This window comes from Lentilactobacillus kefiri, from assembly GCF_007989105.1.
GTDB lineage: Bacteria > Bacillota > Bacilli > Lactobacillales > Lactobacillaceae > Lentilactobacillus > Lentilactobacillus kefiri.
This window is the reverse complement of record NZ_BJVK01000007.1, coordinates 1-57,671: the sequence shown is the minus strand read 5'-3', so window position 1 is coordinate 57,671 and position 57,671 is coordinate 1. Positions and strand designations below refer to the sequence as shown.

The following is a 57,671-nucleotide window of genomic DNA, read 5'->3' as shown; positions in this document are numbered from 1 at the left end:
ACTGAAGAATCGCACGTTATCCATTGGCAGACCGAGCTTAGTCACATTCTTATAAGAATCCTGAATTGCAGACGTTAGGTTTTTCCGGTTATGATTGGGACGGAAATCAGAGAATTCTCCCATCCGGTTACGGGAATTGAACATGAGCTGGAGGGAACTTTGATCACCATAGATAGTCATATTCCTTCGACGCTTAACGTTAACGTTGGTTGAATCCTGAGTGTTCAGAAGTCGACTGACATAATAATCATCGGACTGACGGTCGATTAGATATTTATATGGCTGCATTTCCACCGATGTGGTAACATAAACAGCCGGTTTGTTGTTAAGCAGTTTGAAGCTTGCCGGTTGAGTCCGCATATCCATCTTCAAAACTTTCTTCAGCGGTTTTAAGCTGCGCTTTTTAACGTCAACTTCATAAACCGTAAAGTTTTTATCATACAAAAGATATAGCTTAGTGGAATTATTAGTTGGTAAAATAATTCGATTGATTTTATAATTTGGAAATTTTCTGAAATGATTTTTAACAATGTAGTTAACTACCCGCATTGAAACGGTATCCGAATAGTTCAGCATAATTGAATCCGTCTGGTTGGCAATCCGGAAATAATCGACCTTGGAGTTTTTACTTAAGGTTTTTATTTTTGGATTCTGATAGTTATGCATGGTCTTTTTAACTTCAGTAACCGTGTTGACTAATTTGTTAACCATGATCTGCTGAGTTCCATCCGCATTGGTATGAAGCGCCTGAACGGGGGTATAAACGTACCGTTTTGGCTTGATCATCTGTTGCGTTTGAGGACTTTGGGCAGTTTGCTGCTTATTGTTCCGGTAATTGGCCGGGTTGGTCCATAACACAACCGATAAAGTCAGACTGACAACCACCGCAATGGTGAGTGCGAGTGGTATTAAGTATTTACTAAACCTCATCCCACAAGTCCTCCTCTTCTACCGGTTCGTATGGCAAAGCAATATAGAACGTTGAACCTTTACCTTCCACACTTTCAGCCCAAATTTGGCCGTGCAGTGCTTCAACCGTTTCTTTAGAGATCGCTAATCCTAAACCACTACCGCCTTGTTGACGAGAACGGGCCTTATCAACTCGGTAGAACCGATCAAAGATATGGGGAATATCCTTACGTGGAATTCCCAACCCTTGGTCAGAGACGCTTAAAATGACTTTATTTCTGGTCTCATAAAGCCGACAGGTAATGACCCCGCCATCTGGCGAATATTTAATCGCGTTGTTCATTAAATTATCAAGCACTTGCGTGAAGCGGTCGGTATCAAGATCAACCCACAAGTCTCGTTTGGTAAAGTAACGCTTGATCGTGTAGGTCTTTTCAGGATGGTCCTCTTTTTTGAGGATCATATCAAATCGGTTCAAAACGTAATTGAACAATTCATTGATATTAACCAGTTCCACTTCCATCTTTTGAGTACCGGAATCCATTCGTGACAATGTCAACAGATCATTAATCATCCGGATCATCCGATCGGTTTCATCCTGCGTTACTTTCAAGAACTTGGGTGCCAGCTTGGGATCCTTCCAGGCACCGTCTGATAAAGCTTCGATGTAGGAACGGACACTGGTCAACGGTGTTCTTAATTCATGAGAAACATTGGAAACGAATTGCTTACGGTCCTGGTCGATTCGCTGCTGCTCGGTGATATCACGAAGCACACAGACAAGGCCACTAATAAACCCGGATTCTCGCTGAATAAGTGAGAAATGGGCGTGCAGTACCAGACTGTGATCTTCACTTGAAAAATCAAGAATCAGTTCATCCGGTTTTTCAAGTAAATCACGCAGACTGTAATCTTTTCGAATATCTAAAACATCCAAAATTGATTTTCCCATAGCTTGATTTTCATCAAGGTCCAGGAAGCTGGCAGCCGTTTCGTTAATGATAATGACATTTCCACGACGATCGGTCGCTAAAACACCATCGGTCATGTTGGCCAACACAGAATCCAGTCGCCGTCGTTCAGACTCGGTGGACTCATGGGACTCTTCAACCCTGACAGACAGGTTGTTAACCGCACTGGCAAGCTGACCCAGCTCATCGTTCCCATACACGTGAACCTGGCCGGAATAGTCCCCACGGGCAATTCTGATGGTTTGCTTCTTCATTTCTTCAATTGGTCGGGTAATTGCCCGAGAAATCACAATCGAGATTAATAACCCCAATATAATAGCGATTGATGCGGCGAACAGATAGATCAGCGTAATGCTGTTGATGCTATCGTACACGCTATCAAGGTTGGCCCGGGTATATACAACACCGACGACCGTACTATTATTATTGGAGCTCTTAATCAACGGCGAAATCATCGTATAGTAACGAGCGCCGGTTGATGAATCATAAGTTGTCTTTTCAAACTTTTTGCCATTGTAGATCGCATTTTTAACGTTATCATCAGTGGTTTTTTGGCCGACAATGGCCTGGTTATTGATTTGATTGGTTCCACGGATGGTTCCCTTGTTATCAATGACTTGAATTTGGGCAGTATTGCCGCTGCCGGAGTCATTTAAAATTGTCTTGATTCGGCCATTAGCCTGAGTTTCATTGGAATTCGACAATTGGGTTGTTAAGGAGTTGGTCACATAAGTCTGGAGCTGAATCTGGTTCTTGAAGGTTGCCAAATTTTGGTGTTCCAACTGCCTCACGAATACCGCACCGACGATTTCCAGTGTTACCAGTAGAATAAGGGCAAAAACCAGCGCTATCTTAAATTTGATTGATTGGTAAAACTTAATTCGATTATTCACAACCAGTAGTACCCCTTATGCATTGATTTCATTGATATTAAGCCTGATCATTTTCTGGGTTGCGCAGGTAATAACCTACCCCGCGTCGAGTTACCAGCCAAGTTGGGTGACTTGGGCTGTCTTCGACTTTTTCACGAAGCCGTCGAACAGTTACATCAACAGTTCGGACATCACCAAAATAGTCATAGCCCCAAACTGTCTGAAGTAAATGTTCACGAGTCATAACTTGACCGATATGTTGTGCCAGATAATGAAGCAATTCAAATTCACGGTGAGTCAATTCAATGTTTTCACCACGTTTGGAAACTGAGTAAGCTTCCGGATGAATGACCAAATCACCGATTTTAATATCTTTATTGTCTTCTTCTTCACTACTATTGTTGTTTGAAGTGTTAGAACCCTGACGGCGCAAGTTTGCCTTAACCCGGGCAACCAATTCACGGTTGGAGAACGGTTTGGTAACATAGTCATCAGCACCAAGTTCCAGTCCAAGAACTTTATCCAATTCAGAATCCTTGGCAGTTACCATGATGATTGGGGTGTCTTTAGTCTTTCGGACTTCACGAGCAACTTCAAGTCCATCAACCTTTGGCAGCATAAGATCCAAAATAATTAAATCAGGATCAACGTCTTTGACCTGCTTTAATGCTTCTTCACCATCATAGGCAACAGCAACTTCGTAGCCTTCTTTGGTTAAATTAAATTTTTCAATGTCGACGATAGGTTTTTCGTCATCGACAACTAATATCTTTTTTGCCATTAACAATTTCTCCTAACATGGATTTATTATTGTTATTTTCTATAAATTTGCACACGCCAACATGTTGTTATTATAACACAGACATATATTGGTCAAATAAATACGAATGAAGCCTCGGATCGTCGGATAAATGTTTGAAGCACTGTGAATAAAGATAGTGGATAATGATTGATTGTCCACCAACTCAACAAAATTCACTGCCAATGTAAAAAATTGACTTTTGCGTGTTGCAAAAATTTTGTGCATATGCTATTATATTTAAGTCGGTTAGTAATGGGCAGTTAGCTCAGTTGGTAGAGCAACGGACTCTTAATCCGTGGGTCCAGGGTTCGAGCCCCTGACTGCCCATCAATTACATACCATTAAATAACGATCACGCAGCTACTTGTAGCCGTGGTTGTTATTTTTTTACGCAAAATTCATGATTTATGTACAGTAAAGGCGAGCACTCATATTGAGGTGCTCGCCTTTTTGTACATCATATTTAAGATTGTTGCTGCGCATACGAAATCGACGAAAACTTATTATATGACTTCACGAACAGCAATTTGACCGTTCCACGAGGACCCGATCGGTTCTTTTCAATAATGACTTCAACTTCACCGACGTTGTTCTCATCATCTTCGCCCTCGGAACCGGAATCATCGCTATCATCACCATCTTCATCCCGATAATAATCATCACGGTAAAGAAAGGCAACGATATCGGCATCCTGTTCAATTGAACCGGACTCACGGATATCGGACAATACGGGTCGCTTATCCTGACGCTGTTCAACCCCACGAGAAAGCTGGGATAACGCAATGACAGGAACGTGGAGTTCTTTGGCTAATTTCTTCAACTGCCGCGAAATCCCAGAAACTTCCTGTTGCCGGTTTTCGGCGTTACTGCCTTCAATCAGCTGCAGGTAATCGACCACCACTAAGCCCAGGTTGCCGGACTCTTTGGCAAGTCGACGGCATTTGGCACGGATTTCAGACATCTTAATACCCGCCGTATCATCCATATAAATGTTGGCACGGGACAAACTGCCCATGGCAACAACCAAATTCTGCCATTCGTCTTCGGTTAACTGACCGGTCCGCAAATGGTTGGCATCAATACTACCTTCCGCACAAAGCATCCGGTTAACCAAAGATTCTGCACTCATTTCCAAACTAAAAATGGCAACTGTTTTATCGGTTTTGGTACCCACGTTTTGGGCCAAGTTCAACGCAAAGGCCGTTTTACCAACGGCAGGCCGGGCAGCCAAAATAATTAATTCATCTTTGTGGAGACCAGTGGTAATTTTGTCCAATTCCGGATAGCCGGTTGAAAGACCGGTAACTGCATCCCCTTCTTTAGACAACCGATCAATTTCATTAAAGGCGTTGTTCAAGACTTCTTTGATTGGTTTGAATCCGGACATGGTCCGGTTTTCAGCCACGTTCATAATGTCTCGTTCAGCATCATCCAAGACCGTTGTCACATCATCATCGGTATTGTAGCTATTGGTAACGATGTTGGTCGCAGTTTGAATCAAGCGCCGTAAAATGGCCTTGTCTTTGACGATTTTAGCGTAGTAGGTCACGTTGGCAGCAGTTGGAACAGAACCCGCCAGATCGGCAATATATTCCATTCCACCAACGTCATCCAAGTTATTTTGTTCGGTTAAAATGTTGGTTATCGTCACAACATCGATCGCTTCATCGCGGTCGTTTAACTCAACCATATCTTTATAAATAATCTGGTGAGAATGCTTGTAGAAGTCGTCCGACTCCAAAAACTCCATGGACTCAACCAAAGCATCGGTACTCAGGAAGATAGATCCCAAGACCGCCTTTTCCGCGTCGATATTTTGTGGTGGTAACTCGTTTACAAACTCATTGCTCATATTTATTCCTCAAATTCGTTCACTTTAAATACAATACATAAATTGTAGCACACAACGCCAAAATTCTCGCATGCTTTGATAAGAAAAGGACTGGCTGCAAAATCATCGTAAGTCTACTTAGCAGAAACGTGTTTCGACGGCCAGCTGTATGCCTGCCTAGCCTACTTGGCGACAACCCTGACCGCTACACATAAGTAAAAAATGGCTATCAATGAACAAAGAACGTTCATTAATAGCCATTTTCTACTTATGCACCGCGGCCACCCGGGTCTCGTTGCACGCTATTTTTCAGAAACATGAACCCGAATCTTGGCAGTTACATCAGTGTGCAGCTTAACTGGTACATTGGTGTAACCAGCAACTTTGATTGGCTCAGATAATTCAATCTTACGCTTATCAAGCTTAACCCCGTATTGTTTTTCCAGTGCTGTGGCAATTTGCTTGCTGGGGATTGAACCGAAGAGGCGGCCGTCAGTTCCGGCCTTAGCTTTAAGCTCAACGACAGTCTTGTCGTCTTCGAGCTTGGCCTTCAATTGCTTGGATTCCTCAAGTTCCTCTTCTTCACGTTTTTCTTCAGCCTTTTGTTGGCCTTTAAGTTGGCTCATGGCGGCTTTTGATGCTACCTTTGCCTTTCCATTTTTAATCAGAAAGTTTTGAGCATAGCCGTCAGGAACTTCTTTTACTTCCCCGCGTTTACCCTTGCCACGGACATCTTCCAGAAAAATTACTTTCATAACAGATCACTCCTACTATCCTCAAAAATTTAAATACCTTTATTCATTATCATCGATATTCTTGATCGTTTCAAGCAGCATTTTTTTCACGTCGGCAACCGACTTGTCGGAAACCTGCGTAGCACCGCTGGATAAATGACCGCCACCGCCCATTTGCTCCATAATGACTTGGACGTTGATCGTACCGGTGCTTCGTGCAGAAACCCCGACTAATCCGTCGGCTCGTTTGGTAATAATAAACGATGCATCAACACCCGACATCGTCAATAGAGAATCACAGGCCTGAGCGGCAGTAACCGGATCATAAACCTGATCTTCTTCACCAACAATTAATGCCATATCTTTATGGAAGAATTCAACTTTGGAAATCAAATGATTTCGTTGGAGATAACTGTCGATATTTTCCTTCATAAATTGCTGCATCTCATCGGAATCAGCCCCTGCAGAACGCAGATAACTGGCGGCATCAAATGTTCTGGTACCTGTCCGCATTGAGAAGCGTTGGGTATCAATAAAGATACCGGTCAACATAGCTGTTGCTTCAATCCGGTTGATTGGTTCTTCTTCATGTGGCTGATATTCAAACATTTCGGTAATCAACTCACAGGTTGAAGATGCATATGGTTCAATATAGACCAACATTGGATTTTCAGGGAACTCTTCACCACGACGGTGATGATCGATAATAACAACCTTGGATGACATTCGTTTATATAATTCTTCAGACATACTGATTGATGGCTTCGAATGATCCACCATAATCAGCATACTGCTGTCCGTCACTTTGCTCATAGCTTCTGACGGCGTAATGATTGAATCGGCAATTTCAGGATATTTCTTGGTTGCTTCCAACAATCTCTGAATATCTGAATGGACCTTTTCTTTATCAAGGACAATCCAGCACTTCTTATTATTCATCTGGGCAATTCGTCTGATACCAAGGCAGGCACCAAGTGAATCCATATCCGGTCTTGTATGACCTTGAACAAAGACCTGATCCGAAGCACTCATCAATTCGTTTAAGGCTTGAGAAATCATTCGAGCCCGAACCCGGGTCCGCTTCTCCATTGGGTTGGTCTTACCACCATAGAAACGGGCAGTTCCATCAAGGGATTTGACAACAACCTGGTCACCACCACGACCCAATGCCAGGTCAAGGTTGCTTTGAGCCTGATCTGCCAAGCTATTCAAGTCATCTTCGCCATAGGCGATTCCGATACTCAAAGTCAGTGGGAAGTTCTGCTTGGAAGTTGTTTCACGGACGGTATCCAAAATATTGAACTTATCGTTTTCAATCGCTGTTAACGATTTGGAATAAGCCAATAAGAAGAAGTGATCATCATCAATTTGTTTGAGGAACATGCCATACTTTTGTGACCAAGTGGCCAACTCATTCGTGACATAGTTGCTCAAGTTGGAAATTTCCTGGTCAGTCATTGACTGGGTAATTTCATCATAGTTATCCAAGAAAATCTGCCCAACGGAAATCTGTTCATCGTTGTAACGCTCTTCAAGATTTGCGTAACGGGTAATATCCATTAGATAAATGGAGTTGTATTCCTTTTGAACCAACATGGTGAATTTGTGATCCCGCCATGTAATCGTATGGAATTCATTTGACGCCGCATACTTGGTAATGAGTTTCTGCAGGTCGGGGTCAATATCGGCCATTTTTCGTCCCAGCAGATTTTCATCCTTAAAATACTTAATCATGTATGGGTTGGCCCACTCAACAATCTCGCTGTCATTTAAAATCATGACACCGATGGGCATTTCCAGCAGCGATTCCTGCTCACCACGGTGAATTCGGTATGATAAGTCGGTAATATAGCGATTGGTATCCGAACTAATTTCATTCATCATAACAATGGTAAAAATCAGCCCTACAACACTAATCACAATTAGAATAAGGGAAGCCACAATGTTATATAGAAATGAAATAACGATGCCGTAAATCACGATTAAGGAAATAAAAATCATGATTCTTCTGAGGCGTCGGTTATGAACAAATGGCGGAAGTTCGCCACTGTTGTTTGTAAACCAATTTTTCATATTAATTCCTCTTCATCAATAGCTTAATAGTCTTATTTTACCATAAAACTGGATTCTTAATGATTCCTTCAATTGTTTACCCTTTTTTAACATCTTAAAATATTGCCCAATTATCGTCATTTTCGGCGATATAACAGCCCCTTTACCATGTTGACAATCAAGCTTTTAAATCATCCGCCATATCAGAAATACAAAAAGATTCCCGACTGTTTAACCAGTCAGGAATCCAAGTTTTTATATTAGGAGAAAACGGATTATGTGTTGAAACTGAATCTATTGATCGGTATCGGGAACCAATTTTCTTTGATGCAAATAAGTGGCACCACCGAAAACTGCGGTCCAGACAATGGCTCCGATTGCACCAATAATATCTTCTGGAACGAAGAACAATGAAACAAAGATAACGATAAAGAATGTAATCGTCAGGGGACTCATGATCTTATATGCCGGCATTAAGAAACCATTCGGCAGGAAATCGGCAGACTGACGATACTTTCTGTGTGCCAGCATTGCCAAGGTGTACACGATGATGTACATATCACTGGAAATCCCAGTTACAATAGTGAACACTGACGCCAAGCCGTTGGTTAAACTAATCAGGGGTGTGATCAATACCAGAGCTGCTGAGAAAATGATGGCCGGAGCTGGGACACCATTGTGAGAAATTTTAGCAAACTTCTTGTGCATCCAACTGTCCTCGGGAACCTCGGTTGCCAACTGATAGAAATGTCGGCCGGCAGAGAAGATACAACTGTTGAGTGATGATGCGGCGGAAGTCAAAACCACGAAGTTGATGACCGCTGCGGCAGCCGGCAAACCGGCTAATTTCAACACTTGAACGAAGGGACTGCTGTTAGGGGTGATTGATGACCAGGGGATGATCCCCATGATAATGGTCAAAGCACCAATATAGAAAATCAAGATTCGGATAAGCGTTTCGTTAACCGCCTTTTTAATAACTGTTTGTGGGTTCTTTGCCTCACCAATTGTGATGCTGACAAATTCAATTCCCATGAAAGCAAAGAATACCATTGGAAATGCAGCAATGAAATTAACCCCGCCGTGAGGGAAAAATTGGAAATTACTGAAAAGATTTCCGAGGGTGGCATGGCCAACCGGCGTTACCGAATGACGCAACATCATGAAAATTCCAGTAAATATCAGCGCCAGGATGGCAACGATCTTGATCATAGCAAACCAAAATTCCGCTTCACCAAATAATCTGGCGGCAATCAAATTCACACTGGCTAAAATTGCTAAAAACGCGACTTCAATGATCCAAGCCGGAATCGATGGAAACCAAAATTTGACGTATGTAGCAGTTGCGCTTAGTTCAGCCATACATACAAAGACAAGTCCAATCCAGTACGTCCAGCCGGTAAAGTGACCAACAGTCGGCCCTAAATATCGGGAGATAAAAGAAACAAATGTATGTTGCGAAGGGTCTGAATAAAACATTTCGCCGATTCCACGCATCATGAAGAAGAAAAAGACTCCCAGTACCAAATAAATCAACATAACTGATGGGCCAGTCTTGCTGATGGTGCTTCCGGATCCCAGGAACAACCCGGTACCGATCGTACCGCCAATCGCAATCATCTGAACATGACGATTACTTAACGCTCGCATCGTTCCATCTTGGTTCTCTTGAATTTTTGACTTCATAGGCAACCTCCTAAATAAGAGCAACATAAGAAATAGATTAAAATGTTCTAATGTGAATGGTCTTATATTAGCACACCACGGGAACGTATGTCATGTTTCATGACATTTTGTTATTTTATAAGGCAAAAATGAGGAATATTTAGATATTATTAGGTAAATATGGCAGATCTTTTCACATTATTTACAAAACTATTGTGATTTTTAGTTATCAAGGCTGATTTATGTAAGGATTGACATTGAAAATATTTCTTGGAATTTTTCTCATCAAGTTTTATACTCATTCTAATAATTAAAGTCGAATTACATGAAGTAGTTCCTTATCTGGGTGTCAGGAAGTTGGTGGTTGCTGCGAACCAATCAGGGTAAGGTTACGAAATACCGTAATATCACGACAATGGTCAATAACTAGAATCCATTATCTTCTAGTGAGCGGTGTATCTTTGATACACAAGTTGGGTGGTACCACGGTAAAAATCGTCCCTATTGCATTTATATGTAATAGGGACGATTTTTTTGACTTTAAGGGGGATTTATCATGAGAAGAACAACAAACGGCGGCATGCCTCGATATAGGTCAACTGAATTACTGTAAGAACAAAAATCTAACAATAAAAAGAGGTTGGCACTATGAGAAACAGCAAAGTAAGTTTAAGAGAAGCAATTTTAGTTTTAGTTATCGCATTAGCCATTATGGGAACCGGCGTGATTGGTTTGGGCCTGTCACCCCAAGTTCCAGTATTACTAGCAATTACCGTGACCATTTTTTGGGCAAAGATAACCGGATTTAGCTGGGATGAAATTAACGCCGGGATCAAGGATGGCATTGACAAAGGAATCATCCCCATCGTCATCTTTATCTTAATTGGCGCCATGATCAGTACCTGGATCGCTGCCGGAACCATCCCGACTTTGATGGTCATCGGTTTCAAAGCAATCAGTGCTCAATGGTTCTTACCAACGGTCTTTCTGGTTTGTTCACTAGTAGGAGCTGCAGTTGGAAGTTGTTTCACAGTTGTCTCAACTGTCGGCATCGCATTCTTCGGTATCGGCGTTACCATGAGTTTCAATCCGGCACTGGTAGCCGGAGCTATTATATCCGGTGGAATCTTCGGTGATAAATGTTCACCACTTTCCGAGACCAACAACTTGGCGGCAGCGGTTGTCGACACCGATTTGTTTGATCACATGAAAACCATTCTTTGGTCGACTGTTCCGGCCGCAACGATCTCCACAATTGCCTTTGCCGTTCTCGGCATGGGTCATAACCACGCCGACATGAACAAAATCAATACCACAGTGGCTGCGTTAAACAGTGATTTCCACATTTCGATTGTGGCATTAATTCCTATCGTTTTAGTATTCATTTGTGCAGCGTTCAAAATGGCTGCCATTCCAACCATGTTGCTTAACATTTTCGTATCAACAGCAATGATGTTTGTAAACAACGCTGGTTTGACTATCACTAAAGCCAGCACGATCATTACCAACGGTTTTGTCGCAAAAACTTCAAATAATGAAGTCAACCTGTTACTTTCCCGTGGTGGGATTGTCAGCATGATGCCCACCGTTGCTTTGATTGTCCTGACCTTATCCCTTGGTGGTTTATTGGTTCATTTTGGCCTTATCAGCGCGATTATGTCACCACTTGCCACTCACTTGAACAACTCGGCAAAATTGATTACAGCTGCTTTAGGAGCCTGCATTGGGGTCAATATCTTTATTGGTGAACAATTCTTATCAATCATCCTCCCAGGCCGGGCATTCAAAAAGACGTTCAATAACGATGGCCTTGCCAGCCGGGCACTTGGGCGAGTACTCGAAGATGGCGGTACCGTATTAAACTACCTGGTTCCCTGGGGCGTTGGGGGTGTCTTCATTGCCAACACTTTAGGCGTTCCAACAATTCAGTACCTGCCATTTGTCTTCTTCAGCCTGCTTTGCCCAATCTTCTCATTACTGAGTGGATTTACCGGCGTCGGATTGAAGAAATTAGAATCCAATCAATCAGTTAAAAATGCCAAACCGGCGACAAATGAAAACTAATCATGAGATACTAACAGCCTCCCAACACATCAATTGGGAGGCTGTTTTTGGATACAAAAAAAGCCATCCCCTAAAGGATGACTTTGATAAATCATTATTAGTCGGCAGCAACGAAAGGCATCAAGCCCATGATACGTGCACGTTTAATAGCAATTGTTAAAGCACGTTGGTTCTTTGCGCTAGTTCCAGTAACACGACGTGGAAGAATCTTTCCACGTTCTGAAACAAATCGCTTCAATAAATCGATATCTTTGTAATCGATGTATTCGATGTGATTTGCAGCAATAAAATCAACTTTACGACGACGACGACCGCCGCCACGTCTTTGATATGCCATAGTTTTTCCTCCTCGAAAATTTACTTTACCAATTCATTAGAATGGTAAATCATCATCGGAAATGTCAATTGAATCCCCGGAGTTGGCGAATGGATCGTTAGGATTATTGTTCCCGCCGTTACCATTATTTCCACCATTGTTGTTGGTAGGTTTGCTACCGCCATTATTGTTGGAATTGCCACCGTTACCAGGATTTGAATTATTATCAAATGGATTGGCATTGCCGTTATTTTGTTGAGGAGCATTTCCATTTTGCTGACCATTTGAGTTGTTCCTTGCAGAACGAGGCTCAAGCAATGCAAAATTCTCTACTACAACTTCAGTCACATAAACTCGTTGTCCCTGTGCGTTTTCGTAATTTCTGGTCTGAATCCGACCATCAATTCCAACAAGAGAACCTTTATGAACGAAGTTGGCAAAGTTTTCAGCGGATTTTCGCCAGATTACGCAGTTAATGAAATCAGCCTCTCGTTCCCCCTGTTGATTGGTAAATTGCCGATCAACGGCAAGTGAGAACGAACCGACAGCGGTTCCGCTTTGAGTGTATCGTAAATCAACATCGCGGGTTAGGCGACCCGTAAGAACTGCACGATTAAGCATGCTGAATTTGCTCCTCTCATATTAGAATGAATTATTAGTCGTCACGAACAACGATCATATGACGTAAGATATCGTCATTGATTTTTGAAAGACGATCAAATTCGTTAAGTGGCTTGTCAGTATCAGTAGTTAAAGTAATAACGTGATATGCTCCTTCGTTATAACCACCAATTTCGTAAGCAAAACGACGCTTTGACCAGTCTTTTGAACTTAATACCTTGGCACCATTGTCAGTCAAGATCTTGTCGAATCGTTCAATCAATGCAGATTTTGCAGATTCTTCAACATCAGGACGGATGATGTAAGTAATTTCGTATTTCTTTTCTTCCATGATTTGCACCTCCTTGTGGACTTATGGCCCTCTACCCGAGAGCAAGGAGAGTTTCTGTATTTACCCAGATACTCACAATATAAAACTATAACACGTGTGGACCTAAATATCAATTGCCTAATTGATGATTGACGATACAGTAATTATATACGACTAAAAACATTAAAAGTATTTTTTCTGATAAATATTTTTCAACTGAATTAAATAATTCCTTAATAATTTCAGATCCGCTGCAGCACTAAGGATTGCTCCCTGAGTCATCGAAAATGGTTTACCAGATACTTGACTCTTATTCTATTGGAAGTACACTTATATCAATTCCAAAATAATAAGTCGTTTTGGAAACGCTTTTCTGTATGTGTACCAAGACTTAACAAAAATAATGAAACGAGGAATTCAATGACACTTTTAATTTTAACCATAGTTGGACTTTCAGCCTTTTACTACTTCAGAAGTTCTCAATCAAATAACCATTCAAATCGCTATCAAAATAGCCAGGATCCTCATGCATACGCATATGCACGCAATGAACATCCTGAAATTTTGGACAAGGGCCAGACGACTGGCCGACCACGAAAAAATATTAACTAAATAAAATCCGTTTCAAAAACAGCGCTCCTCAATAATGAGGAACGCTGTTTTTTAACATATTTTGTGGGAAAAGAACACGGGGAATGTTCTAATACTGTGCAACGCAACGGGAATCCTCTAAATAATTTCCCATATGAGAACAGAATGGATGACCAGTCTGTTAGAGGATGCCCATTGATGGGAAGTTACACACTAATTAATATTTAATGTTTATAAGGTTTGTCTTCTTAACATCGGCAATTGTCTTAGTTCCGGCTAATTGCATGATGATCTTCAACTCGTCACCAAGGTGTTCAAAGACTGATTGAACTCCTTGTGCACCACCAAGAGCCAAACCATAAATAGCTGGACGACCCATAGCAACCAAATCAGCACCTGAAGCAAGTGCTTTGAAAGCATCTGATCCACGGCGAACACCAGAATCAAAGATAACTGGAACTTGGCCGTTAACAGCTTTGGCAACGTCTTCCAAAACATCAAATGATGCAGGACCACCATTTAATTGACGGCCACCGTGATTTGATACATAGACACCGGCAGCACCGGCACCGATTGCGTAAAGGGCGTCTTCTGGTGATTCGATTCCTTTAACGATAACTGGTAAATCAGTGTAATCAGCGATCTTCTTAACATCGTCTGGACCAATCTTTTGGGCAGCTGATGCGTAAATTTCACCGATTCCCTTACCTTTACCATCGCCTTCACTAAACTTGGTCAAGTTGGCCATTGGAATTGGGAACTGGAAGTTGTTCTTAATGTCATCTTCACGATAACCATCAACAGTTGCGTCAACAGTTAAGATAATGCCCTTAACGCCAGCCTTTTTAGCTTCGTCAAGCAATGAGTAGTTAAAGTCCCAATCCTTGCTCATGTAAAGTTGGAAGAATTGAGGAGCACCATCACCGGCAGCGGCAGTATCAGCAATTGAAGTTGATGAATAAGTACTTTGAGCCATCAAGCCACCAACAGCAGCAAGACCCTTGGCAGTATCCTTTTCACCTTGTGAGTGAGCCAATCCTTGAGCAGCGGTTGGAGCCATCATAATAGGTGTCTTCAATGGAATACCAAAAACGTTGGTATCCAATTCAGGCTTCTCAATGTTGCTCAATGCACGAGGAACAATTTGCTTGTGGGTAAATGCTTTACGGTTAGCTTTTAAAGTCCAGTTGTTTTCTGAACCACCGGCAATGTAACCAAATCCACCGGTAGGAATGATTTGCTTTGCTTTTTCTTCCAAATCTTCCAAGTTTAAAATATCTAATTTTTGTTCGTTATCGTTTTGTTTGTAACCATTAACAACAGTCATGAATGAACTACCTCCAGGTAAATGTATTTTAATCCTTACCCATAGAATATCACTTACATAAAGTAAGTCAAAGAATATGCTCAATTATTTTCACAAAGTTTTCAAATCATTTGCAGAAATAGTGGAAGTTTTAAATTGTTTCACGTGAAACAGGGTACAAAAAAGCCGGTGCGAGAATGACTCTCACATCGGCTTTTTAATATCTATATTTAATGATTATTGATTATCTGAATTTGAATCTTGATCATTATCCTGCTTGGACTCATCGGTTGCTTGATCATCATCGGAATTCTCATCCTTTGATTGATCATCTTCGGAATCATCCTGCTTTTCAACCTTAGCCATTGTTGCAACCTTGGCACCATCATTCATTCTGATCAAATGAACACCAAGGGTTGCCCGGCCGGTTTGAGAAACATCTTCAACACTGAATCGGATCATGACACCCTGATCAGTGATCAGCATAATATCCTCTTCACCGTTAACAGTTGTCAATCCGGAAAGTGGCCCATTCTTTTCAGTAATGTTGGCAGTCTTGATACCCTTACCACCACGACCTTTAATTGGGTATTCGGCAGCTGGAGTTCGTTTACCATATCCGTTTTCAGAAATGATAAAGACTTCGCTGTCGGGTTTCAAGATATCAGAACCAACGACGTAATCATTTTCACGTAATCTGACACCCCGGACACCGGTTGCGGAACGTCCCATTGAACGAACATCGGCAGCGTTAAAGCTGACCGCATATCCACGATGGGTTCCAATAATAATGTTTTGATCTTTATCAGCAATCAAAACGTTGCTGACTTGATCGCCATCTTTAAGGTTAATCGCCTTCAGACCATTACTACGGATGTTGGCAAAATCTGAGACCGGTGTGCGCTTAACAGTTCCCATCAAAGTCACAAAGAAGAGATCTTTTTCAATATCTTTGTTCTTATCAGAAACGTTGATCACAGCCTGAATCTTTTCATTGTTACCAATGTTCAACAGGTTAATAACTGGAATTCCCTTGGCTGAACGGCCGTATTCAGGAATTTCATAACCCTTCATCCGATAAACCTTACCGGCATCGGTGAAGAATAACAGAACATCATGGGTTGAGGTAGATACTAAATGTTCAACGAAATCATCGTTATGAACACCCATCCCTTGAACACCACGACCACCACGGTTTTGAGCTTTAAACTCTGAAGTTGGAAGTCGCTTGATGTAACCATTATGCGTCAACGAAATAATGACGTCTTCTTCTTCAATTAAATCTTCATCTTCAAGACTGAGAACTTCACCAACCAACAGTTCAGTTCTACGTGGATCACCAAATTTCTTTTGGATTTCCAGTAATTCTTGATAAATGATTTGGTTGACTCGTTCACGGCTGGCAAGAATTGCTTTGTATTCTTCGATGTCTTTCATCAATTGATTGTATTCTTTATCAATCTTTTCGCGTTCCAAACCGGTCAAACGGACCAGACGCATGTCCAGGATTGCTTGAGCCTGTTTGTCATCAAGACCGAAGCCTTCAATCAATTGGTTCTTGGCAACATCCCCGGTCTGTGATCCACGGATGATCTTGATAATTTCATCAATATGATCAAGCGCAATTCTCAAACCTTCAAGAATGTGAGCTCTTGCCTGAGCCTTATTCAATTCATATTTTGTCCGTCGTTGAATAACTTCAACTTGGTGTTCCAAGTAGTAATTTAAGATCTCTTTTAAGCTGAGGATCTTTGGAGTTCCTTTAACGATCGCCAACATGTTGAAGCTGAATGAAGTCTGCATCAACGTTAATTTATACAGGTTGTTCAAGATAACTTCTGCACTGGCATCCCGCCGAACATCGATGACGACCCGCATTCCTTCACGGTCAGACTCATCGTTAATATCGGTGATTCCTTCAATTCGCTTATCACGAGCTAATTCAGCAATTCGCTCAATTAATTTGGCTTTGTTAACCATGTAAGGCAATTCGGTAGCAATGATTCTTTGTTTGCCGCCTGCTTCACCTTCAATTTCAACTTTGGCACGGACAATGATTGATCCTTTACCAGTTTCATAAGCTTTCCGGATTCCGGACTTACCCATGACAACTCCACCGGTTGGGAAATCAGGTCCTGGCAAAACTTCCATCAAATCTGCTGTGGTAGCGTCGGGGTTCTTCATCAAAACATGAATTGCACTGATAACTTCCGACAAATTGTGAGGTGGAATGTTAGTCGCCATACCAACGGCAATTCCTGACGCTCCGTTAACAAGGAGGTTGGGGAATCGTGATGGCAAAACGGTTGGTTCACGTTCGGTTCCATCGTAGTTGGGTTGGAAATCAATGGTATCTTTGTTGATATCCCGCAGCATTTCCATGGCAATTTTACTTAAACGGGCTTCGGTATAACGCATCGCCGCAGCACCATCACCATCGACTGAACCAAAGTTTCCGTGACCATCAACCAACATATAACGGTAACTGAAATCTTGAGCCATCCGAACCATTGATTCATAAACAGCCGTGTCACCATGGGGATGATACTTACCTAAAACATCCCCAACAATTCTGGCTGATTTTTTATAAGGTTTATCAGGTGTAACACCCAATTCATGCATATCATACAAAATACGTCGGTGAACAGGCTTTAACCCATCACGGACATCAGGAAGCGCACGGGCAACAATAACACTCATGGCGTAGTCAAGAAATGACGTTCGCATTTTTTTAGACAGATCAACGTTGGTCACTCGACCAGCAATTGGTTGATCATGGTTGTCTTTATTATTCGCCAAATTATTTACCTCCATTCATGGGTTTCGTTCTGATGTTTCATGTGAAACATTTTTGATTTTTCGTTTGTTGGTGGGGTTTCGGTTGAGGGGTTTGTGGTTGTTCTGATGCTACCTAGCCGAAACGTGTTTCGACGCAACTGATGCTAACTTCTAAGCGTGCTTTGACTCAAACCCAAAATCAGGGTTTCAGCCAAAACACCCTTAGAAACCGCATCACCCGTTGCTCGTCACACTCTAGCCGAAACGTGTTTCGACGACCCTGACCCCTACTGTGTAAGTCAAAAATTCAAATGATGAACAAAAACCATTCATCATTTAAATTTCCGCCTTACACTCCGGGGTCAACCCGGGTCTCGTCACACTCTGCTTTACACATCCAAATTCTCCACGAACGTTGCATTATCTTCGATAAACTCACGTCGTGGTTCCACCTTGTCACCCATTAACATTGAGAAGACCTTATCTGCTTCAGCAGCATCTGAAGATTCAACTCTCAACAAGTGACGGTTTTCAGGATTCATTGTTGTGTCCCACAATTGTTCCGCATCCATTTCACCTAAACCTTTGTACCGCTGAATAACGGGTTTTGGTGATGGCTGCAAAGTTCCCAGGAATGAATTCAAATCATCATCGGAATCGATGTATCGTGACATCTTTCCTTGGCGAACCTGATACAGAGGTGGCTGAGCGACATACACATATCCGGCATCAATCAATGGACGCATATAACGATAAATCAACGTCAACAACAACGTCTGAATATGGGCACCATCGACATCGGCATCAGTCATAATAATGAGCTTGTGATAATTGACCTTTGATAAATCAAAGTCTTCACCAAAGCCGGTTCCCATGGCCGTAAACAGTGAACGAATTTCTTCGTTTGCCAAAATCCGATCCATGCTGGCTTTTTCAACGTTTAAAATCTTTCCACGAATTGGCAGAATTGCTTGAGTCAAACGTGAACGGCCCTGCTTAGCTGAACCACCGGCAGAATCACCCTCGACAATGAACAATTCAGAAATTCGAGGATCCTTACTTGTGTTATCAGCCAACTTACCAGGAAGGTTACTAATTTCAAGACCACTCTTTTTCCGAGTGACTTCACGAGCACGTTTAGCAGCGGAACGGGCTTTTGATGCCAACAGTCCACGATCAACAATCTTTCGGGCCATCTTAGGATTTTCCATCAGGAATTTCGTAAAGTGATCACTAAAGATTCGATCGGTAACGGTTCTGGCATCAGAGTTTCCTAATTTAGTCTTTGTCTGACCTTCAAATTGAGGATCGGGATGCTTGATGCTGACAACGGCAGTCGTTCCTTCACGGACATCTTCACCGGAAAGGTTCGGTTCGTTGTCTTTTAACAACTTGTTCTTCCGCGCATAGTCGTTGATAACCCGGGTCAAGGCTCGCTTAAAGCCTTCCTCATGAGTTCCACCTTCGTATGTGTGAATATTATTGGTAAAAGTCATTAATGTATTGTGGTAATCGTTGGTGTACTGAATGGCAACTTCAACAGTAATACCGTTCATAACCCCTTCGACGTAAATTGGTTCATCCAGCAAGGTATCCTTGCTGTGATCAAGGTATTCAACGTAATGTTTAATACCGCCTTCATACATGAAATCTTGTTCAGTAGGCTTTTCAGGACGCAAATCACGGATAACAATCCGTAACCCTTTGTTCAAAAATGCTAATTCACGTAAGCGGGCAGTTAATATTTTAATGTCATAAGTGGTTGTTTCCCGGAAAATATCAGGATCCGGAAGGAAATGAACTTTGGTTCCATGAAGATCATCAGATACTTCACGAATCACTTTCATCTTGGTCTTAACATGACCCCGAGTAAAGTCCATGTAATAAACTTTGCCGTCACGGGTAACTTCAACATCCAGTTCGGATGACAGGGCGTTAACAACTGAAGCACCAACACCATGCAGTCCACCAGATACTTTGTATCCGCCGCCGCCAAATTTACCACCGGCATGAAGAATCGTGAAGACAGTTTCCAAAGCTGGCTTTCCAGTCTTCTTTTGAATGTCGACAGGAATACCACGGCCGTCATCGGTTACGGTAACACTGTTGTCTTTTTCAACGGTAACGGTGATCTTAGTGGCAAATCCTGCCAGTGCCTCATCAATACCATTATCAACAATTTCCCAGACCAGATGATGAAGTCCTTGTGAGCTGGTGGTTCCGATATACATACCGGGACGCTTACGAACAGCTTCCAAGCCTTCAAGAACTTGAATTTGGCTCGCGTCGTATTCATGAGCTAATTCTTTTTTAGTTTCTTTTTTGTCAGCCATTTTGAATCTCCTTCACTATTTTTCCAAAGTAACATTACCTTCACTAATCCGAAATATTCGGGGATTGGTTAATAATTCCTGCTGAACACCACTTAAGCTGGTGGTCGTCAAAAATGTTTGAACTTTATCTTGAATAGCAGTTAATAGGTGGGTTTGTCTAAAATCATCAAGTTCGGACAGCACATCATCCAACAATAGGATGGGATATTCATCGGTTTGTTCTTTCATGAGGTCAATTTCAGCCAATTTGACTGAAAGGGCGGTTGTCCGCTGCTGACCTTGAGAACCAAACGATTGAACCTCCTTGCCGTTAATGACAAAGTGCAGATCATCGCGTTGCGGACCAATTAATGTGGTTGAACGCAAAATCTCTTTGTCCTTAATCTTGGCAAAATGCTTGAGCAGGCTTTGATAAATCGATTCCACAGAGCCGAACTGATCTGCTTCAACTGCTGTGCGATATTCAAATCCCAACTGTTCTTTACCCTGTGAAATTTCAGAATGAATTCTTTGGGCAAACTTTTCCAGCTTTTTAAGTAACTGAAGTCTTTGAAAGATAATTTCGGCACCATAGGCGGATAGCTGGTCGGACAATACATCCAGGTAAACCCGATCCGACTGTTTTCGATGGTGCAGGTCTTTCAAATACCGATTTCGCTGCTTTAATATCTTTTTATATTGGGTGGAATTGTATAAATAGCGGTTGCTCATTTGAGCAAATTCCATATCCATAAATCGCCGACGGACTTGTGGCGCACCCTTAACGATTGATAAATCTTCGGGGGCAAACAAAATCACGTTTAACTGACCGATGTAACTGGATAACTTGGCCTGCTCCAAATGATTAACCTTCGCACGTTTTCCTTTTGGGCCTAAATCCAGCTCAACTGGAACCGCGCCAAGGCGCTTTTGCAGGCGACCTTTAATTTGAGCAGTCTGACTCTGCCAATTGATCAATTCTTTTTCGTTATTGGTCCGATGGCTGCGAGTAAGTGCCAACACATAGATTGCTTCAAGTAAGTTGGTCTTTCCCTGGGCGTTTTCGCCGAGAAAGACGTTAATTCCATCGGAAAATTTAAGCGTTTGATCAACATAATTACGAAAATTATGAAGTTCAATTTCCGTTAACTTCATTCATTTCCCTGCTTTGAGCGAATAAAAAATAAGCCAACATCTGGGACTTCGACGTGATCGCCATCGTACAGTTTCCGGCCACGGCGATTATCAGGTTCGTCATTGACATTAACTGTTGTTTCTCTTAAAAACCATTTTGCCTGACCGCCACTGCTGATGATTGATTCCTCTTTAAGCAGTTGGCCAAGAGTGATATATGGACTATCAATGAAAACATCTTTTTTCACAATTTCACCCACCTTTTACATAGTCTATTATACCCCTTTATTTACTAAAAGTACACGGCTATGACGATTTATGGGCATTATGAGCCGTTTTAAAGAATTTAGATATTTTTGTATTAAATCAGCGAAACTTGCTAAAAAGTCCGTATATGGACTTCTAACGAAATATTGGCCATTCTTTTCGTCTTCAATTGATTTGTAAACGACTTTTGAACTGAAGTAAACAATTAACTTATAGTTTGGCAATTTTTGGCATAAAAAAACGACTCTCAGGAAATGTGGGAGTCGTTTGATCATTCGTTTTAAATTAGAACGTTCTGATAGGTGTAATCAGCTGAACAAAGCTGTCACTGTCCTCCGTTGGGGTCAATGTAAATGGCCGAAGAGCAGAAGTGAAGTCGATATTAATGGTTGCCTGACTGAATGAACGCAAAGCGTCTTTCATATAGTCGGGGTTGAAGGAAATCTCCAATTCGTTTCCTTCAAGCGTCTTGGGTTCCAAATTTTCTTCAACATTACCAACATCAGGAGAATTACCGTAAATTGTAACGGATTTTTTATCGGGATCAATCGTTATTTTAACAACGTTATTTCTTGATTCATGTGAAAGTAATGAAGCCCGTTCGATGGCAGCTAATAGTTCAGGTGCGTCGAAGGCAACCCGGGTATCGTGTGAATCTGGAATCAACCGGGTTGTGTCAGGATAGTTTCCTTCAAGAAGACGTGAATAGAATAATGTATTACCAATAACAAACAAGGCTTGGTTTTCAGTCACTGATAAGGAAACTTCTTCTTGGGCATCGTCAATCATTTTGGATAATTCGGTCAAACTTTTACCAGGGATGACAAAATCATAGGACCCGTTAATTGGGTTTTCCAAGGTTACTTTCCGTTGGCTGAGTCGGTGACTATCGGTTGCAACTGCCATTACGTGGTTTTCAGAAATGACAAAATGAACCCCGGTCAGAATTGGTCGGCTTTCTTGATTGGAAACAGCGACAACCGTTTGACTAATGATCTGTTTAAAGAGATCAGCTGCCAAAGGAATTGAATCGTTGGTTTGAATTTCAGGAAGGTGTGGATAATTATTTGCGTCCAATCCATTAATGGTAAATGATGATTGACCTGAAGTAATCATTGTCTGGAAGTTTTCACCAACCTCCAAAGTAATGGTATCTTTAGGCAGTTTCTTAACAATTTCAGTAAAGAATCTGGCAGGCAACACAATGGCACCTTCGGATTCAATGACTAACATATTGTCTGGATCGTCTGCTTTTAACGTGGTTTCAATGGAAATATCAGCATCACTGCCTGTTAGTACCAAACCATCAGGACCGGCAACAATCTTTAATCCTGTCAATATAGGAATCGTTGTTTTAGTAGAGATGGCTCTTGAAACTGTATTTAGACCTTTAGTGAATGCTGTTCGACCAATTGAAAATTTCATACTTTAATCGACCTCCCGGAAAGTGTAAGTATATATTAATTAATAAAAGAAAAAAGAAGTAATAGTAGGGCATGTGGATATTGTGGATAACTTTTCACAAGTCTTTAGTACTCAACGATTAACCTGTGGATAAGACTGTGCACAACTTATTGACTTCTCTATTATTTATCCACAGTCGATTATACCATTTTAGTTCAGGGAGCTTTTAATGTCCGAGATTTCTTTTCTCAAATCTGAATCAAGTTTGATGATTTCGGCAATTTTGTCACAGGCGTGAATGACAGTTGTGTGATCTTTACCGTCAAATTCTTTACCAATTTTTGGCAACGAATTACTTGTCATTTCTCTAGCCAGGTACATTGCGATTTGCCGCGGCATGACAATTGATTTCATCCGCTTTTTACCCTTTAAATCACTAATTGAAATGTGGAAATAGCTGGCAACCTTGTTTTGAATGTCAACGATTGAAAGCTGACGGTTGTCCTTACTTAATTTGAGACCACGAAGGGCTTCATAGACCAAGTCGGTGGTGATTGGTTCATCCTTCAATTTGGAATAAGCCTGAACCCGTGACAAAGCACCTTCCAACTCACGAACGTTGGAATCGATTTGACCGGCAATGTAAGCCAGTGTGTCGTTGGGAATCACCAGGTTATCCAGTTTTGCTTTATTTTTGAGAATCGCAATTCTGGTTTCCAAATCTGGCGGGGTGATGTCGACAGGCAGGCCCCAGGCAAACCGTGAAACCAGTCGTTCCTGCAGCTTGGGGATTTCTTGTGGTACCCGATCTGAAGTGAGCACGATTTGTTTATCGTTATTGTAGAGATCGTTAAAAGTATGGAAGAACTCTTCTTGAGTTCCTTCTTTTTGGGCAAAGAACTGAATATCATCAACCATCAAAATGTCGACATCCCGGTATTCGCGCCGGAATTCTTCGGTTCGGTTGGTTTGAATGGCATTGATAAAGTCATTGGTGAAGGCTTCACTTGTGACATATTTGACGTTTGTTTCCGGATGATCTTCCAACCGTTTGTTGCCAATCGCCTGCATTAAATGGGTTTTGCCCAAACCGACGCCACCATAAAAGAACAGTGGATTGTACAACTTGCCGGGTTCTTCAGACACAATTAAAGCAGCGGCATGGGCCATTTGGTTGCCCTTGCCGATAATGAAATTATCAAACGTGTAGTTTGGATTGAGATGATTCTCTTTACTAAATGAAAATTCTTCGCCGTCTTGTTCCGGATGGTTATCCACAGGTTTTTCTTGCGCCTCTTTATTAACGTCCGAATCCAGAATAAACTTTGGCTCGATGTTGCCCTTTGTAATCACAAAAGCATATTCGATCAAATTTGGTGCCAATTGTTCTTTCCAGTAATCCCGATGCAATTCAGAAGGTAAAGATAAAGTAAGTGTGGATCCATCAAAGCTGATCGGTTTGACTGGTTTGATCCAGGTGTCATATGTAAGGTCAGTTGTATTATTACGAAATTGTTCGCTCAACTTTTGCCATAATGAATCCTTATCTAACACTACGAATTCCCCCTCTGTTTTTTAGTCGTCTTACGAAATGCAAATTAATTTTAGCATTCCAAAGAAAAGTTTTCCACAGGCAAAAACAGCCTGTGCATAATTGTTTCACAGGAGTGGATGAAATGTATAACTGCCCTGTGGATAAGTGGATAATGTGGGTCGAAATGTGGGTAATTAACAGGTACCTGTGGATAACTAAAACTGATAGCAACGGCTTTACCGAGAAATAATTTGTCGAAATGCACAACCTGTGGATAACTTTTAAAGCACCGTGTGCAACTGTGGATAACCTTGTGTAAATCACCCAAATCGGCTATTATTATTTATGCGGTTATCCACACTAATTGTTCATGAAACAAATTTTAAATTATTTTTGATTTTAGCGATCAAGCAAAAGACTATTCCATTAATGAACAAATTATGTTAATATATTTGGGAAATGCATTTGAACATATTGTAATTAAATGCTTAAACGCGACTTTTAGAGTAAAAGGGAGGAATTCATAATGAAAAGAACTTATCAACCAAAGAAGCGTCATCGCGCACGCGTTCATGGTTTCCGTAAACGTATGAGTACCAGCAATGGTCGTAAAGTGTTGGCTCGCCGACGTCAAAAGGGTAGAAAATCATTGTCTGCATAGACCACTGACCATTCAGTGGTCTTTTTCATTTATTTTTCAAAAATCTGTGGAGATGGATCATGCGAAAATCGTATCGAGTAAAAAAAGAGTCTGAATTTCAAGAAGTATTTGAAACTCATAACTCGGTTGCAAATCGTCAATTTGTTGTCTATTCTTTGGACAAACCCAATCAATTACATTTTCGCGTCGGTATTTCTGTTGGTAAGAAGATCGGTAACGCGGTACATAGAAATTGGGTTAAGCGAAGAATTCGCCAATCCCTGTTGGAGCTGAAGCCGTATCTCCGTCAGGACGTTGACTTCATTGTTATCGCCCGTCCGGCGACGGATCAGATGGCAATGGCTGATGTTAAAGCCAGCCTCATTCACGTACTCAAGTTAGCTAAACTAATCGATCCCAACTATGATAGTGAGGAAAAAAGTTGAAAAAAAGAATAAAGAAATTACTAGTATTACTATCATTAGTAAGTTTGACGGTAGTACTTTCCGCATGTAGCAATACACCAATAACTAATCACAGTACAGGTATTTGGGATGGTTGGGTTGTCCTGAACTTCTCAAGAGCGATTATCTGGCTGTCTAAATTCTTTAGTGATAACTATGGTATGGGTATTATTATCTTTACCATTCTTGTCCGGATTGTTATTTTGCCATTGATGATTTACCAAACCAAAAGTATGCGGAAGACCCAAGAGGTTCAACCGCAGCTGAAGGCTTTGCAGAAAAAGTATTCATCAAAGGATGCCGCAACCGTCCAGAAACTTCAGGCTGAACAAAAGAAATTGTATGCTGAAGCGGGAATTAATCCATTAGCCGGTTGTTTACCATTGATCGTTCAGATGCCAATCCTGTTTGCACTTTATCAAGCAATTTGGCGGACTCATATTTTGAGAAGTGGAACGTTCTTCTGGTTACAGCTTGGACATCCGGATCCATATTTCATTCTGCCGGTTCTGGCTGCATTGTTCACTTTCATTTCTTCATGGTTGGCTATGAAAGGCCAGCCTGAATCCAACTCAATGACAACGATGATGACAATGGGAATGCCATTCTTTATTTTAATTATGGCGCTTAGCTTGCCATCAGCCTTGTCACTGTACTGGGTAATTACCAACGCGTTCCAAGTGGGTCAAACCTTGGTTATTCAAAATCCTTGGAAGATTCGCCGTGAACGTGAGAAGAAACAACGTGAAGAACGCGAGAAACAACGAGCTATTAGAAAAGCTATTAAACGTGCCAAAAAGAGTAAACGTAAATAATTCATTAAGCAGTATCGTCAAATGGCGATGCTGCTTTTTTTATGGTCCAAAACGGCCCGATTCGGTTAAACTGGAGTAAATATCGTTAAAGGATGCTGAATATGAAAAAAATTGTGATTGCGGCTGATTCATTTAAAGGGAGTGCAAGTTCCTCGGAAGTGGCCGATTATTTGGAACGGGGACTTCAAGCAGCTGGCAGTTTATCTGAAATTACAAAAGTGCCCCTTGCCGATGGTGGTGAAGGGACCGTTACAGCTATTATTAAGGCTGCCAGCGGCCGTTTAATGTCTTCCAAGGTCTCTGGCCCTGCCGGTGGTCATGTTGAAGCACAGTGGGGATTATTGCCTGATCACACGGCCGTCATTGAAATGGCCGCGGCTGCCGGATTTACCCAGGATCGTGATCAAAGTGTTGCTGTGAAGTCGACCTTTGGGGTTGGCGAACTCATTAAGCAGGCTTTGGACTATCATGCAACTACAATATACATTGGTCTTGGCGGCAGTTCGACCAATGATGGCGGGGTTGGAATGGCCCAGGCATTAGGTGGCCGGTTTTACGATCAAAATGGGTCCGAAGTTCCCCGTGGAATTGCCGGTCTGCGTGATTTAGTCGGAGTGAATCTAGAAGGGTTGGACAGCCGACTTCAAAACGTTCAGGTGATCGGCCTTGCCGACGTCGACAACCCATTGACTGGAAAAAATGGGGCCACCCAAATCTTTGGACCACAGAAAGGTGTTCGTTCCAATCAAGTGGCTGAATTCGATAAGCGGCTTAACCGTTTGTCACAATTAACCACAAAGGTTCTTGGGACTGACTATTCGACGATGCCTGGGGCTGGAGCTGCTGGTGGTCTTGGATTTGGTGTTCTGGCCTTTCTTGGTGGCCGGCTCACTTCCGGAATTGCAAAAATGATCGAAATTGTTCATTTGCAGGCAAAAATTCAAAACGCTGATCTGGTTATCACTGGTGAAGGCCGAATTGATCAGCAGACCTTGAATGGTAAGCTGCCTTTGGGCGTTGCCCAACTTGCTCACAAGGCCGGGGTTCCAACAATTGCTGTGGCCGGAAGTGTTTCCGGAGACGTTCAGCCGCTTTATGAACACGGCTTCGATTTAATTCTTTCGACAACTACCAGCCCAATGACAGTTGATGAAGCAATTCAGCAAGCCCCTCAGTTAATTACTCAAGCCGGATACCGGATTGGCAAGATGATTCAATTAATTAATCGATAAGTAAAACGGGTCAAAATACTGTTATTTCACAGTGTTTTGACCCGTTTTTTAATTGCTAATTATTTTATATTTTTAAGAAGCAGTCTAGCCACAGCTTTTGGTGAGAATGGATTTTGGCCTGTAATAAAATGACCATCCTGAACTGCATATTCTTTATATGCACGCTTCTTTTTAAAATTGCCCCCGCGCTTTTCTACTTCCTGTTTGTTTAAAAATGGTACGACTGATTTTTTACCCGCGATAATTTCTTCGGCTGTTGTAAAACCAGTGATTGTTTTTCCGGCAATCAGGTATTTGCCGTTGTTATCTTTAATATTGAGCAGTCCGGCTACTCCGTGACAGACTGATGTGATGTAGCCGTCATTGTTGTAGATTGATAACGCAATTTTCTGGAGTTTAGGATCATCTGGGAAATCCCACATGACACCGTGACCGCCAGTATAGTAAATTGCTGAATAATCAGCTGGATTTATTTGATCCGGTCGCAGCGATTGAGTTAGTGCGCGTTGTTGGAAGTCTTTGGTTTCGTAAAATTCCATAATGGATTTATTGGTGTATTTCATACTTCTTGGATCCAGCGGGACAAAGCCGCCCTTTGGACTAACATAATCAACTTTTATTCCAGCCTGTTCCATTGATTCGGCAAATTCAGTTGCTTCTCCCAACCACAAGCCGGTTGGATCATCAGTTCCTTGATAACGTGTTTCATTTGTTAAAACAATTAATACCTTTTTGGTCATTTTTTAGTCCCCGTTTGTTTAATAATCTCAGTCACATGGTCGAGTAATGTTTTCAGTTGATCAATTTCCTTGATATTGTGTGATAAATAATAAAAATTTTTGGTTCCTTCACTTCTCATAGCAACAAGATGCGCGTCTTTTAAAATTTTCAGGTGGTGGGAAACCGCAGGTCTGGACAAATGAGTTGCATTTGTCAGATCAGTGGCCTGTAAGCCGTTGCATGCATTTTTCTTGAGTAATGCGATAATAATTGCCTGACGTTTTTCATCTCCTAGTGCAGTTAGGAAAGTGCTTATATTGGCAAACTCTGATTGAATTTGTTTTAAATCAGTCATTTTTGACTCAGCTCCGTTCATTTGTTTAAACCATTAAACCATCATGGCTAATTGAAGTCAATATTTTTGCTCGAAGCAGCAATTCTTGACTATTTTTTTAAAGCGGAATAAGATTTGTGACACATTCGTTTAAAAATTTAAACCATTACTTTGGAGAGATGTTATGACAAAAACAATGAAAGCTGCTCAAATTCATAAGTACAAACAGCACCATTTAGAATTGAACCAAGTGGCAATTCCTGCCGTTGGAGATGACGATGTCTTGGTAAAAGTTGCCGCGGCCAGTATCAATCCCATTGATTTGAAAACCCGGGATGGCAGACTAACGATGCTTCTAAAGTATAAGATGCCGTTAACTTTAGGTAGTGACTTTTCCGGCACAGTGACTCAGGTGGGCCAAAATGTTAAGGCGTTTTCGGTTGGCGATCAGGTATATGGTCGAGTGCAGAAAAATCGGATTGGAACGTTTGCTGAATATATTGCGGTTGATCAAGGGGATGTAGCGCTGAAGCCAAGCAATTTGAATTTTGAACAGGCTGCTTCGGTGCCGCTAACTGGATTAACCAGTTATCAAGCACTTGTAGACATCATGCACGTTAAGCCCGGAGATAAACTCTTAATTCAAGCCGGATCCGGTGGGATTGGGACCATTGCAATTCAGATTGCCAAATCACTGGGAGCGTTTGTGGCAACGACAACCAGTCGGAAAAATATTGAAATGGTTCGAAAGCTTGGAGCAGATCAGGTGATCGATTACCATCAGGAAAACTTTGAGGATGTTTTATTTAATTACGACTTTGTATTTGATACTTTGGGTGGGAAGGCGTTGGAAAATGTCTTTAAAATTATTAAACCCGGTGGGAAAGTTGTGTCACTTTCTGGGATTCCAAATGGGCGTTTTGCAGCAGAATATGGATTGCCCTTGTGGAAGCGACTGGCTTTCAGTTTGGCAACACTGAATATCAGCAAATTAGAGCGGGAGACTAAGGCACAGTATGTTTTTTTGTTTATGAAGCCAAGCGGTGCCGAATTAAATCTGATTACAAAGATGATTGAAGATGGTGCTGTAATGCCAATGATTGACCGGGTTGTGCCGTTTTCTGAAATTCAATCTGCTTTAGATTATTCTGAAACCGGTCGAGCTCATGGAAAGATAATTGTAACAATGGATTAGCACATGTATACAAGCACTTTAGCAAACGTCATATATGATCAAACAAAAAGGCAATGATGAACGCCGTCCATCATTGCCTTTTCGAGAACATATTTTGCAGTTCTATTAGATTTTATTGATATCTCATACCACCATCTACCAAGATTGATTGACCGGTGATATAAGCAGCGTCAGGGGATGCAAACCATGAGACAACTTTGGCGACATCTTCAGGAGTTGCTTCTCTACCCAGTGAAATTTCACTGAGGCAGCTCTTTTGCTGTTCTTTAACTGATATTCCTTTGATTTCGGCTGTGCGTTTATCAATGCCATCTCGCAAAGGTGTTCGCACAATGCCTGGATCGTAAGCATTTACCGTGATTTGGTCTTTGGCTAATTCTTTTGAAGCGGCTTGGGTAATTCCCCGAACACCGAACTTTGAAATTGAATAGGCACTTTGGAGAGCGGAAGCTTCAACTCCTGCAAGGGATGCAGCATTGACAATTCGGCCACCGTTGCCCTGTTTCTTAAATTGTTCGGCAGCGGCTTGGGTTCCCCAATAGGTTCCCAGCAAGTTGACATCCAAAAGTCGACGGATATCTTTTTCTGCGGAATTGACGATTTCGTCAATGAAGGCAACACCGGCATTGTTGACGTAAACGGCAAGTTCGCCAAGATCAGAAACGGCTTTGTCAACCAAATCAAAGACGCTTTGACGATCGGCGACATCCAAATGATATGATTTGGCTTTGTATCCAGCCTGATTTAAATCACTTGTGACCTTGTCGGCTGTTTCGCCGTTAATATCTGCTACGGCGATCGCAAACCCGTCCTTTGCCAATCTATGAGCGATTCCTTCGCCAATTCCTTGTCCTGCACCTGTTACAATTGCTAATTTTGTCATTTTTTCCACTCCCATTGTTATAATAAAAGACCCATTAAATTAAAAAACGCTTCTGCAGCATACACTGCAGAAGCGAATAACACTTTACCATTCTGATTTATTTAACGATTGCCCGTTAAATCTTGATAACCATCTTTTGAAGATGGTGTGTCTGCTAACGGGGACCTATCCGTTTACTGCTTGTTGCAACAACTCACAGTAACCAATCACCGGCCATATTCGTTTAAGTTGAATACTGACTTTCAGCAACGCCAGCTCTCTGCAAAACAACTATCAACTACTCACCGATTCATTTTGTTTAATAAATTATCATTTAATTAGAATCGAATATAGCAGTCATTTTTTTATTTGTCAATGGCTTTTGCTAATCGACAGAATGTGGATTGTTCATTTGACTGACTGGATAGCACATCACATCGGCATCCAGAATGTCGTATTTTTTCATGAGTGCATGTTCGACTTTTTCACCAATCGCGTAAGAAGTTCTCAATTCCGTTTGGTCAGGGAGATAAATCCCGACTTTCATGACAATCTGATCTCCCAGCCAGCGGGGTTCAATTCCTTGGATCCCCAGGATTCCGGGAATCGTTTGGATTGTTTGACTGTAAAGTTCGATGTCTTTAGGGTCAAATCCTTCACTCAAACGCATGATGGTTGTTTTGAAAATACTAATTGAAGAATGGAATATTAAGCAGCCAACAATCAAGGTTGCAGCGCCATCCAACCATTGAGCGCCAAGATAGGCACCGCCGATGGAAAGAAACGTGCCAAAACTGGTCCAGGCATCACTTTTTAGATCCTGCCCTGAAGCTGCCAGCGATTGATTATTGAGCTGAGCACCTTGAATTCGGTTGTAGCGTGCCAGAATTGAGATAATTCCGGCGGCAGCGAGACTCACACCCAAGGACCAATAGTTCGGTCGGATGATGTGTCCTGCTAAAAATCGTTGAACGGCAAAGCAGCCGTCAACAAAAATTTGGATACTAACCGCGAACATAATCGTCGCAGATAATAATGCGGCAATGTTTTCGTACTGCCAGTGGCCAACCACGTGATTGGAATCCGGTGGTCGCTTGGATACTTTAAGTCCAATGATTAAAATTACTGCGCCACAAACTCCGGTTAGATTATTCAGCCCATCGGCAATTAAAACCGTGATTTGAGCCAAGAATCCAATCGTCAGTTCTGCAACCATGATTGCAGTGTACGCACTCAGGTTAATCCAAGTAATCTGTTGCGCTTCTTGTAATTTATAAAGTCTGTGTTGGCGGTCTTTTTGAATGTTTCGGCCGGCGTCATATTGATTTGTATTCGCCATACGATCACTTCCCAAATCGAAAACCTAAATTGGCTGTGATTATGTCTGGTGTCGATCCTGACAAACCTGTCTGTTCAAAAGGTGCTATTTAAGGTGCTATTTAATGACGATTATAGCTTCTTTGGATGTCAATTTAAAACGATATGATTTCAAATGTGACAAACTGTTTAAAGTTTGCGTTTAGTTTCCGTTTTTCGCGACAAACCGTTTATTAATGCGCGTTTTTATGCTATTATTAACCAGTTAATTCAAATAAAGGGAGTTTATTATGACAGTTTACTCTGGAAAAACCATTCAAGACGCCGTAGAACAGGGTTTAGCCGCATTATCACTCACACAGGACCAGGTTGAAGTTACCGTTATTCAACAACCTAAGAACGGATTTTTAGGTTTCGGTCGCAAACTTGCACAGGTTGAACTTGTAAAAAAAGCAACTGCTCAGACAATTACCAATACTCAAAAACCAGTCTCTAATAAAGAATCCAATCATCAATCAACTACTGATAACACAACAAATACCGTTGATCTCGAAGATGTTTCCCAAAAATTGGCCAACTACCTCAACGATGTTTTGGAAGCGATGGGGTTCTCGTTTAAATTAAAATTGGATTTAAAGAGTCGTCATTCAATCTATATTGATATTGATACAGACCAGGAAAGCCGTTTAATCGGTCGCCATGGCCGCACGATTAATGCGCTCCAAAATCTATCTCAGATCTTCATTAACCGACTTGGTGCCAATAACACCACGGTTGAACTGGATACCGCAAACTATCGTTCAAGAAGAAGTGAATCGCTGATTCAATTGGCAGATAAAACTGCCCGCAATGCGATTGCCAACGGTAAGCCGGTATACCTTAACCCAATGCCATCATTTGAACGGAAGCAGATCCATACAGCATTGGCAAACAACGACCATGTCATGACCTATTCGACTGGTAAAGAGCCCCACCGTGTCATTGTGGTGGCGCCAAAATAGTTATTTAAACTGATTGACAAATCAGTAGCTATCAAATATTATGTAGGTAATCATTCTTATCTTAACTAGGTAAAGTAGTCAAAGTGCTTTATCCATGCTATCTTTTTTTGGCATGGAGTGGCGCTTTTTTTGTGCTTTTAAATAAGTTTTGTGGTTAAATTAGAAACGCTATTCAATTATTCGTGGAGGGAAGCTTAATCATGGTTTTAACAACAACAGAATTTGATACGATTGCAGCTATTTCGACACCGCCTGGTGAAGGTGGAATTTCGATTGTGCGCATTAGTGGTGAGGACGCATTCGATGTTGCCAAAAAGCTCTATCGTGGGAAAAACCTCGATAAAGTTGCCAGTAACACGATCAACTATGGTCACATAGTTGACCCCGAAACGAATGAAGAAGTCGATGAGGTGATGCTTTCTGTTATGAGAGCACCCCACACCTATACTGAAGAAGACATTGTTGAAATTAATTGTCACGGTGGAATTGTTGCTACTAACCGAATTCTTCAATTAGTCCTCAGCAATGGCGCCAGAATGGCCGAACCCGGAGAATTTACCAAGCGGGCATTTTTAAATGGTCGAATTGATTTGTCACAGTCAGAAGCCGTAATGGATCTGATTGAGGCGAAAACCGACCGTTCGATGAAAGCTGCCATTAGTCAGCTGGACGGGAATCTGTCCCACTTGATCAAGCATCTTCGAAAAGATATTCTCGATGTTCTTGCCCAAGTTGAGGTCAATATTGACTACCCTGAGTACGATGACGTCGAAACAATGACCAGTAAATTATTGCGGGAAAAGGCCACCGATGTTCACAGCCGAATTGTTCAGCTGCTTAAGACAGCCAAACAAGGAAAGATCTTGCGGGAAGGCTTGGCCACTTCGATTATTGGCCGGCCAAATGTTGGTAAATCAAGCTTGTTGAACAATCTGCTTCATGAAGACAAGGCGATTGTAACCGACGTTCCCGGAACGACCAGAGATGTTTTGGAAGAATACGTTAATGTTCGTGGAGTGCCATTGAAGCTGGTTGACACTGCCGGCATCCGGGATACGACCGATAAAGTTGAAAAAATCGGTGTTGACCGGTCACGAAAGGCAATCAACAGTGCTGATTTGGTCCTGTTGGTTTTAAACGCCAGCGAACCGTTAACGGATGAAGATTTGAAGTTATTGGATGCGACTAAAGATAAACAACGCATTATCATTCTTAATAAGACAGATTTACCAACTAAAATTGATTTAGACAAAATCAAATCCCTGTCTGGTGGCAACAATATTATTTCAACTTCTGCCATTAAGGCTGACGGATTAACCTCATTGGAGGAACTGATTGCCAAAATGTTCTTTGATGAAGGAATTGAAAGTAGTCAAAACGACATCATGGTCACGAATGCCCGTCACATTGGTCTTCTCAACCAAGCCAAACAGGCTTTGGAAGATGTTGTTAAGGGACTCGATGATGGCATGCCGGTTGATTTGGTTCAAATCGATATGACCCGTTGCTGGGATTTCTTGGGTGAAATTACCGGAGACAGCTATCAAGATGAATTAATCGATCAGTTGTTCAGTCAGTTCTGTTTAGGAAAATAACCTGTTTCATGTGAAACATTTGGAGGAAAAACAGTTGAAAAGTTTAAGAGTTAGCGATGTTAAACAAAAATATCGCGGCCAAGATTATGATGTCATCGTTGTTGGTGCCGGCCATGCCGGCTGTGAGGCTGCATTGGCAGCTGCCAGAATGGGGAATAAAACCCTACTGCTGACAATTAACCTTGATATGGTCGCATTTATGCCATGTAATCCATCTGTCGGCGGCCCTGCCAAAGGAACCGTTGTCCGCGAAGTCGATGCACTTGGTGGTGAAATGGGTAAGAACATTGATAAGACATACGTTCAGATGAGAATGCTGAATACTGGTAAAGGCCCTGCCGTTCAAGCTTTGCGAGCCCAAGCCGATAAACATGCCTATCATGCAGAAATGAAACACACAATTGAAAAAGAGCCTAATTTAACTTTGCGTCAGGGAATTGTTGATTCTTTGATTGTTAAAGATGGTGTCTGCAAAGGTGTGATTACAAATACCGGTGCTGAATGCTACGCAAAAGCAGTCGTGATTGCAGCCGGTACCGCTGCCCGTGGCAAGATTATCATTGGTGAATTGATGTATGCTTCCGGTCCCAACAACTCTCAGCCAGCCGAAAAGCTTTCAGGAAATTTGGAAGAATTAGGCTTTGATCTGGAGAGATTTAAGACCGGAACCCCTCCACGGGTTGATGGAACAACGATCGATTACTCAAAGACTGAAGAACAGCCTGGAGATGAAAAGCCGTACCACTTTAGTTTCGAATCTTCTGATGAAAACTATTTGGCAGTTAAGGATCAATTGTCCTGTTGGTTGACTTATACCAACGAGACAACTCATAAAATTATCCGTGATAATCTCGACCGGGCACCTATGTTCACTGGTGTGATCGAAGGAGTTGGCCCTCGTTATTGCCCATCAATTGAGGATAAAGTTGTTCGGTTCGCTGATAAGAGCCGCCATCAATTATTCTTGGAGCCTGAAGGACGGCATACTGAGGAATGGTACGTTGACGGTCTTTCAACCTCAATGCCCGAAGAAGTTCAGCAAAAGATGATTCATTCAATCGTAGGAATGGAAAACGCTCAGATGATGCGTCCCGGTTATGCGATCGAATATGATGTTGTCGCACCTTATCAACTTAAGCCAACGTTGGAGACCAAAGTGGTTAAAAACTTATTCACTGCTGGTCAGACCAACGGAACTTCAGGTTATGAAGAGGCTGCCGGTCAAGGACTGATTGCCGGAATTAACGCTGGTCGTCGGGCACTTGGCAAAGGACCATTTGTGTTGAAACGAAATGAAGCATACATCGGCGTTATGATCGATGATTTGGTTACCAAGGGAACTAAAGAACCCTACCGTCTGTTGACCAGCCGTGCTGAATACCGTCTGCTGTTGCGGACCGACAACGCGGATATGCGTTTGACAGAGAAGGGCCATGAAATCGGCCTCATTTCTGATGAAAGATACGCAAAATTCCTTGAGAAAAAGAAAGCCATTGAAGATGAATTTGAGCGCTTGAATACCATTCGGATCAAGCCATCAGACGAAGTTAACAAGTTTATTCAGGAACATGGCGACAAGCCGCTTCAAGATGGCGTCTTGGCATCAATCTTCCTGCGTCGCCCATATGTTGACTACAAAACATTGATGAGATTCATCCCAGGCCCAGAAAAGACACCAGACCGTCACGTGATTGAACAGATTGAAATTCAGACGAAATATGCCGGCTACATTAAAAAGGCTGAGCAAAGTGTTGAGAAGATGAAGCGGATGGAAGCTAAGAAGATTCCCGATCGAATTGACTACGACGCAATTGATGGCATTGCCACCGAAGCCCGTCAAAAGCTTCAAAAGATTCATCCGGAAACAATTGCCCAAGCTTCTCGAATTAGTGGTGTCAACCCTGCGGATATCGCAATTTTGAGCGTTTATATCCAACAGGGAAAGATTAGCAAACTTGCTGAATAAGGATTATCCGAGTGGTGACTGACACACTGTCGCTGCCTACCTAATTTAAAATAAAAAACAATGAGGCTGAAACAAAATTAAAAACTTTGTTTCAGCCTCATTGCTTTGTTTAATTGGGGACCGAACGGACTGTGGGCCCCCCTTTAACTCATTTAATTCAACTTCTGCTTCTTATTATGAATCGTGGCGAATAATAACAGGCTTAGTCCCATACAAGCCATAATTGACAAAGACATTGGCAGGTATGTGGCGGTTCCCATCAAACCAACAAGTGGTGACATCAACCCACCGATTGCATTTTGAGATAGTCCCAGCATTGCCGACAGACCACCGTTGTTATGCAGACTCAGGTTCATGATGATTGAAGTGGTGAGTGTAAAGAGCATGCCGAACTGTGTAACAGTCAAAAATACCAGAACAATGACCAGCACCAGGTTGTTTAGAAACAGTGCGCTGAACGTCAACAGCAGGGATGTCATAAATGTTGAAGTTAAAATGATTTTGGTCTGGTTTGCTTCTGTAAACCGACCGGCTAAAGTTCCGGGGATAACGGATCCAATCGCAATTCCAATGCCATTTAATGCGTATAAAAGACTGAAACTCTGGACTGACATATGGAAGAAGTTTTGGAAGACGAAGGATGAAGCGGAAATATAGCTAAACAGCCCGCCGGATACCAACCCGGTCGCCAGAATCAAGCGAACAAACCGGGAATTTTTCAGCAGCTTAAACATTTGGGTGATCGACTTTGTTGGGCTTCCTGAAATGCGATTCTCAACTGGCAGGGTTTCTTTGATTCCCAGCCAAAGGGCCAATACAATGACAAAGCCGACTCCAGCCAAAAGAATGAAAACCCCCTGCCATTCGACATAGCGAATCATAAAACCGCCAATCACTGGCGAAATAACTGGGAAAATCCCATTAACGGCCGACAGCATCGAGTAAAACTTGGTTAATAGCGGTCCGGAAAACATGTCTGAAGCAATTGCCCTGGACAATACCTGGCCGCTTGCCCCTGCCAATCCCTGAATGAATCTTAACAGGATTAAGAGATAAACCGAATGGCTATAGGCAATCATCAAAGAAACCAATCCAAAGATAAAAAAGCCAACCATCAGGGGCTTTTTGCGGCCGTACTTATCACTGAGCGGACCGGAGATTAGCTGCCCCAACGCCAGGCCAATCAGACAGGCACTCAAACTAAGCTGGATGAGTGATGGCTGGGCGTTTAGATCCCGCGTCATTTGGGGTAAAGCGGGCAGGTATAAGTCAATGGACAGCGGACCTGTTGCACTGATAGTTCCCAGAATAAAGACCAGCCACAATTTATTTTTCTTTTTTGAGTTCGAGTTCATATGTTCACCTCTATTTCACAAGCAAAGTCATCCAAATTATCATACAGTCTGATTTTAATATGAGCAATAAATTAGGGTTCTGTTAATTATCGGCGAAAATGTTGTCATGGCAGGCAAATGTGATAGAATTAATATCGATTGCGTAAGCTAACCATTATGGATAGTATGCATTCCTAATTGTGTAGTTCACAAAGGAGCTTTTTTGATGAAATTATTTAAAGACATAATGAGTTGGGTAATTCCTATTATTGTAGGTTTACTTGTCGCCTTATTGATTCGACAATTTGTTTTCACCTTTGCTCGGGTTGACGGTCCTTCAATGGAGCCCAACTTGATCAATAAGGAGCGTTTGATTGTTTGGCGTCATGCCAAGGTTAAGCACTTGAGTGTCATTGTTTTTGATGCTCATGGCGAAGATCCAACCGCCACAAAGCCTAAGACAGACTACGTTAAGCGGGTTATCGGTCTTCCCGGCGATACAGTTTCCAGCAAGAACGGGAATATTTACGTTAACGGAAAAGTTGTTCCACAGAAGTTCATTAGTATGAGCGAACGAACAACGGGTACCGGTAATTGGAATTTGAAATCATTATCCAAGAGCTGGAATAAGAATACCAATGCAACCCGGGTTCCCAAGGGTGAATATTTCGTTTTGGGAGATCACCGAAGCGTTTCTAATGACGGCCGTTATTGGGGATTCGTTCCTAAAAAGAAGATCACCGGAGTTGCCAAGACTTTCTTCTGGGAAACCAACAAGACTAAACGAACCAATGTAAACAGTTTGGGTTATTAAAATCGAATAATTAAAAAATCTCACTGACAGACAGCTCATGATGACGTCTGCTGGTGAGATTTTTATTATTTATTATATGAAATCAGGGTTGGCGTATTAGTCACATCAAGGGCCATAATACTGCCATTAGTTGGTTGTTCAACGTACGGTACCTTATCGGTGTACATCGAAGCAACGTTTCTCAAGAAAGTTCCATGTGAAACAACGATGGCATTCTGCCCATCTTCCAATTCGTCTTGGATGTGTTTAACAGACCGTTTGATCCGTTCTTCAAGTTGGGCGGCAGTCTCAGCTTCGTGAAACGGATCAGCGTCGTGCATGAAATCACGCATTTTAATCAAGCCATACTGTTTGATTAAGACTTCCTGACTGCGGTTTCCATGGGGTGCTCCAATGATGTTCCAGGTCAGAGTACTATCGACACCTTCAAATGAACCAAAATAAATTTCCCGAATGTCTTTATGGATTTCTCTGGTAACATTTTGTGATTGATGATTATTTGCCAAAATGATGTCCAACGTGTGAATGGCCCGCATCATATCTGAACTGACAGCTAAATCAAAATGAACATTATCCAGTTTTTCTCCTGCCGCTTTGGCCTGAGCTTCACCCTTTTCAGTTAATGGCGAATCCACCCAGCCTTGCATTCTGCGGAAGCGGTTGAGTAGCGTTTGACCATGGCGCACAAAGTAAATGGTTTTCATATTGAATCCTTTCAGAAAAATTTCTATCTCCAATTATATAAGAAAATCTGATCAACAACACGTTTAACGACAAATTTTTCTGACTTCACAGTTTCGTCATACTTATTTAAGGCTGGTTTAAGCTGGTGAACCTAATATAAAGACAATCAATTTTTAAGAGAAGTTGATTACCAAGCAAATTACTCCTCCAAAGTATGGTGCTTGATTTAACTTACATCTCCTCCAAGATATAAGTTCCCCCTCTAAATATAAATATGCTGCAGCGTTCAGGCTTACTGTCTGGCGCTTTTTTGTTGTCCAGCGGTAATTGGGATTATAATAGATTTAACTTCTCAATGATTGGAGTTCTTCAAATGGATCATCAATTAACACGGTTAAGTAAACGATTGTCGTTTGTGTTGCGTCATCATCCGGATAAAATCGGTATTAAACTGGATCGATATGGTCGGGTGGATTTACAAACGTTAATTACAAAGTTCAATCAACATTTTGGCACACCAATCAGTGAAAAAATTATCCGCAAAATTATGCGGGAAAGTGATAAACAGCGGTATGCCATCGAAGGCAACACTATTCTGGCATTATATGGGCATAGCGTCCCCGTACAGCCGTTAACCCCGCCAACCGAACCACCAGAGAAGCTGTATCATGGAACGACTCACGCGGCAGCTAAATTCATTGTGGATGAAGGGCTGAAAAAGATGGACCGGGATTTTGTTCATTTGTCAGCGAACCAAAAAATGGCGGTCCAGGTTGGCAAAAGACGGGACCCAAATCCGGTGATATTTGAAGTGGCGGCTCAAAAAGCGGCCGATGCCGGGATCTTATTTTACCCAACCGAAAGTGGTGTTTGGCTGGTGGATGCAATGCCGGCGAAATTTTTAAAGATTATCAGCCAGTAAATGGCATAAGGGGATAGTGTAATGAGCAATAAGGATGATCAAAAAGCACCAAAACCAACGAAAATTAGAAGACCAATGCAGGGAAACTGCCCAAAGTGCCACCGACCAATGTCGATCAGTTATGGGATGAACAGGTGCCCAAATTGTGGTTTTATATTTAAGTCGAATTTTAAGGTGGATTAGAGAGAGTGCAACGAGACCCGGGTGGCCGCGGTGCATAAGCAGAAAATGGCTATTAATGAACGTTCTTTGTTCATTGATAGCCATTTTTTGCTTATGTGTAGCGGTCAGGGTTGTCGGCGCACGTTTCGGCTAGGTAGAAGTGGTTAATCCGGCTTCTCTTATGCAGTAGGGGTCAGGGCCGCATACAGCCGGCGGTCGGAACTCGTTTCGGCTAAGTAAAATGCGAGCGACATAAAACCAAATAACCAGCCATTTTTCGTTTATGTGTAGCGGTCAGGGTTGTCGGCGCACGTTTCGGCTAGGTCGAAGTAACCCCCCTGTATCCACCGGATTGCTTTGTCTCTTAAGCCTGAATTAAGGTTCCATGGGTATTCTTGCAATATCAGGTGTGAAAGGAGGCTAGCTTTTAATCCGATCATCTTTTTAAGGATAGAATTTTTAACGACACAATTAACTCACAAACGGTCCTTTGGGTAATGCTTGTGGGTGGGCTCAGGCACATACTCAAGTGGTAGCCGATCCGTCCAATGGATAGACCGGTTCGCCACAATAAAACCATTTAAATCTTATGGGATAAAGTTTTCATTTAGGTCAAATGAATAACACAACGGGAAGATTATAAAGGCGATTCGATATTTCGGATCGTCTTTTCAGTTGGCGCTTCACATTTTTGCTTTGACTTTTTGGCGTTTCGTTATATCATAAAACCAGTCAATGAATTATTGGCGAATTGAATAAGTAGTCTGGGGTGCCCTAAACGGCTGAGAAAAACCCATTGAACCTGATGCAGTTAGGACTGTCGAAGGAAGAACGAAATTCTTTTTTGTGTGAGCTAATAGATATAAAGTCGATTAAACTTTTACTCTGTTCCCTCTTTCTTCGAGGCTTTTGAAGAAAGGGGGATTTTTTTATTTCAAATTTTTATCGTTAAGAAAGACAGAGTGGAGGAATTAAGATTGGCAAGTAAAGCAGATTTGCTTCAAGCAGTTGATGATCATCAAAATGAGTTGTTGGCACTGTTGGATCGGCTGGTTTCATTTGAAACAATGTCGCCACCAGCCCGTAATACCGCTGCGATTCAGCAATTTACCGATGCTGAGTTGACCAAAGTTGGTTTTGAAACCAAGCGGGTGCCCTTTTATAAGGGGGATGAATTATTATCCGCTGAAAAGGTAGGCACAGATGCCGAATCCTTTCATAGTTTGCTGTTAAACGGGCACGTTGATGTCGCGACTGTTGACCGGGACAGCTGGGATACCGATCCGTTCAAAGTCACTCAAAAAGGTGACTTGTTATTTGGCCGGGGTGTCAGCGATATGAAAGGTGGGGTCGCCAGTTTTATGTACATTTTTACCCTGCTTCACAAGCTTGGCATTGAACTTCCCGGCAACCTAAAGTTTCAATCTGTCGTTGGTGAAGAAGCCGGAGAAGCGGGCACCAAGACCTTACTGAAGAATGGTGAAAAGGCGGATTTTGCAGTCGTTGGCGATACCAGCAACATGAACTTTCAAGGCCAGGGCGGTGTGATTACCGGCTGGATTACGCTGAAAAGTCCCCATATTTACCATGACGGTAATCGAGCTGCGATGATTACCACTGGCGGTGGCCTTAAAGCTGCCAATATGATTGAGAAAATGATGGTGGTTATTCAGGCGTTGGAAAAGTTGGAGCGGTACTGGGGAATTACCAAGCGTTATCCCGGATTTGCACCAGGGATTGATACCATTAATCCGGCTTACATCGAAGGTGGGCTTCACCCCGCTTATATCCCAAGTGAAGCCAAACTGTGGATTACGGTTCATTTCTATCCCAATGAAAATGTTGATGATATTACTCAAGAAATTGAGAAACAGGTTATTGCTGCCGCTAAGGCTGATCCTTGGTTGCGCGACAATCTGCCGACTTTCAAATGGGGTGGCGATTCTCTTTTGGCTGATAAAGGTGAGGTATTCCCTTCGCTTGAGTTGGATCCCGATTATCCGGGAATGAAAGCCCTCGAAAAGAGTTATGCCGATATCGTTAAAGCAAAGCCGATAGTGGGGATGTCACCATCAGTCTCCGATAGCGGCTGGTTTGGCTATTACCACATTCCTGCCGTGGATTTTGGTCCCGGCACGATGGAACAGGCTCATAGTGACAACGAAAGCTTGAGCTTGAAGCAATTAATGGAATATACCAAGATTATGGCAGCCTTCATTTTTGATTGGTGCCATACAAAAGGAGAGCAATCATGAAAAAGAAATTTCGTTTACAGGATATTATTTTATTAGCAATTATTCCAATTGTGTTTGGAGCTATTTTTGTCGGAACCGATTACCTGTACAACTTTGTGTCAATGGCAATTGGTCCATTTGCAAACGAAGCCCTGTTTGGCCTTTGGATCATGGCTGGACCACTTTCAATTTACCTGGTCCGAGTCCCCGGAGCTGCTCTGGTGGGTGAAATTCTGGGTGCTGCCGCTGAGGTGATTTTTGGTGGAACATTTGGTGCCGCAGCCCTCATTTCAGGAATTGTGCAGGGTATCGGAAGTGAACTTGGATTTGCTTTGTGGCGATACAAGAACTGGAGTTGGCCCGTTTTGACAACCTCAGCCGTTACCACAACCGTTGTTTCATTTGGATATGAACTGTTCCGACTGGGCTATGTTCACTACCATCTGCCAATGATTTTGGCACTGTTCTCGGTTCGGTTCATCTCGGTCTTCTTCTTCGGAGCTGTCATGGTTCGCGTGATCTTCAAGATGTTAAGCCGTTCTCAAGTGTTGAAGCAGGCATAGTTCCGCAATAATTAAAGAATGTCAAAAAAAGAGAGTGGGACAAAAGGCGCTTTGATCCCAGAATTTAAGAGCATAAATCGATTATTCCTGGTTTTGGAATGATTGATTTATGCTCTTAAATGGCCGGGATCAGCCGATTGCCAAGTAGGCTAGGCAAGGGTTGCTGGCCGTCGTCGCACGTTTTAGCAAAATAATATGAGATTACAAAATAGAGGCTGAGGCAAAAGAATACACTTTTGTCCCAGCCTCTCATTTTTGTCTAAATCGCTGATGTTGCTTTGTTGTTAGCTTTGACAATGTTTAAAAAGTTCTGAATAATCTGCTGACCAACTTGTGGATCCGTCATGATTGATTCTGGGTGGAATTGAACCCCATAGACCAAATCGGTGGGATTGCTGATGGCCATAATCTCATTATCGTCGGTGATGGCTGTTACGTCTAAATTTGCTGGAACTGATTCCGGATCCACGACCAGTGAATGATACCTGGCAGCCTGGAAATGTTGGGGGCAGTTTGCGAACAGTGGATCGTTTCCTTGGAGTTCCATCGTAGACGGCTTGCCATGCATTAAATGAGGAGCGTGGATGATTTTAGCGCCGTATGCTTGAGCAATTGCCTGCTCTCCCAGACAAACACCGAAAATTGGAACTTTTCCCAAGAATGCTTTTAAGATGGCGGGCATATTACCCGCATCTTCGGGACGACCAGGACCGGGTGACAAAATGATGCTTTCAGGATTTTCTTTCATAAGTGTTTCAACATCAATTGCATCATTTTTTACCACGGTGATTTGCTCGGAAGTTTGGGTTCCAATCAATTGGTATAGGTTGTATGTGAAGCTGTCATAGTTATCAATAAGATAATGCATCTGCAACGCCTCCCTTTTCTGCTGTTTCCTGTAATGCGGTCACAATTGCTCTGGCCTTATTATTAAATTCCTGATATTCATGTTTGGGGATGCTGTCCGCAACAATTCCTGCAGCACTTCGAACAACCAAATCCTTCCCTTTTCGATATGCCAACCGGATACCAATACACATATCGAGATCACCATCAAAGCCAAGATACCCTAAGCAGCCACCATATAAGCCATGTTTGTTATTCTCGAGCTTGGCGATAATTTGCATTGCTGAAATTTTTGGCGCCCCTGACAGGGTTCCAGCTGGTAATAGCGAGTTGATAATATCAATCGATGAAATTCCGTCATCGACCGTACTTTCAACGACTGATCCCATATGCATCACGTTGGAGAATTTCAGTAAATTGCGATAAGCAGTTACATGGACCGAGCCAAATTTGCTGATACTTCCCAAATCATTTCTTCCTAAATCGATCAGCATATTATGTTCGGATAATTCTTTTGGATTGTGCTGTAATTCTTTGGCAAACGCGTCATCTTCTGCCTTGTCTTTCCCTCGTCTGCGGGTTCCAGCCAATGGATATGTGAACAGTGTTTGATTACGTTTAGTGGTCATTGTTTCAGGTGAAGCACCAATGGTCTCAAAATCATTGTGGCGGAAATAGAACTGATATGGGGATGGACTTTCCTTGAATAAAGTCGGTGCAGCGGCAAATAGTGACCCGGACATTTTGGCATGTTGAGGATTGGAAATCTGAACTTGAAAAATATCGCCATCCACAATGTGGTGCTTTGCCTCAGCCACTTTTTCAGTAAATTCAGCCAAAGAAAATTGCAATTTGAATGGGGTCATCGTAAATGCCGGTAACGGTCGTTGGTCTGTTACTTGAAGAATTTGTTCCTTTAACCGGGTTAAGTCGGCAATTACCGCATCATATTGTTGGTTCAGCTGCTTAGTAGGAATGACCTGAGTGAGCGTCACTTCGTTGGTGGTGTGATTGTAGGCGATGACTTGATCAATCAATAATAAATCAACGTCATTTAAGGCCATGGGGTCATCAACTTTCGGCAAGTTAGCAGTTGTTGCATAACGGGCATAATCATAACTGAAGTAACCAACCAGGCCACCTGAGAATGGCGGCATACCCTTTAACTTTGGCATTTTATTATTGGCAAGGATCCGTTCCAGAACAGGCTTTAAATCGACTGTTTCATGTGAAACATTACCACGATTGTCCGTTGTTGTGAGCTCACCATTTCGATAAGCAAGTGTGAGTGTTGGGTTTAATCCAATAAAGGAATGCCCGTCTTCGGCTTTCTTGGGTTTTCCGGTTAGTAGGAAGCATGGCTCCTCCGGCCGATCAAAGTTTTGGGTAACGGCAATTGGATCAAAGTTGGTCATTTGAAAATTAATTGAAATTGGTATAGCTGGAAAATCTTGGGCATATTTGTTTAATTCTTCAATTCTCATCATTAGGTTCCTCCAATGTTTGCTTTATTTTCTGAAAGTAGTTGATTGGATTTGCCATCGTTTTCTTGACGTTTTCATTGTGATTTCCTCCAGATATTAAAAAATCCGCCCATAACTCCATAGAGTTAAGGACGGATTCATTCCGCGGTGCCACCTTAGTTCAATTGATCCAAACAGATAATCTTTCTATACAAATGGTTCAATACTCAATGATTATCTGTTTTATCAATTACGCTTAGCAAGGGACTAACATCCCTCCGGCAACTGACGTATGCCAACACGTTTCTTCGTACTCGAATACTTTCGGAAGAACCCTCAGTGGTCCATTTAACTGCCTGCGTTCGGTCACATTCTCAGCGATAGCGACTCTCTTTACGTGCACAACAATCTTGATCTCCACATCAATGGTTTATTTAGGACGGTATTTAGTTGTCATTTAAATTACGCCGATTATGAGAATTTGTCAAGGAAATTAATAATTTAGACTTTGGGGTTGACACATTTTCAAATTCATTATATGCTCAATGCAATTAAAATTTAACTTTCTTAGGAGATTCTAATCATGATAAAAATTAATTCAAAAATTAATCGATTTTATTTCTATTGGTACGCTTAGTGTTCACACCGGACAGGATGTGGGCACTCACTCACATCTTGTGCGGCCAATAGTATTTCGTCATGATTACTTACTTCGGTCACACAGTTATTTTTACAAAATACTGCGGGACCCATTTTTTTACACAAAATTTCGACTCCCGCAGTGTTAGGCACACTGTGGGAGTTTTATTTTATTCAAAATACGTCAAATACGGAAATGGAGATAATATATATGATTATTGTAATTAAGAATGGCCATGAAAACATTATTGATGAGATTAAGAGCCGCTTCACTGAAACCAACGAGGTGTTTGTTCATAACAACCGCGTGGCAATTCAGGGAATCAGTGAAGAAGATTTAAACGCTGAAGAAAAGAATGCGACGGATCTCATTATCGACAATGTCCCTGCTGCAGTTCAGGGAAGCCGACTATTCCATCCAGAAGATACCATCGTTACGACAGCTCATAGTCAAATTGGCGGCGACAACTTCACGATGATGGCCGGTCCATGTTCTGTTGAATCAGCTGATCACGTTATGAGAATGGCCGAAGTTGCTAAAAGTGGCGGTGCTACGGTTCTTCGAGGTGGTGCTTTCAAGCCACGGACCTCGCCATACTCATTCCAAGGCCTTGGTGAGGACGGTTTGAAATTCCTTCGGGCAGCTGCTGATGCATACGATATGGATGTTTTGACCGAAGTTATGGATCAGGATCACGTCCCAATGGTTGAACAGTACACCGACATTTTCCAAATTGGTGCTCGAAACATGCAAAACTTCTCATTGCTGAAGGCAGTTGGAAAAACTCAGACTCCAGTAATGCTAAAACGTGGAATGTCTGCTACGATTGATGACATCTTAAATGCTGCAGAATACATTGCTGCTGGCGGCAACCATAATATCATCATTACTGAGCGGGGCATTCGAACATTTGATAACAAATACACTCGAAACACGCTTGATGTTGGTGCGGTGCCGGTTCTTCAAAAATTAACCCATTACCCAGTGATCCTTGACCCAAGCCACGCTGCCGGTCATACCGAATTTGTTACACCCGAAGCATTAGCCGGAGCAGCAGTCGGTGCCAGCGGACTGGTTGTTGAAATTCATGACGATCCTGCCCATGCATTCTCGGACGGCGCCCAAGCACTCAAGCCAGACGAGTACCGTGCAATGGCTAAACAAGCATTTGCGATTCGCAACGTTATTACTACCCCAATTCAAGAAAAAAGTGAGGTCAAATTATGAAAATAATCAAAGTTGAGCTGCCAGATCATTCATACAATGTTGAAATTGCCAAAGGAATTTTAGGCTGTACAGGCCAGTTGGTTTCAAGTGTCTGGGATAAACGAAAAATTGCCTTAATTAGTGACAGCAATGTTGCCCCGATATACCAGGATCAAGTTGCAGAAGCACTTGAGGCAGTTGGTTTCATCGTTCATGAATACCAATTTCCTGCCGGAGAAGATTCAAAATCCCTGGAAGTATTAGCCGATCTGACCCGACAAATGGCAGCGGACAGCTTCAACCGCGATGATGGTGTCATTGCTTTGGGCGGCGGGGTGACTGGTGATTTAGCCGGATTCCTGGCTTCAACGTATATGCGTGGCATCAGTCTCATCCAAATGCCGACCTCATTGTTGGCGCAGGTTGATAGTTCTGTCGGCGGTAAAACAGCCGTTGATTTGGATTCAATCAAAAACATTGTCGGTTCATTCTATCAACCTGACTTGGTCATTATTGATCCTGACACGTTAACAACTTTGAAAAGGCGTGATCTCGTAGAAGGTTATGGTGAAATCGTTAAGGTTGCTGCCTTATCTGATGGTGATCTGTGGAACTTGGTTAAATCAATCAACTCACCAGAAGATATTTTGGCAAATGCTGAAGAACTGAGCATCCACTCAGTTCAGTACAAGACGGATATTGTGATGGGTGATGAAAAAGAAGGCGGTCTTCGAAAACTTCTGAATTACGGTCATACAATCGGCCACGCTGTCGAGGCGTTATCTGATGGCGGCTTGCGTCATGGTGAAGCCGTCAGCATTGGGATGATTGCGATGCAGCAGATTTTTGAAGACAAAGGTTTGGCGGTTCCCGGTATTACCCAGGAGTTACGCGAACGCTTGGAAGCAGTTGGCCTGCCGGTAACATCCGACCTGCTGAACTCTGACAAGGTATTTGATAAAATTAAAAATGATAAAAAGAATCGTGATGGTCATTTGAGCTTAATCTACGTCCATAAAATTGGTGGGCCTGTGATTAAAGCTATTCCAAGCGATCAAATTCAAGAATTTCTTGCCATTAAGGCGGTTAAGGCGTGATGTTTCATGTGAAACAATCTCGTGTAATAGAGCAGCATCAAGGATTTTTCATCCTTGGTGCTTTTTTGTGGAACAGTTAATCATGAATGAAAGAATCAATTTTCAATATGTAGTAAAATGCTACCCAGGGGGTGTTATATTGAAAAAGTATTTAGCTAAGAGTCTTGTAGTTGTTGTTGCAATGAGTGGGCTGTTTGCTCTCTCAAATGTTACGCAAGTCCAAGCAAAATCCGGCTATCGGATTACCAAAACAAAGAATTATTCATCAAAAACACCTTTTTATAATAAGGGTACTGCATACATGTGGAATGCTTCCCATACTAAGAAAATATTAAATATGAAAAATCATCCACTCACTCAGTGGTACCGGACTAAAAGTGTGATTATGAAGCATGGTAGTAAAAAAGCAGTTTACTACAAATTGGTTAATGTTTACAAACCCTGGAATGGATATGTTTGGCGCGGTAATCTCGTGAAAGGATATGGCCCAAAGTATTCGGGTCATTACCGAATCGGGTATTTCAAACTGAACCGGGACCTGCCGACTACGATGGAAGTAGATAATCAACCGGTCAAGGTGACATTGCCCAGCGGCACCGTTTTTCGTGGCGCGACCAATGTTTATAAACAAAAAACTTGGATTACATTGTCGGTTGGATCTATAAGCAATCATCTCTTAACCAGCCTTGGTATCCATTTAAATTCCAGTCAATTTGACGTCAGAAATATTAAGTTGCTGTATTCTAACAAAGACTTAAATCCAACTCCGCCAAGCTATCTGACGCCGATTAGTGCGCCCAACTTTCTCTTCCCAAGAACGACCGGTGACACGGATGGCAAGACATTGCCTGACTGGGCGAACAGTCTGTACATCGGGAAAAGTCAAACAACGTGGGGCGCTCAGTTACCATATCTGCGGACCACAACGGACGGTTACGTCGAGTATTATGGCAATATAACAGGTGCAACTCAAGGATTTTCAATTTGGGGGAATCCATTGGGAGTCCCACCAACTGCAAGCCAGCAGATTCTCGACTCTGAAAAATCAGGGAACACCTTAACGCTCTATTATGCTAATCATATGGAGGGCCTTCAGGATAACCAGGTCACGCATAATGGCCGTTCGATGTATCAATTGATCATTCAAAAGCAATCGGAACCAGTTGTTGTTAAAAACTATTATTCTGATGGCAAACTCAGTGAAAAAACAATTTACGAACAATATTTAGTGGGTGGTCAACCCTTCCATAATATGGATTTGCAATACGATTATGAATATGGTGATTGATTAATGAAGCAGCCAGTTCCGGTAATTTCCGGAACCGGCTTTTTATTTTCATGAAAACTGCCTAAAACTTTTGTCCCTATTTATAAAAAATGGTAACCTCAATATGTAGAGTTTTTTCGATTTATAAAAAAGGGAGGCGGAAAAATTGGCCAAACCTCGTCCGCGAGAACAAACATATGAATTTACAGATAAGCCTTCCTACCGGGAATGGCTGATTGAAACAGTTCGCGCCGCCTTACCAGACGGGTTGGAAGTGGCTGCCAGCAATTACGCCCGTTCAACTGCTAGTTCATATTGGTTAATTAAGGGATATGATGATCACCAGCAAGTTTATTGGATAACACTGCGGGTGGCGACTCATCGGCTGTGGCTTCAACACGCCCATCAAATTGAAGTCCTCTGGGAAGAACCGGGGACTTTTGGTGATTTATTTAATGCCGTTTCGGACAGCTTGCACCCGATTGCGGTTCAAGAGGCAAAGTTTCGACTAAGCCCGCTGGATATCGCGGTTCTTAATCTTCTAATTACTTTGGAACATCATAAACTCATCTGGTTTATCAGGATGATCCCCGATATTGCGAGGGCCCATAAAGATAAGCTGTTTGATTTGGATAGTGATTTTCTTGACTGTCAGTTGCTGTTGGGAGATCGCAATAATGCCAACAATCTGTTAATGCCGATTGACGTGCCGGCGTTCCAAAAGAAGCTTGCTGATTTCTTTGGTGAAAATCTGCTGTTTTCCCAGTTTACTAAGCACTCCCTGCTAAAGCTATTACCCACAAACCAATGGATTGAACCGATGCTCAATGAGCAGGGCAATGACGGTGAATGGGAGGATGAAATTCGGGCCGCGTATGGTCAGGACTTTGTCGATATTTGCCACCGTGAATTGAAACATCAAGAAAAAATGTATAAAAAAACCACTTAGTCAAAACTTGACCAAGTGGTTTTTGTTAATTTACTTGAGACTTTTGCGTGCCTTTATTTTTGAACAAGTACCCGAATCCCCTGATGGTTGTTAACATCTGGGGATTTTTTGGTTCGAGCTCAATTTTCTTTCTAAGATTACTGATGTGGGTATCGATGATTCTCAAGGTTGCGCCGGTGGTGTTGCCCCACACCGCAGAAGCAATCTGGGTCCGACTGAGAACGGTGTTGGAATTACTAACAAAGAATAGTAGTAATTTATACTCGATTGGGCTTAAGTTGAGCTTTTTATTCCCATTATTAACTTGGAATTTACTCAGGTCGATCTTGAGATGCCCAACGACGAGATTCTCAGATTCTTGGCTTTGCTGATTGAGTTGAAGATTATCTTTATTTTGATAGACCCAAATCTTTTGAACGATCCTGGCCACAATCTCGTTCATTGGTTCCCCAGAGATGTAATCATCCAAGTGGTAATCCAATAGGTAGGAACAAATCGTTTCCACTGAGCGTTGCTTCTTATCTAATAGAAGAATTGGTCCCGCAATCTGGCTGCGCAGGATTTGCAGTTCGGAATCATTTTCCGGTAGTTTGGTCGTTGTCAGGTCCCAGACGACTCCGGAAACCTGTTGAAGCAGGTGATCAAGTGGTTCAAACGAAACTCTGGTGTTAATTTGAAAGGCGGCAAGCAGCTTCTCAAGCTTATCCGCCAGCTTTAAATTTTGGCTGATCAATAAGATTTCCAATGGCATCCGGTCTTCCTCCATAGTAACAAAATTGTTTACATCTTAAGTTATGCCATACTTTTTAACAAAATTGGTCGGTTTTACGTTACTTTTACATAAACGAAACTCGATATTTACATGCTGTTGTTATATTGAGAATGTACTTAAATGAGTACTAAAAAATTTGGGTTTTCATTAGGAGGAAATCGAATTATGAAAAAAAGATCCTTTTTTTCAACTATTGTAGCAGTAGCAGCTGTTGGAGTTTTACTTGCGGGATGTGGTTCATCAAGCAGCTCAAAGTCAAAGAAATCTTCAGCTGATTCGAATGTCAAGATCACAGCCGTTGGTTCAACTGCTTTACAACCATTAGTTGAACAAGCAGCAAGCAATTATCAAAAAGCAAATAAAGGCGTCAACATTTCAGTTCAAGGTGGAGGTTCAGGTACTGGATTAAGTCAAGTTCAAACCGGCGCCGTTCAAATTGGTAACTCAGATATCTTCGCTGAACAACAAGATGGTATCAAAGCTAAACAATTAGTTGATCACCAAGTTGCAGTTGTTGGTATGACACCAGTTGTTAACAAAGATGTCAGCGTAAGCAACTTAAGCATGGCTCAATTAAAGGGTATCTTCACTGGTAAGTATACTAACTGGAAGCAAGTTGGTGGTAAGAATGAAAAGATTACCGTTGTCAACCGTGCTCAAGGTTCAGGTACTCGTGCCACATTTGAATCAGCCGTTCTTGAAGGTGCCAAAGCAGTTAAGGCCCAAGAACAAGATTCAAACGGTACTGTTCAAAAGATTGTTTCAACAACACCAGGTACTATCAGTTACTTAGCCTTCTCATACGTTAACAGCAAGCTTAAAGCATTGTCAGTTAACAATGTAAAGCCAACTGATGCCAATGTAACAACCAACAAGTGGAAGATCTGGTCATATGAACATATGTACACTAAGGGTCAACCAAACAAAGCAACAAAGAAGTTCTTGAACTACATGGATTCAGGCAAGGTTCAAGACAGCTTGGTACAAAAGCTTGGTTACATCAGTATTCATGATATGAAAGTAACTAAGAATGCAAGTAATGCGGTGTCACAAAAGTAGCAGAGTGTGAGTTGGGGCGGTTAGTAACCGGAGCCTAAGATGACTTTGGGTGAAATCGAGTTTGATTTCGCCGAAAGTTGGCTTAGGTGCAGGTTACTGCCCCAGGGAACACGTTTCCGCTAGGTAGCCTTAAATCGACTACCCACCAAACAAAAAACAAAACATCAAAGACCCAACGAAGGCTGAAGGCAAACCAAATGCCCTCAGCCTTCCTCAAGTTAAAGTACTCATTTAAAATTCGACTTAATGACAATTAGGAGGTCAATCATGGATGAAATAAAACATGATCTTCAGAATCCATCAAAAGCAACTCATCAAGATCTGTTTGGTAAAGGAATCACATATCTCTGTATTGGATTTGTGAGTCTGCTGGTTATTTCAATTCTATATTTCATTACGACACGAGGCTTGGCAACTTTTACCACTAACCATGTTAGTTTATGGAAGTTTTTGTCAGGAACCAACTGGAACCCAGCGTTATTGGATAAACACGGCAACCCTCAAATTGGGGCATTGCCAATGATTGTGACTTCCTTTAGTGTAACGGTTCTGGCTGCGGTCGTTGCGACCCCGTTTGCATTGGGAGTTGCACTGTTCATGACCGAAATTGCACCGGAAAAAGGAACGAAGATTTTACAGCCGGTTATTGAATTGCTGGTTGGAATTCCTTCCGTTGTTTATGGTTTTATTGGCCTTTCAGTAATTGTGCCATTAATCCGTCACTCATTTGGTGGAACTGGATTTGGTATTCTTGCCGGAACCTTGGTCCTGTTCGTCATGGTATTACCAACCATTACTTCCTTATCAGTTGATAGTATCAAGGCTGTTCCAATGTTTTATCGTTCAGCATCATTGGCACTTGGAGCAACCAGATGGCAGACTATTTACAAAGTTGTTCTGCGATCTGCAACGCCAGGTATCCTGACTGCCATCATTTTCGGAATGTCACGGGCTTTTGGTGAAGCACTTGCCGTACAAATGGTTATTGGTAATGCGGTCCTTATGCCACACGGCTTATTAACCCCATCATCAACATTGACCAGTCAGTTAACAACCGGTATTGGTAATACGACAATGGGCACATTACCCAACAATGCACTTTGGTCACTTGCGCTGATTCTACTATTAATGTCATTAGTATTTAACGTCCTGGTTAGAATCATCGGAAAGCGGGGGGCACTTAAAAAATGAATTCTAAAACAAGTAATAACATTGCGACCGGCGTTATTTATTTCCTGGTTGCATGTGTCCTGGCCATTCTGGTCTTCTTGCTTGGATACATTCTGATCACAGGAATTCCTCATGTTTCATGGCACTTTTTAACATCGTCGGCGCAATCATTTGCTGCTGGTGGTGGTATCCGGGACCAGTTATTTAACTCAATGTATCTGTTGGTACTGACCTTAATTATTTCGTTTCCAATTGCCTTAGGTTCAGGTATTTATTTATCAGAATATGCTCCTGAAAATTGGATAACCGGTGTTATTCGAACAGCTGTTGAAGTTTTAAGTTCACTACCTTCAGTTGTTGTTGGTTTGTTCGGTTTCCTGTTGTTCGTTGTGAACTTTCACATGGGCTTTTCAATTCTTGCCGGTGCGATTGCTCTGACATTTTTCAACTTACCATTGTTAACCAGAAGTATTGAAGAATCACTTCAAGATGTCTCTGAACTTCAACGTGAAGCCGGGTTGTCACTTGGGCTTTCACGATGGAAGACGATCACTGGAATCGTTCTTCCGGCAGCTCTTCCCGGTATCTTAACTGGAATTATCCTGAGTGCCGGACGGGTATTCGGTGAAGCCGCTGCCTTGATTTACACTGCCGGTCAAAGTGCCCCAACTGTCAATTATGGCGATTGGAACCCAATGGACAGTGCCAGCTTCTTGAACTTTATGCGACCAGCTGAAACATTAGCCGTTCATATCTGGAAAGTTAACACTGAAGGGGTTACCCCTGATGCTGCTGCCATTTCAAGTGGGGCTTCAGCTGTGTTAATTGTTGTAATTCTCTTGTTTAACCTGTTGGCCAGAATGCTTGGTCGTTGGTTATACAAACGAATGACAGCCACTAAGTAGGTAGGAGATTAATATGCAAGAATATGATTACAATAAAACTCACATTATTGATATTCCCCTTGAACTGGCGATGAAGACTGAGAATCTCCAAGTATTTTATGGCGACAACCATGCAATGCATGATGCCAGTCTGGAGTTTCCCCGTCATCGAATCACAGCCTTAATTGGCGCTTCCGGTTCAGGTAAGTCAACGTATCTGCGGTGTCTTAACCGAATGAACGATCGGATTGCGACCGTTAAGGGCAAGATTATGTATCGTGGGATGGATATCAACACTAAAAATATTAACGTTTACGAAGTTCGAAAGCATATCAGCATGGTGTTTCAACGACCTAACCCATTTGCCAAATCAATTCGGGAAAATATCACGTTTGCCCTGAAACGAAACGGCATTAAAGATAAGAACGAGCTTAACAAACGGGTTGAAGAAAGCTTAAAGGCCGCCGCACTTTGGGATGAAGTAAAAGATGATCTTGATAAGAGTGCTTTGGCGCTATCAGGTGGTCAAGCTCAACGATTATGTATCGCCCGATGCGTTGCCATGAAACCCGATATTCTCCTTTTGGATGAACCAGCCAGTGCCCTTGACCCAATTTCCGCTGCGAAGATTGAGGACACGCTAATGGAACTCCGGGAAAACTATTCAATTATTATCGTGACCCACAACATGCAGCAGGCTTCACGGATCGCTGATTACACGGCATTCTTCCACATGGGTCATGTGCTTGAATATGACGTCACCGAAAAGATCTTTACAACACCACAAATTAAAGCAACCGAAGACTACATCTCTGGTAACTTCGGATAATAAAGGGGAATGGACAATGCCAAAGATAATTACAAGTAAAGATGTCCATTTGAGTTACGGCTCAAAAGAAGCGCTCCACGGAATCAGCTTGGACTTTGAGGAACATGAAATTACTGCTCTGATTGGGCCATCCGGATGTGGAAAGTCAACGTACTTGCGATGCCTCAACAGAATGAACGATTTAATCAAAGGAGTCAAAATTAGTGGCTCGATGAAGTTGGAAGGCAAAGATATTTATGCGCCAAACGTCGATATTGTTGACCTTCGAAAGCGGGTTGGCATGGTGTTTCAGCAGCCTAATCCATTTCCATTCAGCGTTTATGAAAATGTCGCATATGGCCTGCGACTCGCAGGTGAAAAAGATAAGCACGTCTTGGATGAACGGGTTGAGACCAGCTTGAAGCAGGCCGCAATCTGGGATGAAGTAAAAGATCATCTGTATGATAACGCCCTTTCATTTTCGGGTGGTCAACAACAGCGGATCTGTGTTGCCAGAGTGTTGGCTGTTCAACCAGAAGTGGTTCTCTTGGATGAGCCAACCAGTGCTTTGGATCCAATTTCCAGTTCCAAGATTGAGGATACTCTGATGAATATTCGTCATGAATATACAATCATCATCGTGACCCATAATATGCAACAGGCTTCACGGATCTCTGATAAGACCGCGTTCTTGTTGAATGGGGACTTGGTTGAATTTAGTCCAACCGAGAAGATGTTTATTCATCCTGATGATGAGAAGACCAGTGATTACCTGAACGGAAAATTCGGCTAGGAGGATTATATATAATGAGAGAATTATTTGACGACGAGTTAAAAAAACTGCATGGCCGCTTTGTGGAAATGGGCTTAACAATCAGTGAACAGATTTATAAGTCAACGACTGCATTTATTGAGCATGATAAGAAAGGTGCCCAAGAGGTTATTGATGCTGATGAAGAAACCAATACTGATGAAATGAAGTTGGAGAAGCAGGCTTTGAGCTTAATTGCTTTACAGCAGCCGGTAGCAACCGACTTCCGGGTTATTATCAGTATTTTGAAAGCCAGTTCTGATTTGGAACGAATTGGTGACCATGCGGTTAGTATCGCCCGTGAAACAATCAGAGTGAAGGGTAATCCGCGGATTCCCAAGGTTGAAAAAGCCATTGCCAAGATGACTGAAGAAGTTCGGGATATGCTGGAGAGCGCTTTGGATGCATACGTTAAGAGTGATGCCGATGCTGCTAAAAAGTTGTCCGACAATGATGTTAAAGTGGACGAACAGTATCTGTTGATTCGGGATGAAATTACCGATGCTGTTCAATCAGATACCGCAACCGTCACTGCCAGTTCAAGTTACTTCATGGTGATTAAACTCTTGGAACGAATTGGTGATCATATTGTTAACTTGGCTGAATGGATTGTCTACTCAGCTGCTGGACAGATTGTTGAACTCAATCCCGGTAAATCAAATCCAGAATTGGTCGATAAGCTCTATTCAGAAGCTGTTATCAAAGAAAAGGGCGATTCCAAGGACCAAAAAGATAATAAAAAGACTAAATAGTTTCGTCTAAAAAGGTGGCTGGGAAATTATTCCCAGTCACATTTTTTAGTGAAATTGAATTAATTTTATGAAACATCTGTTCTCTAATCAAATTCGGTATCAAATTAACTAATACCAACACTCTGAATTATATGTATCGCATGTTAATGGACAATTGCGGTCACTTTAGAAACGCGAGTCGCCGTATAACGTTGGTAGTAGTACGGTTGATGCTTGGGTTCACTATTGTCGTCGGTTTTTGTATAGCCAATCTTTATCTTACTCCAATTTTTATTAGGTGTAATAAAGATCCAGACAGCAGTGGATAAATCGTCATCATCTGCACCATTGAGTAGGTATGTTCCGTACACATGGGATGATAGCATCCATTTGCATCTAAGAGTCCCATTGACAGTATTCTTTATCACAAAGCCATCTTTAGTAGCATAAAAGTACATGTGTGTTTTTGTAGTGTTGGTTCCTCGAGAGACAGTCGCCGACCAGTATTTACCCTGAATTGGTGCTGGAATACCATCATGGGTTTCGCTAGCATTTGCTGCTGAGCTGAAGGTAACTGAAATTAATAGTACTCCTAAAAGTGATATGAGCCATTTCGTAAAATTATTTCCCCCTGCTAATTA

At 42.1% G+C, this 57,671-nt stretch carries 51 protein-coding genes, 1 tRNA gene and 1 riboswitch (1 of these 53 running past the window's edge); of the genes, 25 read left to right on the top strand and 27 right to left on the bottom strand.

The window, feature by feature from the left end:
* The 3 genes in view from LKE01_RS04210 to yycF are tightly spaced (at most 37 nt apart) and all read right to left on the bottom strand, a layout consistent with a single transcriptional unit that may run on beyond the window.
* Positions 1-930: the 5' portion of a YycH family regulatory protein gene (locus LKE01_RS04210; protein ID WP_056981364.1), read on the bottom strand. The gene continues 372 nt to the left of window position 1, outside the view; the window shows 930 of its 1,302 coding nt (coding positions 1-930); the start codon lies at positions 928-930; the stop codon falls past the left edge of the window.
* Positions 920-2,773, bottom strand: a complete 1,854-nt coding sequence (walK, locus tag LKE01_RS04205) for a cell wall metabolism sensor histidine kinase WalK (protein ID WP_056981367.1) — start codon at positions 2,771-2,773, stop codon at positions 920-922. The genes LKE01_RS04210 and walK overlap by 11 nt, the downstream gene beginning before the upstream one ends.
* Positions 2,774-2,810: 37 nt before the next feature.
* Complete coding sequence (yycF, locus tag LKE01_RS04200; protein WP_056981369.1) at positions 2,811-3,533, bottom strand: response regulator YycF; 723 nt, start codon at positions 3,531-3,533, stop codon at positions 2,811-2,813.
* Positions 3,534-3,808: 275 nt separating this feature from the next.
* Between yycF and LKE01_RS04195 the strand changes: the two genes are divergently transcribed.
* A tRNA-Lys gene (locus LKE01_RS04195) sits at positions 3,809-3,881 on the top strand.
* 136 nt (positions 3,882-4,017) lie between these two features.
* Here the strand turns inward: LKE01_RS04195 and dnaB are convergent.
* The 4 genes from dnaB to LKE01_RS04175 all read right to left on the bottom strand — a co-directional run bounded on the left by dnaB (position 4,018) and on the right by LKE01_RS04175 (position 9,857).
* Entirely contained in the window at positions 4,018-5,406 is a 1,389-nt protein-coding gene (gene dnaB, locus LKE01_RS04190) for a replicative DNA helicase (RefSeq protein WP_056981371.1), read from the bottom strand.
* Between the two features lie 281 nt (positions 5,407-5,687).
* On the bottom strand, positions 5,688-6,140 hold the full coding sequence (gene rplI / locus LKE01_RS04185) for a 50S ribosomal protein L9 (RefSeq protein ID WP_054768911.1): 453 nt from the start codon (positions 6,138-6,140) through the stop codon (positions 5,688-5,690).
* A 39-nt stretch (positions 6,141-6,179) separates the two neighbouring features.
* Positions 6,180-8,192, bottom strand: coding sequence for a DHH family phosphoesterase (locus LKE01_RS04180; RefSeq protein ID WP_179286790.1), 2,013 nt, complete (start codon positions 8,190-8,192; stop codon positions 6,180-6,182).
* Between the two features lie 273 nt (positions 8,193-8,465).
* Complete coding sequence (locus LKE01_RS04175) at positions 8,466-9,857, bottom strand: amino acid permease (protein WP_056981373.1); 1,392 nt, start codon at positions 9,855-9,857, stop codon at positions 8,466-8,468.
* Between the two features lie 627 nt (positions 9,858-10,484).
* On the opposite strand from LKE01_RS04175, the gene nhaC reads away from it, so the two are divergent.
* Positions 10,485-11,900 (top strand): Na+/H+ antiporter NhaC, encoded by a 1,416-nt coding sequence (gene nhaC, locus LKE01_RS04170; protein WP_056981375.1) that lies wholly within the window; start codon positions 10,485-10,487, stop codon positions 11,898-11,900.
* Between the two features lie 97 nt (positions 11,901-11,997).
* Here the strand turns inward: nhaC and rpsR are convergent, their stop codons facing one another.
* The 3 genes from rpsR to rpsF are packed head-to-tail and all read right to left on the bottom strand — an operon-like array spanning position 11,998 to position 13,168.
* On the bottom strand, positions 11,998-12,237 hold the full coding sequence (rpsR, locus tag LKE01_RS04165) for a 30S ribosomal protein S18 (protein ID WP_013726869.1): 240 nt from the start codon (positions 12,235-12,237) through the stop codon (positions 11,998-12,000).
* A gap of 36 nt (positions 12,238-12,273) precedes the next feature.
* The gene (gene ssb / locus LKE01_RS04160) at positions 12,274-12,837 is read right to left on the bottom strand and encodes a single-stranded DNA-binding protein (protein WP_054768910.1); all 564 of its coding nucleotides are present in this window, start codon (positions 12,835-12,837) and stop codon (positions 12,274-12,276) included.
* 34 nt (positions 12,838-12,871) lie between these two features.
* The gene (gene rpsF, locus LKE01_RS04155; protein ID WP_054768909.1) at positions 12,872-13,168 is read right to left on the bottom strand and encodes a 30S ribosomal protein S6; all 297 of its coding nucleotides are present in this window, start codon (positions 13,166-13,168) and stop codon (positions 12,872-12,874) included.
* A 399-nt stretch (positions 13,169-13,567) separates the two neighbouring features.
* Between rpsF and LKE01_RS04150 the strand changes: the two genes are divergently transcribed.
* Entirely contained in the window at positions 13,568-13,759 is a 192-nt protein-coding gene (locus LKE01_RS04150) for a hypothetical protein (RefSeq protein WP_020281443.1), read from the top strand.
* A 196-nt stretch (positions 13,760-13,955) separates the two neighbouring features.
* Here LKE01_RS04150 and LKE01_RS04145 read toward each other — a convergent pair whose 3' ends face one another.
* From LKE01_RS04145 to dnaA, 7 genes are all read right to left on the bottom strand, one after another.
* A complete protein-coding gene (locus LKE01_RS04145) occupies positions 13,956-15,065 on the bottom strand; it encodes a lactate oxidase (RefSeq protein WP_056981377.1) in 1,110 nt (369 codons plus the stop codon).
* Positions 15,066-15,281: 216 nt separating this feature from the next.
* Positions 15,282-17,858 carry a DNA gyrase subunit A gene (gene gyrA / locus LKE01_RS04140; RefSeq protein WP_056981379.1) on the bottom strand — a complete coding sequence of 859 codons (2,577 nt, stop codon included), beginning with the start codon at positions 17,856-17,858 and terminating at the stop codon, positions 15,282-15,284.
* Positions 17,859-18,211: 353 nt separating this feature from the next.
* Positions 18,212-20,155: a DNA topoisomerase (ATP-hydrolyzing) subunit B gene (gene gyrB / locus LKE01_RS04135; RefSeq protein WP_056981381.1), complete on the bottom strand. Its 1,944-nt coding sequence runs from the start codon at positions 20,153-20,155 to the stop codon at positions 18,212-18,214.
* Positions 20,156-20,170: 15 nt separating this feature from the next.
* Positions 20,171-21,289, bottom strand: a complete 1,119-nt coding sequence (gene recF / locus LKE01_RS04130) for a DNA replication/repair protein RecF (RefSeq protein WP_056981383.1) — start codon at positions 21,287-21,289, stop codon at positions 20,171-20,173.
* The gene (gene yaaA, locus LKE01_RS04125) at positions 21,286-21,528 is read right to left on the bottom strand and encodes a S4 domain-containing protein YaaA (protein WP_056981385.1); all 243 of its coding nucleotides are present in this window, start codon (positions 21,526-21,528) and stop codon (positions 21,286-21,288) included. The genes recF and yaaA overlap by 4 nt, the downstream gene beginning before the upstream one ends.
* Before the next feature lie 292 nt (positions 21,529-21,820).
* Positions 21,821-22,960 (bottom strand): DNA polymerase III subunit beta, encoded by a 1,140-nt coding sequence (gene dnaN / locus LKE01_RS04120; protein WP_056981387.1) that lies wholly within the window; start codon positions 22,958-22,960, stop codon positions 21,821-21,823.
* Positions 22,961-23,149: 189 nt separating this feature from the next.
* Positions 23,150-24,493 (bottom strand): chromosomal replication initiator protein DnaA, encoded by a 1,344-nt coding sequence (gene dnaA / locus LKE01_RS04115; RefSeq protein WP_056981389.1) that lies wholly within the window; start codon positions 24,491-24,493, stop codon positions 23,150-23,152.
* Between the two features lie 506 nt (positions 24,494-24,999).
* Between dnaA and rpmH the strand changes: the two genes are divergently transcribed.
* The 4 genes from rpmH (at position 25,000) to LKE01_RS04095 (ending at position 27,624) form a co-directional block, all read left to right on the top strand.
* The gene (rpmH, locus tag LKE01_RS04110) at positions 25,000-25,134 is read left to right on the top strand and encodes a 50S ribosomal protein L34 (protein ID WP_013729124.1); all 135 of its coding nucleotides are present in this window, start codon (positions 25,000-25,002) and stop codon (positions 25,132-25,134) included.
* A gap of 59 nt (positions 25,135-25,193) precedes the next feature.
* Positions 25,194-25,559, top strand: a complete 366-nt coding sequence (gene rnpA / locus LKE01_RS04105; protein WP_056981390.1) for a ribonuclease P protein component — start codon at positions 25,194-25,196, stop codon at positions 25,557-25,559.
* Positions 25,556-26,392: a membrane protein insertase YidC gene (gene yidC, locus LKE01_RS04100; RefSeq protein WP_056981392.1), complete on the top strand. Its 837-nt coding sequence runs from the start codon at positions 25,556-25,558 to the stop codon at positions 26,390-26,392. Before rnpA ends, yidC begins: the two co-directional genes overlap by 4 nt.
* A gap of 101 nt (positions 26,393-26,493) precedes the next feature.
* Positions 26,494-27,624 (top strand): glycerate kinase family protein, encoded by a 1,131-nt coding sequence (locus LKE01_RS04095; protein ID WP_056981395.1) that lies wholly within the window; start codon positions 26,494-26,496, stop codon positions 27,622-27,624.
* Positions 27,625-27,683: 59 nt separating this feature from the next.
* Here LKE01_RS04095 and LKE01_RS04090 read toward each other — a convergent pair whose 3' ends face one another.
* Both LKE01_RS04090 and LKE01_RS04085 read right to left on the bottom strand, forming a co-directional pair.
* Positions 27,684-28,364, bottom strand: a complete 681-nt coding sequence (locus LKE01_RS04090) for a type 1 glutamine amidotransferase domain-containing protein (RefSeq protein WP_056981396.1) — start codon at positions 28,362-28,364, stop codon at positions 27,684-27,686.
* On the bottom strand, positions 28,361-28,699 hold the full coding sequence (locus LKE01_RS04085; protein WP_056981398.1) for an ArsR/SmtB family transcription factor: 339 nt from the start codon (positions 28,697-28,699) through the stop codon (positions 28,361-28,363). The genes LKE01_RS04090 and LKE01_RS04085 overlap by 4 nt, the downstream gene beginning before the upstream one ends.
* Before the next feature lie 175 nt (positions 28,700-28,874).
* Here LKE01_RS04085 and LKE01_RS04080 point away from each other — a divergent pair, with 175 nt between their 5' ends.
* Positions 28,875-29,873, top strand: a complete 999-nt coding sequence (locus tag LKE01_RS04080) for an NADP-dependent oxidoreductase (protein WP_179286792.1) — start codon at positions 28,875-28,877, stop codon at positions 29,871-29,873.
* Positions 29,874-29,985: 112 nt separating this feature from the next.
* Here the strand turns inward: LKE01_RS04080 and LKE01_RS04075 are convergent, their stop codons facing one another.
* Positions 29,986-30,756: an acetoin reductase gene (locus LKE01_RS04075; RefSeq protein WP_056981401.1), complete on the bottom strand. Its 771-nt coding sequence runs from the start codon at positions 30,754-30,756 to the stop codon at positions 29,986-29,988.
* 364 nt (positions 30,757-31,120) lie between these two features.
* The gene (locus LKE01_RS04070) at positions 31,121-32,074 is read right to left on the bottom strand and encodes a cation diffusion facilitator family transporter (RefSeq protein ID WP_056981403.1); all 954 of its coding nucleotides are present in this window, start codon (positions 32,072-32,074) and stop codon (positions 31,121-31,123) included.
* A gap of 268 nt (positions 32,075-32,342) precedes the next feature.
* Here LKE01_RS04070 and jag point away from each other — a divergent pair, with 268 nt between their 5' ends.
* The 3 genes from jag (at position 32,343) to mnmG (ending at position 36,614) form a co-directional block, all read left to right on the top strand.
* Complete coding sequence (gene jag, locus LKE01_RS04065; protein WP_056981405.1) at positions 32,343-33,053, top strand: RNA-binding cell elongation regulator Jag/EloR; 711 nt, start codon at positions 32,343-32,345, stop codon at positions 33,051-33,053.
* Positions 33,054-33,253: 200 nt separating this feature from the next.
* Complete coding sequence (gene mnmE / locus LKE01_RS04060) at positions 33,254-34,648, top strand: tRNA uridine-5-carboxymethylaminomethyl(34) synthesis GTPase MnmE (RefSeq protein ID WP_056981407.1); 1,395 nt, start codon at positions 33,254-33,256, stop codon at positions 34,646-34,648.
* 34 nt (positions 34,649-34,682) lie between these two features.
* Entirely contained in the window at positions 34,683-36,614 is a 1,932-nt protein-coding gene (gene mnmG, locus LKE01_RS04055; RefSeq protein ID WP_056981408.1) for a tRNA uridine-5-carboxymethylaminomethyl(34) synthesis enzyme MnmG, read from the top strand.
* 152 nt (positions 36,615-36,766) lie between these two features.
* On the opposite strand, the gene LKE01_RS04050 is transcribed toward mnmG, so the two are convergent.
* The gene (locus tag LKE01_RS04050; RefSeq protein ID WP_056981410.1) at positions 36,767-37,969 is read right to left on the bottom strand and encodes a multidrug effflux MFS transporter; all 1,203 of its coding nucleotides are present in this window, start codon (positions 37,967-37,969) and stop codon (positions 36,767-36,769) included.
* Between the two features lie 205 nt (positions 37,970-38,174).
* Here LKE01_RS04050 and lepB point away from each other — a divergent pair, with 205 nt between their 5' ends.
* Positions 38,175-38,762 (top strand): signal peptidase I, encoded by a 588-nt coding sequence (gene lepB / locus LKE01_RS04045; protein WP_054768906.1) that lies wholly within the window; start codon positions 38,175-38,177, stop codon positions 38,760-38,762.
* A gap of 65 nt (positions 38,763-38,827) precedes the next feature.
* Here the strand turns inward: lepB and LKE01_RS04040 are convergent, their stop codons facing one another.
* Complete coding sequence (locus tag LKE01_RS04040; RefSeq protein WP_082619702.1) at positions 38,828-39,466, bottom strand: histidine phosphatase family protein; 639 nt, start codon at positions 39,464-39,466, stop codon at positions 38,828-38,830.
* 353 nt (positions 39,467-39,819) lie between these two features.
* On the opposite strand from LKE01_RS04040, the gene LKE01_RS04035 reads away from it, so the two are divergent.
* The 3 genes from LKE01_RS04035 (at position 39,820) to LKE01_RS04020 (ending at position 43,327) form a co-directional block, all read left to right on the top strand.
* Positions 39,820-40,368, top strand: a complete 549-nt coding sequence (locus LKE01_RS04035; RefSeq protein WP_054768935.1) for an RNA 2'-phosphotransferase — start codon at positions 39,820-39,822, stop codon at positions 40,366-40,368.
* Between the two features lie 917 nt (positions 40,369-41,285).
* Positions 41,286-41,376: riboswitch (TPP riboswitch) on the top strand.
* 131 nt (positions 41,377-41,507) lie between these two features.
* Entirely contained in the window at positions 41,508-42,785 is a 1,278-nt protein-coding gene (locus LKE01_RS04025) for an acetylornithine deacetylase (RefSeq protein WP_082619705.1), read from the top strand.
* Positions 42,782-43,327 (top strand): ECF transporter S component, encoded by a 546-nt coding sequence (locus LKE01_RS04020; protein ID WP_054768905.1) that lies wholly within the window; start codon positions 42,782-42,784, stop codon positions 43,325-43,327. The genes LKE01_RS04025 and LKE01_RS04020 overlap by 4 nt, the downstream gene beginning before the upstream one ends.
* Positions 43,328-43,586: 259 nt before the next feature.
* Here LKE01_RS04020 and LKE01_RS04015 read toward each other — a convergent pair whose 3' ends face one another.
* Together LKE01_RS04015 and LKE01_RS04010 are read right to left on the bottom strand one after the other, a co-directional pair.
* A complete protein-coding gene (locus LKE01_RS04015) occupies positions 43,587-44,195 on the bottom strand; it encodes an anthranilate synthase component II (RefSeq protein WP_056981414.1) in 609 nt (202 codons plus the stop codon).
* The gene (locus LKE01_RS04010; RefSeq protein WP_056981416.1) at positions 44,179-45,657 is read right to left on the bottom strand and encodes an anthranilate synthase component I family protein; all 1,479 of its coding nucleotides are present in this window, start codon (positions 45,655-45,657) and stop codon (positions 44,179-44,181) included. The genes LKE01_RS04015 and LKE01_RS04010 overlap by 17 nt, the downstream gene beginning before the upstream one ends.
* 829 nt (positions 45,658-46,486) lie before the next feature.
* Between LKE01_RS04010 and aroF the strand changes: the two genes are divergently transcribed.
* The 4 genes from aroF to LKE01_RS03990 all read left to right on the top strand — a co-directional run bounded on the left by aroF (position 46,487) and on the right by LKE01_RS03990 (position 50,795).
* Positions 46,487-47,503 (top strand): 3-deoxy-7-phosphoheptulonate synthase, encoded by a 1,017-nt coding sequence (gene aroF / locus LKE01_RS04005; protein ID WP_056981418.1) that lies wholly within the window; start codon positions 46,487-46,489, stop codon positions 47,501-47,503.
* Positions 47,500-48,579: a 3-dehydroquinate synthase gene (gene aroB, locus LKE01_RS04000; RefSeq protein ID WP_056981420.1), complete on the top strand. Its 1,080-nt coding sequence runs from the start codon at positions 47,500-47,502 to the stop codon at positions 48,577-48,579. The genes aroF and aroB overlap by 4 nt, the downstream gene beginning before the upstream one ends.
* A 139-nt stretch (positions 48,580-48,718) precedes the next feature.
* Positions 48,719-49,867 (top strand): hypothetical protein, encoded by a 1,149-nt coding sequence (locus LKE01_RS03995; RefSeq protein ID WP_056981422.1) that lies wholly within the window; start codon positions 48,719-48,721, stop codon positions 49,865-49,867.
* Between the two features lie 145 nt (positions 49,868-50,012).
* The gene (locus tag LKE01_RS03990; protein ID WP_056981424.1) at positions 50,013-50,795 is read left to right on the top strand and encodes a hypothetical protein; all 783 of its coding nucleotides are present in this window, start codon (positions 50,013-50,015) and stop codon (positions 50,793-50,795) included.
* A 25-nt stretch (positions 50,796-50,820) separates the two neighbouring features.
* Here the strand turns inward: LKE01_RS03990 and LKE01_RS03985 are convergent, their stop codons facing one another.
* The gene (locus tag LKE01_RS03985; RefSeq protein ID WP_225364659.1) at positions 50,821-51,546 is read right to left on the bottom strand and encodes a response regulator transcription factor; all 726 of its coding nucleotides are present in this window, start codon (positions 51,544-51,546) and stop codon (positions 50,821-50,823) included.
* A gap of 186 nt (positions 51,547-51,732) precedes the next feature.
* Here LKE01_RS03985 and LKE01_RS03980 point away from each other — a divergent pair, with 186 nt between their 5' ends.
* From LKE01_RS03980 to phoU, 6 genes are all read left to right on the top strand, one after another.
* Positions 51,733-52,626, top strand: a complete 894-nt coding sequence (locus tag LKE01_RS03980) for a phosphate ABC transporter substrate-binding protein PstS family protein (protein ID WP_056981427.1) — start codon at positions 51,733-51,735, stop codon at positions 52,624-52,626.
* Between the two features lie 267 nt (positions 52,627-52,893).
* Positions 52,894-53,817: a phosphate ABC transporter permease subunit PstC gene (pstC, locus tag LKE01_RS03975; protein WP_054768902.1), complete on the top strand. Its 924-nt coding sequence runs from the start codon at positions 52,894-52,896 to the stop codon at positions 53,815-53,817.
* Positions 53,814-54,701, top strand: a complete 888-nt coding sequence (gene pstA, locus LKE01_RS03970; RefSeq protein ID WP_054768901.1) for a phosphate ABC transporter permease PstA — start codon at positions 53,814-53,816, stop codon at positions 54,699-54,701. The genes pstC and pstA overlap by 4 nt, the downstream gene beginning before the upstream one ends.
* Positions 54,702-54,714: 13 nt before the next feature.
* The gene (pstB, locus tag LKE01_RS03965) at positions 54,715-55,509 is read left to right on the top strand and encodes a phosphate ABC transporter ATP-binding protein PstB (protein ID WP_054768900.1); all 795 of its coding nucleotides are present in this window, start codon (positions 54,715-54,717) and stop codon (positions 55,507-55,509) included.
* A gap of 16 nt (positions 55,510-55,525) precedes the next feature.
* On the top strand, positions 55,526-56,281 hold the full coding sequence (pstB, locus tag LKE01_RS03960; RefSeq protein ID WP_056981429.1) for a phosphate ABC transporter ATP-binding protein PstB: 756 nt from the start codon (positions 55,526-55,528) through the stop codon (positions 56,279-56,281).
* A gap of 14 nt (positions 56,282-56,295) precedes the next feature.
* The gene (phoU, locus tag LKE01_RS03955) at positions 56,296-57,051 is read left to right on the top strand and encodes a phosphate signaling complex protein PhoU (protein WP_056981431.1); all 756 of its coding nucleotides are present in this window, start codon (positions 56,296-56,298) and stop codon (positions 57,049-57,051) included.
* A gap of 143 nt (positions 57,052-57,194) precedes the next feature.
* Here the strand turns inward: phoU and LKE01_RS03950 are convergent, their stop codons facing one another.
* Complete coding sequence (locus LKE01_RS03950; RefSeq protein ID WP_057961378.1) at positions 57,195-57,401, bottom strand: hypothetical protein; 207 nt, start codon at positions 57,399-57,401, stop codon at positions 57,195-57,197.
* Positions 57,402-57,671 lie beyond the last annotated feature (270 nt).

Coding starts and splice junctions, on each gene's coding strand:
- yycF (WP_056981369.1), bottom strand. CDS start 3,533: ATGGCAAAAAAGATATTAGTTGTCGATGACGAAAAACCTATCGTCGAC.
- dnaB (WP_056981371.1), bottom strand. CDS start 5,406: ATGAGCAATGAGTTTGTAAACGAGTTACCACCACAAAATATCGACGCG.
- rplI (WP_054768911.1), bottom strand. CDS start 6,140: ATGAAAGTAATTTTTCTGGAAGATGTCCGTGGCAAGGGTAAACGCGGG.
- LKE01_RS04180 (WP_179286790.1), bottom strand. CDS start 8,192: ATGAAAAATTGGTTTACAAACAACAGTGGCGAACTTCCGCCATTTGTT.
- LKE01_RS04175 (WP_056981373.1), bottom strand. CDS start 9,857: ATGAAGTCAAAAATTCAAGAGAACCAAGATGGAACGATGCGAGCGTTA.
- nhaC (WP_056981375.1), top strand. CDS start 10,485: ATGAGAAACAGCAAAGTAAGTTTAAGAGAAGCAATTTTAGTTTTAGTT.
- rpsR (WP_013726869.1), bottom strand. CDS start 12,237: ATGGCATATCAAAGACGTGGCGGCGGTCGTCGTCGTCGTAAAGTTGAT.
- ssb (WP_054768910.1), bottom strand. CDS start 12,837: ATGCTTAATCGTGCAGTTCTTACGGGTCGCCTAACCCGCGATGTTGAT.
- rpsF (WP_054768909.1), bottom strand. CDS start 13,168: ATGGAAGAAAAGAAATACGAAATTACTTACATCATCCGTCCTGATGTT.
- LKE01_RS04150 (WP_020281443.1), top strand. CDS start 13,568: ATGACACTTTTAATTTTAACCATAGTTGGACTTTCAGCCTTTTACTAC.
- LKE01_RS04145 (WP_056981377.1), bottom strand. CDS start 15,065: ATGACTGTTGTTAATGGTTACAAACAAAACGATAACGAACAAAAATTA.
- gyrA (WP_056981379.1), bottom strand. CDS start 17,858: ATGGAGGTAAATAATTTGGCGAATAATAAAGACAACCATGATCAACCA.
- gyrB (WP_056981381.1), bottom strand. CDS start 20,155: ATGGCTGACAAAAAAGAAACTAAAAAAGAATTAGCTCATGAATACGAC.
- recF (WP_056981383.1), bottom strand. CDS start 21,289: ATGAAGTTAACGGAAATTGAACTTCATAATTTTCGTAATTATGTTGAT.
- dnaN (WP_056981387.1), bottom strand. CDS start 22,960: ATGAAATTTTCAATTGGTCGAACAGCATTCACTAAAGGTCTAAATACA.
- rpmH (WP_013729124.1), top strand. CDS start 25,000: ATGAAAAGAACTTATCAACCAAAGAAGCGTCATCGCGCACGCGTTCAT.
- rnpA (WP_056981390.1), top strand. CDS start 25,194: ATGCGAAAATCGTATCGAGTAAAAAAAGAGTCTGAATTTCAAGAAGTA.
- LKE01_RS04095 (WP_056981395.1), top strand. CDS start 26,494: ATGAAAAAAATTGTGATTGCGGCTGATTCATTTAAAGGGAGTGCAAGT.
- LKE01_RS04090 (WP_056981396.1), bottom strand. CDS start 28,364: ATGACCAAAAAGGTATTAATTGTTTTAACAAATGAAACACGTTATCAA.
- LKE01_RS04085 (WP_056981398.1), bottom strand. CDS start 28,699: ATGACTGATTTAAAACAAATTCAATCAGAGTTTGCCAATATAAGCACT.
- LKE01_RS04080 (WP_179286792.1), top strand. CDS start 28,875: ATGAAAGCTGCTCAAATTCATAAGTACAAACAGCACCATTTAGAATTG.
- LKE01_RS04075 (WP_056981401.1), bottom strand. CDS start 30,756: ATGACAAAATTAGCAATTGTAACAGGTGCAGGACAAGGAATTGGCGAA.
- LKE01_RS04070 (WP_056981403.1), bottom strand. CDS start 32,074: ATGGCGAATACAAATCAATATGACGCCGGCCGAAACATTCAAAAAGAC.
- jag (WP_056981405.1), top strand. CDS start 32,343: ATGACAGTTTACTCTGGAAAAACCATTCAAGACGCCGTAGAACAGGGT.
- mnmE (WP_056981407.1), top strand. CDS start 33,254: ATGGTTTTAACAACAACAGAATTTGATACGATTGCAGCTATTTCGACA.
- LKE01_RS04050 (WP_056981410.1), bottom strand. CDS start 37,969: ATGAACTCGAACTCAAAAAAGAAAAATAAATTGTGGCTGGTCTTTATT.
- lepB (WP_054768906.1), top strand. CDS start 38,175: ATGAAATTATTTAAAGACATAATGAGTTGGGTAATTCCTATTATTGTA.
- LKE01_RS04040 (WP_082619702.1), bottom strand. CDS start 39,466: ATGAAAACCATTTACTTTGTGCGCCATGGTCAAACGCTACTCAACCGC.
- LKE01_RS04035 (WP_054768935.1), top strand. CDS start 39,820: ATGGATCATCAATTAACACGGTTAAGTAAACGATTGTCGTTTGTGTTG.
- LKE01_RS04020 (WP_054768905.1), top strand. CDS start 42,782: ATGAAAAAGAAATTTCGTTTACAGGATATTATTTTATTAGCAATTATT.
- LKE01_RS04015 (WP_056981414.1), bottom strand. CDS start 44,195: ATGCATTATCTTATTGATAACTATGACAGCTTCACATACAACCTATAC.
- LKE01_RS04010 (WP_056981416.1), bottom strand. CDS start 45,657: ATGAGAATTGAAGAATTAAACAAATATGCCCAAGATTTTCCAGCTATA.
- aroF (WP_056981418.1), top strand. CDS start 46,487: ATGATTATTGTAATTAAGAATGGCCATGAAAACATTATTGATGAGATT.
- aroB (WP_056981420.1), top strand. CDS start 47,500: ATGAAAATAATCAAAGTTGAGCTGCCAGATCATTCATACAATGTTGAA.
- LKE01_RS03985 (WP_225364659.1), bottom strand. CDS start 51,546: ATGCCATTGGAAATCTTATTGATCAGCCAAAATTTAAAGCTGGCGGAT.
- LKE01_RS03980 (WP_056981427.1), top strand. CDS start 51,733: ATGAAAAAAAGATCCTTTTTTTCAACTATTGTAGCAGTAGCAGCTGTT.
- pstC (WP_054768902.1), top strand. CDS start 52,894: ATGGATGAAATAAAACATGATCTTCAGAATCCATCAAAAGCAACTCAT.
- pstA (WP_054768901.1), top strand. CDS start 53,814: ATGAATTCTAAAACAAGTAATAACATTGCGACCGGCGTTATTTATTTC.
- pstB (WP_054768900.1), top strand. CDS start 54,715: ATGCAAGAATATGATTACAATAAAACTCACATTATTGATATTCCCCTT.
- pstB (WP_056981429.1), top strand. CDS start 55,526: ATGCCAAAGATAATTACAAGTAAAGATGTCCATTTGAGTTACGGCTCA.
- phoU (WP_056981431.1), top strand. CDS start 56,296: ATGAGAGAATTATTTGACGACGAGTTAAAAAAACTGCATGGCCGCTTT.